The 57671-nt window shown below is 61.5% G+C and carries 44 protein-coding genes (1 of these 44 only partly in view); 21 read left to right on the top strand and 23 right to left on the bottom strand.

Features of this window, described 5'->3' with window-relative positions; all coding sequences use genetic code 11:
- Nucleotides 1–74 carry the final stretch of an IS5 family transposase gene (locus tag PP1Y_RS04565; RefSeq protein WP_013836911.1) on the top strand. It extends 1003 nt beyond the left edge of the window, so the window shows 74 of its 1077 coding nt (coding positions 1004–1077); the start codon falls outside the window, past its left edge; the stop codon is at nucleotides 72–74.
- 280 nt (nucleotides 75–354) lie between these two features.
- On the opposite strand, the gene PP1Y_RS04560 is transcribed toward PP1Y_RS04565, so the two are convergent.
- From PP1Y_RS04560 to PP1Y_RS04545, 4 genes are all read right to left on the bottom strand, one after another.
- Nucleotides 355–1683, bottom strand: coding sequence for an aspartate aminotransferase family protein (locus PP1Y_RS04560; protein WP_013836910.1), 1329 nt, complete (start codon nucleotides 1681–1683; stop codon nucleotides 355–357).
- Between the two features lie 49 nt (nucleotides 1684–1732).
- On the bottom strand, nucleotides 1733–2848 hold the full coding sequence (locus PP1Y_RS04555) for a phosphotransferase (protein ID WP_013836909.1): 1116 nt from the start codon (nucleotides 2846–2848) through the stop codon (nucleotides 1733–1735).
- Between the two features lie 171 nt (nucleotides 2849–3019).
- Nucleotides 3020–3682 (bottom strand): haloacid dehalogenase type II, encoded by a 663-nt coding sequence (locus tag PP1Y_RS04550; protein ID WP_013836908.1) that lies wholly within the window; start codon nucleotides 3680–3682, stop codon nucleotides 3020–3022.
- 260 nt (nucleotides 3683–3942) lie between these two features.
- On the bottom strand, nucleotides 3943–4431 hold the full coding sequence (locus PP1Y_RS04545) for an Lrp/AsnC family transcriptional regulator (protein ID WP_013836907.1): 489 nt from the start codon (nucleotides 4429–4431) through the stop codon (nucleotides 3943–3945).
- A gap of 720 nt (nucleotides 4432–5151) precedes the next feature.
- Here PP1Y_RS04545 and PP1Y_RS26535 point away from each other — a divergent pair.
- The 3 genes from PP1Y_RS26535 to PP1Y_RS04525 all read left to right on the top strand — a co-directional run bounded on the left by PP1Y_RS26535 (nucleotide 5152) and on the right by PP1Y_RS04525 (nucleotide 9031).
- Nucleotides 5152–5823: a cold-shock protein gene (locus PP1Y_RS26535; protein ID WP_013836905.1), complete on the top strand. Its 672-nt coding sequence runs from the start codon at nucleotides 5152–5154 to the stop codon at nucleotides 5821–5823.
- 335 nt (nucleotides 5824–6158) lie between these two features.
- Complete coding sequence (gene rpoD / locus PP1Y_RS04530) at nucleotides 6159–8195, top strand: RNA polymerase sigma factor RpoD (protein WP_013836904.1); 2037 nt, start codon at nucleotides 6159–6161, stop codon at nucleotides 8193–8195.
- Nucleotides 8196–8524: 329 nt separating this feature from the next.
- Nucleotides 8525–9031 (top strand): DUF4440 domain-containing protein, encoded by a 507-nt coding sequence (locus PP1Y_RS04525; RefSeq protein WP_013836903.1) that lies wholly within the window; start codon nucleotides 8525–8527, stop codon nucleotides 9029–9031.
- A gap of 192 nt (nucleotides 9032–9223) precedes the next feature.
- On the opposite strand, the gene PP1Y_RS04520 is transcribed toward PP1Y_RS04525, so the two are convergent.
- Both PP1Y_RS04520 and PP1Y_RS04515 read right to left on the bottom strand, forming a co-directional pair.
- Complete coding sequence (locus PP1Y_RS04520) at nucleotides 9224–10444, bottom strand: MFS transporter (protein ID WP_013836902.1); 1221 nt, start codon at nucleotides 10442–10444, stop codon at nucleotides 9224–9226.
- Entirely contained in the window at nucleotides 10437–11510 is a 1074-nt protein-coding gene (locus tag PP1Y_RS04515; protein ID WP_013836901.1) for a LacI family DNA-binding transcriptional regulator, read from the bottom strand. Before PP1Y_RS04515 ends, PP1Y_RS04520 begins: the two co-directional genes overlap by 8 nt.
- A gap of 403 nt (nucleotides 11511–11913) precedes the next feature.
- On the opposite strand from PP1Y_RS04515, the gene PP1Y_RS04510 reads away from it, so the two are divergent.
- The 3 genes from PP1Y_RS04510 (at nucleotide 11914) to PP1Y_RS04500 (ending at nucleotide 18197) form a co-directional block, all read left to right on the top strand.
- Nucleotides 11914–13671, top strand: a complete 1758-nt coding sequence (locus PP1Y_RS04510) for a sulfotransferase (RefSeq protein ID WP_013836900.1) — start codon at nucleotides 11914–11916, stop codon at nucleotides 13669–13671.
- A gap of 136 nt (nucleotides 13672–13807) precedes the next feature.
- Nucleotides 13808–16234: a TonB-dependent receptor gene (locus tag PP1Y_RS04505; protein WP_013836899.1), complete on the top strand. Its 2427-nt coding sequence runs from the start codon at nucleotides 13808–13810 to the stop codon at nucleotides 16232–16234.
- Between the two features lie 187 nt (nucleotides 16235–16421).
- Nucleotides 16422–18197, top strand: coding sequence for a diguanylate cyclase domain-containing protein (locus PP1Y_RS04500; protein ID WP_013836898.1), 1776 nt, complete (start codon nucleotides 16422–16424; stop codon nucleotides 18195–18197).
- Nucleotides 18198–18240: 43 nt separating this feature from the next.
- Here PP1Y_RS04500 and PP1Y_RS04495 read toward each other — a convergent pair whose 3' ends face one another.
- Entirely contained in the window at nucleotides 18241–19479 is a 1239-nt protein-coding gene (locus tag PP1Y_RS04495) for an MFS transporter (RefSeq protein ID WP_083835159.1), read from the bottom strand.
- A 109-nt stretch (nucleotides 19480–19588) separates the two neighbouring features.
- Between PP1Y_RS04495 and PP1Y_RS04490 the strand changes: the two genes are divergently transcribed.
- The gene (locus PP1Y_RS04490; protein ID WP_013836896.1) at nucleotides 19589–20671 is read left to right on the top strand and encodes a YeiH family protein; all 1083 of its coding nucleotides are present in this window, start codon (nucleotides 19589–19591) and stop codon (nucleotides 20669–20671) included.
- A 219-nt stretch (nucleotides 20672–20890) separates the two neighbouring features.
- On the opposite strand, the gene PP1Y_RS04485 is transcribed toward PP1Y_RS04490, so the two are convergent.
- From PP1Y_RS04485 to PP1Y_RS04475, 3 genes are read right to left on the bottom strand one after another with little or no spacing between them, the layout of a single operon-like run.
- The gene (locus PP1Y_RS04485) at nucleotides 20891–22000 is read right to left on the bottom strand and encodes an amidohydrolase family protein (protein WP_051009945.1); all 1110 of its coding nucleotides are present in this window, start codon (nucleotides 21998–22000) and stop codon (nucleotides 20891–20893) included.
- The gene (locus tag PP1Y_RS04480) at nucleotides 21997–23001 is read right to left on the bottom strand and encodes a sugar phosphate isomerase/epimerase (RefSeq protein ID WP_013836894.1); all 1005 of its coding nucleotides are present in this window, start codon (nucleotides 22999–23001) and stop codon (nucleotides 21997–21999) included. The genes PP1Y_RS04485 and PP1Y_RS04480 overlap by 4 nt, the downstream gene beginning before the upstream one ends.
- Nucleotides 22998–23426 (bottom strand): DUF6379 domain-containing protein, encoded by a 429-nt coding sequence (locus PP1Y_RS04475; protein WP_232512254.1) that lies wholly within the window; start codon nucleotides 23424–23426, stop codon nucleotides 22998–23000. Before PP1Y_RS04475 ends, PP1Y_RS04480 begins: the two co-directional genes overlap by 4 nt.
- A 188-nt stretch (nucleotides 23427–23614) precedes the next feature.
- On the opposite strand from PP1Y_RS04475, the gene PP1Y_RS04470 reads away from it, so the two are divergent.
- The 5 genes from PP1Y_RS04470 (at nucleotide 23615) to PP1Y_RS04455 (ending at nucleotide 28311) form a co-directional block, all read left to right on the top strand.
- Nucleotides 23615–25234: a GMC family oxidoreductase gene (locus PP1Y_RS04470; RefSeq protein WP_013836892.1), complete on the top strand. Its 1620-nt coding sequence runs from the start codon at nucleotides 23615–23617 to the stop codon at nucleotides 25232–25234.
- Between the two features lie 102 nt (nucleotides 25235–25336).
- Nucleotides 25337–26014, top strand: coding sequence for a TetR/AcrR family transcriptional regulator (locus tag PP1Y_RS04465; protein ID WP_013836891.1), 678 nt, complete (start codon nucleotides 25337–25339; stop codon nucleotides 26012–26014).
- 104 nt (nucleotides 26015–26118) lie between these two features.
- Nucleotides 26119–26247: a hypothetical protein gene (locus PP1Y_RS26465; RefSeq protein WP_255327335.1), complete on the top strand. Its 129-nt coding sequence runs from the start codon at nucleotides 26119–26121 to the stop codon at nucleotides 26245–26247.
- A 129-nt stretch (nucleotides 26248–26376) separates the two neighbouring features.
- Nucleotides 26377–27483 carry an LLM class flavin-dependent oxidoreductase gene (locus PP1Y_RS04460; RefSeq protein WP_013836890.1) on the top strand — a complete coding sequence of 369 codons (1107 nt, stop codon included), beginning with the start codon at nucleotides 26377–26379 and terminating at the stop codon, nucleotides 27481–27483.
- A gap of 348 nt (nucleotides 27484–27831) precedes the next feature.
- Nucleotides 27832–28311: a nuclear transport factor 2 family protein gene (locus tag PP1Y_RS04455; protein ID WP_013836889.1), complete on the top strand. Its 480-nt coding sequence runs from the start codon at nucleotides 27832–27834 to the stop codon at nucleotides 28309–28311.
- Between the two features lie 50 nt (nucleotides 28312–28361).
- Here the strand turns inward: PP1Y_RS04455 and PP1Y_RS04450 are convergent, their stop codons facing one another.
- The 3 genes from PP1Y_RS04450 to PP1Y_RS04440 all read right to left on the bottom strand — a co-directional run bounded on the left by PP1Y_RS04450 (nucleotide 28362) and on the right by PP1Y_RS04440 (nucleotide 31301).
- A complete protein-coding gene (locus PP1Y_RS04450; protein WP_013836888.1) occupies nucleotides 28362–29366 on the bottom strand; it encodes a class 1 fructose-bisphosphatase in 1005 nt (334 codons plus the stop codon).
- A 70-nt stretch (nucleotides 29367–29436) separates the two neighbouring features.
- The gene (locus PP1Y_RS04445; protein ID WP_013836887.1) at nucleotides 29437–30294 is read right to left on the bottom strand and encodes a shikimate 5-dehydrogenase; all 858 of its coding nucleotides are present in this window, start codon (nucleotides 30292–30294) and stop codon (nucleotides 29437–29439) included.
- A complete protein-coding gene (locus PP1Y_RS04440) occupies nucleotides 30291–31301 on the bottom strand; it encodes a LacI family DNA-binding transcriptional regulator (protein ID WP_013836886.1) in 1011 nt (336 codons plus the stop codon). Before PP1Y_RS04440 ends, PP1Y_RS04445 begins: the two co-directional genes overlap by 4 nt.
- Before the next feature lie 141 nt (nucleotides 31302–31442).
- Between PP1Y_RS04440 and ptsP the strand changes: the two genes are divergently transcribed.
- From ptsP to PP1Y_RS04400, 8 genes are all read left to right on the top strand, one after another.
- Nucleotides 31443–33965: a phosphoenolpyruvate--protein phosphotransferase gene (ptsP, locus tag PP1Y_RS04435; protein WP_013836885.1), complete on the top strand. Its 2523-nt coding sequence runs from the start codon at nucleotides 31443–31445 to the stop codon at nucleotides 33963–33965.
- Nucleotides 33965–34930, top strand: coding sequence for a 1-phosphofructokinase (gene pfkB / locus PP1Y_RS04430; RefSeq protein ID WP_013836884.1), 966 nt, complete (start codon nucleotides 33965–33967; stop codon nucleotides 34928–34930). Before ptsP ends, pfkB begins: the two co-directional genes overlap by 1 nt.
- Nucleotides 34930–36651, top strand: coding sequence for a PTS fructose transporter subunit IIC (locus PP1Y_RS04425; protein ID WP_013836883.1), 1722 nt, complete (start codon nucleotides 34930–34932; stop codon nucleotides 36649–36651). Before pfkB ends, PP1Y_RS04425 begins: the two co-directional genes overlap by 1 nt.
- Before the next feature lie 48 nt (nucleotides 36652–36699).
- Entirely contained in the window at nucleotides 36700–38073 is a 1374-nt protein-coding gene (locus PP1Y_RS04420) for a carbohydrate porin (RefSeq protein WP_013836882.1), read from the top strand.
- A 235-nt stretch (nucleotides 38074–38308) separates the two neighbouring features.
- Nucleotides 38309–39529, top strand: coding sequence for an MFS transporter (locus PP1Y_RS04415; RefSeq protein WP_041558288.1), 1221 nt, complete (start codon nucleotides 38309–38311; stop codon nucleotides 39527–39529).
- 115 nt (nucleotides 39530–39644) lie between these two features.
- Complete coding sequence (locus PP1Y_RS04410) at nucleotides 39645–40340, top strand: TetR/AcrR family transcriptional regulator (RefSeq protein WP_232512252.1); 696 nt, start codon at nucleotides 39645–39647, stop codon at nucleotides 40338–40340.
- Between the two features lie 491 nt (nucleotides 40341–40831).
- Nucleotides 40832–41443: a thioredoxin family protein gene (locus PP1Y_RS04405; protein WP_013836880.1), complete on the top strand. Its 612-nt coding sequence runs from the start codon at nucleotides 40832–40834 to the stop codon at nucleotides 41441–41443.
- Nucleotides 41431–41979 carry a hypothetical protein gene (locus tag PP1Y_RS04400; protein WP_051009944.1) on the top strand — a complete coding sequence of 183 codons (549 nt, stop codon included), beginning with the start codon at nucleotides 41431–41433 and terminating at the stop codon, nucleotides 41977–41979. The genes PP1Y_RS04405 and PP1Y_RS04400 overlap by 13 nt, the downstream gene beginning before the upstream one ends.
- A 41-nt stretch (nucleotides 41980–42020) precedes the next feature.
- On the opposite strand, the gene PP1Y_RS04395 is transcribed toward PP1Y_RS04400, so the two are convergent.
- The 10 genes from PP1Y_RS04395 to PP1Y_RS04350 form a co-directional block, all read right to left on the bottom strand.
- Nucleotides 42021–43472: an MFS transporter gene (locus PP1Y_RS04395; RefSeq protein WP_148274831.1), complete on the bottom strand. Its 1452-nt coding sequence runs from the start codon at nucleotides 43470–43472 to the stop codon at nucleotides 42021–42023.
- Between the two features lie 54 nt (nucleotides 43473–43526).
- The gene (locus PP1Y_RS04390) at nucleotides 43527–45911 is read right to left on the bottom strand and encodes a glycoside hydrolase family 3 C-terminal domain-containing protein (RefSeq protein ID WP_013836878.1); all 2385 of its coding nucleotides are present in this window, start codon (nucleotides 45909–45911) and stop codon (nucleotides 43527–43529) included.
- A gap of 87 nt (nucleotides 45912–45998) precedes the next feature.
- Nucleotides 45999–46391, bottom strand: a complete 393-nt coding sequence (locus PP1Y_RS04385; RefSeq protein ID WP_013836877.1) for a DUF6379 domain-containing protein — start codon at nucleotides 46389–46391, stop codon at nucleotides 45999–46001.
- A gap of 12 nt (nucleotides 46392–46403) precedes the next feature.
- Nucleotides 46404–47426 carry a sugar phosphate isomerase/epimerase gene (locus tag PP1Y_RS04380; protein ID WP_013836876.1) on the bottom strand — a complete coding sequence of 341 codons (1023 nt, stop codon included), beginning with the start codon at nucleotides 47424–47426 and terminating at the stop codon, nucleotides 46404–46406.
- A 248-nt stretch (nucleotides 47427–47674) separates the two neighbouring features.
- Entirely contained in the window at nucleotides 47675–48442 is a 768-nt protein-coding gene (locus PP1Y_RS04375) for a hydroxypyruvate isomerase family protein (RefSeq protein ID WP_013836875.1), read from the bottom strand.
- Nucleotides 48443–48511: 69 nt separating this feature from the next.
- The gene (locus PP1Y_RS04370) at nucleotides 48512–50806 is read right to left on the bottom strand and encodes a TonB-dependent receptor (protein WP_013836874.1); all 2295 of its coding nucleotides are present in this window, start codon (nucleotides 50804–50806) and stop codon (nucleotides 48512–48514) included.
- Between the two features lie 177 nt (nucleotides 50807–50983).
- Nucleotides 50984–52096 (bottom strand): LLM class flavin-dependent oxidoreductase, encoded by a 1113-nt coding sequence (locus PP1Y_RS04365; protein ID WP_013836873.1) that lies wholly within the window; start codon nucleotides 52094–52096, stop codon nucleotides 50984–50986.
- A 619-nt stretch (nucleotides 52097–52715) separates the two neighbouring features.
- A complete protein-coding gene (locus PP1Y_RS04360) occupies nucleotides 52716–54401 on the bottom strand; it encodes a GMC oxidoreductase (protein WP_013836872.1) in 1686 nt (561 codons plus the stop codon).
- A gap of 10 nt (nucleotides 54402–54411) precedes the next feature.
- On the bottom strand, nucleotides 54412–55053 hold the full coding sequence (locus PP1Y_RS04355) for a gluconate 2-dehydrogenase subunit 3 family protein (RefSeq protein WP_232512251.1): 642 nt from the start codon (nucleotides 55051–55053) through the stop codon (nucleotides 54412–54414).
- Between the two features lie 152 nt (nucleotides 55054–55205).
- Nucleotides 55206–57434 carry a TonB-dependent receptor gene (locus PP1Y_RS04350; RefSeq protein ID WP_232512249.1) on the bottom strand — a complete coding sequence of 743 codons (2229 nt, stop codon included), beginning with the start codon at nucleotides 57432–57434 and terminating at the stop codon, nucleotides 55206–55208.
- Nucleotides 57435–57671: the final 237 nt, after the last annotated feature.

Genomic DNA, 57671 nt, shown 5'->3' with positions numbered 1-57671 from the left:
TGAAAATCGGCCTCGCCAACCTCGTCTACAATATCAGGCGCTTCCTGTACCTCAAACGCGTCAATGCCATCTGATCAGCCGATCCAACGTACCGGAAAAGCGGCAAATAGCCGGATCAAAAACAACCCGTCGCTGCAAACCACCAGCAATGCCCACATCATCAGCCTACCAGCGCACACTATCCGGTTCTTCGATCCATCCAGCTGTGGATGGCCCCTGCGCTGCAAGGCCGTCCGGGGGGCGGTCACATCATCAAAGCCGTAAGATCCGCTTCGGAGTGCTACGGCATCGATTCCGGTTCTGACGTTATGACGAAAATTGTGCATATAGAGCTGTGTGCAACTTCGTATTTTTCTACAAGATACATTTTCTCAGAGCAGCTTCAAATACGGTCAGGAACTTGTCGACATGCTCGTCCTCGCAGACCAGCGGAGGACGAATCTTGAGCGCATCCTCGTTAGCTGCCGTCGTGCTGATAAGCACGCCGTCGTCCCGCAAGGCGTTGACCAGATCGAGCGCCAGCATCCTGCGCTCCATAGAGGAACTTCCGTCAGGCCCCATATCGACCCCGAAGAACAATCCGGCGTTTCGGATCGCGCGAATTCCGGGGGAGTGCGCGGCAACGAGCTCAAGGCCGGCCCTGAGGCGCCGGCTCACGGCGACTACCTTTTCCAACATGCCGTCGCGCTGCAGGACGGTCAGAACGGCACTGGCGGCGGCGATGCCGACCGTGTTTCCGGCAAAGGTGTTCGAGTACCGCGCGGTCTGGCCGAACAGTTCCATCGGATGCTGGCGGCCTACGACTGCGCCGATCGGAAAGCCATTCCCCATAGGCTTTCCCAGCGTGGCCAGATCGGGGACGATACCGTGGCGCTCGAAGCCCCACATATGCGAACCGGTGCGGCCGAAGCCCGGCTGAACCTCGTCCGATATAACCAGGCCACCCGCCTCGCGGACAGCCTCGACCGCGCCGGCGATGAAGCCCGGCGGATCGATCCAGACGCCATCGCTTGAAAAGATGCTGTCGAACAACAGCGCAGCCACGCCGATACCGCGGCGTCGCAGGTCCGTAATTGCGGCGCGAACCTGGGCTTCGAAGTATGATGCCGCCTGATCATCGGGCACGCCGCTCGGTCCGGGCAGCGCGACCATGCGCACGGTCGGGCTGAGGTTCACCGCGGCTCCCAGATTGGGAGATACTGCGGCCACGGCGGCGCTGGTTCCGTGATAGGCATAGGAGGTGACGATTACGCCTTCGTTGCCGCTTACCAAGCGCGCAATGCGCAAGGCAAGGTCGTTGGACTCACTGCCGGTGCAGGTAAACACCACGCGGTCCATCTCGGCGGGAAATGTGCCGACGAGCCTTTCCGCATAGTCCACCAGCTTCGGCTCAAGATACCGGGTATTGGCGCTGAGCCGGGCCGCCTGCTCGGCCATCGCCGCATTCACTTCGGGATGGCAGTGCCCGAGTGACGGCACGTTGTTGTAGAAATCGAGATAGGCGCGGTTATCCGGGTCGTAGAGCCACATCCCCTCGCCGCGCACGAAGTGGACCGGTTTGCGATACTGCAGCCTGTATGAAGCGCCGAGAACGGCATCACGCCGCGCGATCAATTCAGCCTCGCGTTGGGGAAGCTCGGCCTCGCCGGGCCTGAAGCGGTTGGGCATGAGATCTACGGTCATGAGATGCTGCCTATATTATGCGGTTGTCGTTCAGGAGGTGGGTGCGGCTTCAGGGAGGGTCGAGCCCCGCCGCGGCGCGAATTGCCGCTTCGCCCGACGACACATCGAGCAAAGCCAGTACCGCCAGCCCTTGTTCCGCCCGCTTCACGTTCTTCATGATATAGGGGGCGGCAGCCGGGAAAAGGTGTGACCGCCAGTTGTTGATCAGGACCAGAGCGCTCTGGCGCGCACGCATCAATCCGAGCAGGAGCGATGCTTCGAGTTCCGACAAGGGAGCCAGCGATGCATAGCCGGCGATGACATGTTCCGCTCCGCCCAGCGGAGTGCGCGGATCGATGACGAAATGTCCAGCTGCAATGGCGAGGTCCTGAACTCGCGGATTCCAGCCGCCATCGCCGAAATCGATGAACCCGATGCCCTTGCCGGTATCGATCATGTTGAACGGACTGGGATCATTGTGGGTGACTTGCCAGTCGAGGTCGGCGATGTGCGGAGAAATGTCGCGAATGTACTCCGCCATGGCACTGCGCACGAGCTTCGCAGTCCGACCCTTGCTAAGATAGCGCTCCAGTTCCACCAGCCAGGGCCAGCAGGCGATGTTCCATAACACGGGGCGCCGTGCCGCCGGCGGGTCGGTGTCTTTCATGGCGAGATTGAGCCGAGCGAGCGCCGCGCCGACTTCGCGGAGAATCTCCGGAGTGCGCGGCACCATGTGCAGCGGAATCCCGTCCATGCGCGTTTGGAGGTAGCCGCAGCCCCCCTCATGCTCGAACATCAGCCCGCCAGAGAGCGTGTCGATCACCTTTGGCGCCATTACCCCATCGGCCCCGCGCAGACCTGCCAGCGCGGCGGACTGGAACTGAAAGCTTTCAAGGGCCTGCGGCCTCGAAGACGTCTTGAGAATGAACGCCCGGCCATCGGCCAGCCTTGCATCGAAGGTGCGCTCTACTTCGGACGACAAGGCGGTGAGAGCACCCTGCTGCCCGTAGTGCTGCTCAAGCAGCAAGACCGGCACATCGGGCTCCGATGCGTCGGGCAGCATGGCCAGGCGCTCCGCAGCGGCCTGAAAGTAGGCCCTGTCATCGCACGTTGCACGTTGATTGCCCGCCAGGATACCGATTTCCCTGACCTCCGCGTCGGTTGGATCGCCGGTGCGTGACTTCACCTCGAAGGTCCTATCGCAAGGGTACGAGCACACCGGAACGATGCACCATGTCCCATATGAAAAGCTGCTTCGGCTTTGCAGCGAGCGCAGGGTTGATCTGCACCTTCCACCCAGTCTTTTAGCAAGACAAACAGCGACATAGATACCCTTTCCGCCCGGCCGTCCTTATCTTCACAGGCCCAGCAGGGCCGGGAGTTCGTGGAAGTCCTTGATGCGGGTCACGCCATAATGATCTGTCGGCGGTTCATGCCCGCGATCGACGAAAACCTTGGCGCCAAAACCCAGATCGTGTGCCGTCATCAGATCGTAGCGCGGGCTCGATGAAACATGCATCATGTCTTCCGGTCTACAGCCCAAATGATCGAGCATATACTCGAACGGCCGCATCAGCGGTTTGTAGGCGCCCGCTTCCTCGGCCGTCAGCACGGCATGGAAAGGCACGCCAATATTGCGCACACTGTGGGGGATCAGATCGACCATGCTGTTGGACAGGATGACGAGCGGATATTGCTCCGCAATCAGGCTCAAGGGCCCGGGAACGTCGGCGTGGGGCTGCCAGGTGGACACGGCATCGTAGAGTGCCTGGATGTCGCGCGCGTCATGTTCGACCCCATGCTTGCGGCAGGCGCGTTCGATCGAGTTGGCAATGACATCGTAGAACGGCTTCCATGCGCCCAACACTTCATCCAGACGATAGGCGCGGAATGAATCAAGAAAGGCATCCATCTTCGAAGGCTCGACGCGGTTCAAGAAAATTTCGCGCGCGCTTGGCCCCATGATGAAATTGATCATGGTGCCATAGCAATCGAAACTAATGTATTTTGGCCTGAACATGGGAGGACACACCTTGGTCGAAGTTTTCTGACATGACCAAGGCTAGGTGCGGAGCAGTGCGGAATGCTGCCGTTGTCTCGATGGTCAGAAGAATCTTGTCCCGCCTTGGAGGCTCTCCTTGGAATCGGCACAGGATCGTGGTCGATCAGCAATGCCCTTGTGCTTCCATCAGCTTCGATTTTGCCAGATTCCTCTCAGGCTCAATCGAGGCATTTCCAGGGACAGGGGCACATCGACACCTGCCATCCATCGCCGACAAATCAATTGGGACTAGGAGCGAAAAGTTGATCAATTGGATAACTCTCGCGAACGATTGGAGAGTCGAGCACAATATAGCAGGAATATTTTCCTATCCCGGCTTCACTTTCCAGCAATAATTCCATGACCTTCTGGTAATGGCTAACGCTTCTTGCCACCACTTTAAGAAGGTAGTCATACCCTCCTGTAACATGATGGCATTCGACAATTTCACGAAATTCACTGACGTGCTGAAGAAATCGTTTGAAATTACCTGTGCGATGGCCGGTCAATGTCACTTCCGTGAACACCATCAAATGCTCGCCCAGCAATTCTAGCGCGATGCGGGCACCGTAAGATTTAATATAGCCCAGGTTTTCAAGGCGCTTGACGCGGCAGAGGCAAGGGCTGGTCGAAAGGCCGACCGCATCCGCCAATCCGACATTGGTCACGCGACCGTGTTCCTGGAGAAACGATAAGATCTTGAAATCTATCCGGTCAAGCTTTTCCATTTCATTTTCCGATGCGCGGACTGGCCTTCAAGCAATTTGCATTTTTTTCGAAATGCCTCGGCAGCGTATACGCCGCGCAGCCACAGTTATCACCGGGGAATGAAGCGACTCCAGCAGATATTAACCGCATGCGACCTGGAAACTTGAACTCTGTGCTGCTTTGCACGTCTGATTGACTAGGCCAGGCACCAACTGCAGGCCGCCCACAAGATGCTGTCGCATTGCAACGCCCAGTGAGCCAGCGGCGCGCCCGTACCTTGAATGTACGACTATTTCGTCCCTTTCTCGCATGAAACCGGACCTACCGGTCATCCCGACTTTGCTGATGTGCCTGACTCCGTCATCGACAATGCGAACAGTCCTGCCAATCTGGATGTTGTAGGAGACATTTCGGATTGTCCGACCTCGCCGCCGAAGGATGCCCAATCGTTGCGCTTCCTCCGATGTTCGCTTCTGATGAATGAGCACGGGCGCCTGAACTTCTGAGAAGAGTCGTCGGCGGCGGGACTGATTTGTCGAAATTGCGCGATAGTGCAGTCATCGCCGTGAAAATGCCGCCGGCGTACTTTAAATCGACCATTTGCAGAACTCGAGTCGCCAAAGCGTCGCTTCGCTGCTATCGCCTGTTGTCCTGCACCCTGAAACGGGTTCTGCGGCCTTGCGTGCTACGTTCACTCGCGAGGATAGGTTTCTTCGGACGTGGTTTAAGGTATCTAACAGATGACATTCGACAGGGGAAATCGCGGCTATGGTCGTGATCGGTTCGGCGGTGGTGATGATCGTTGGGGCGGCGGAAACGATCGCTTTGGCGGTGGTGACCGCTTCGGTGGCGGCCAGCGTGGCGGCTTCGGTGGATCGCGAGGCGGCGGTTTCGGCGGTGGCGGTTCGCGTGGCGGCCCAGGCCAGGTTGTGGGTCAGGGCCGTGGCACGGTCAAGTTCTTCAACCCCGACAAGGGCTTCGGCTTCATTCAGCTTGAAGATGGCGGCGACGATGCTTTCGTGCACATCAGCGCTGTACAGTCCGCCGGCCTCGAAACGCTGGCGGAAGGTCAGCAGCTGGAATTCCAGCTGGTCGAGCGCAACGGCAAGGTTTCCGCATCTGAACTGACCATCGTCGGCGAGGTCATTGTTGCCGAACGTCGTGAGCGGCCTGCCGCTCCCGTTCAGCGTCAGTCCACTGGCGAGAAGGCCACCGGCACCGTCAAGTTCTTCAATGGCACGAAGGGCTTCGGCTTCATCGTTCGCGATGACGGCCAGCCTGATGCGTTCGTGCATATCAGCGCCGTCGAGCGCTCCGGTCTGCACGGCCTTTCGGAAGGCGATCAGCTCGAGTTCGAGATCGAGATCGATCGCCGCGGCAAGGCGTCGGCCGTGAATCTCGTCCAGCGCTGACGGACTTGGCCAGGGCCGCCGCGGGAGGCCATGGCTACATCTCGTGCTTTCCGCCGCCGATCGCATCACGATCGGCGGCGGAAAGCACCCGGCTTATGTCAAAGCCCCCTGAACAAAGCCGCCTTCGACAGGCTGGCAGCGGGACCGGGGGCGAGTGTTCTCGATTCGAACGCGCAAAACGCGGGCGGACCAGCTCCCCCTCGGAACTGATCCCCGCCCAAAGTGCTCAAACCTTAGACCGTAGGCTTTTCATCCCCGCCTGACGGCCTGGGACCCTAGCCTTGTCCTGGCGCGATCATCGTCATGGACAGGCCCATAAGACGACAACGGATTGCATGACTAACGACGATCGCAGCGGCGACAATGACTCTCCTCTTCTCGACCTGGACAAGGGCTCGGTCCAGCGGTTCATCGCGCGCGCCAAAAGCAAGGGCGTCATCACGGTCAAGGAGTTGAATGCCGCTCTGCCGCAGGACCAGATGACCACCGATCAGATCGAGGACATCATGGCCGCGATCTCGGATATGGGCGTCAAAATCATCGAGAACGACGATGATGACGATGAGGAAGGCGAGCAGGAAGACGGCGTGGACGCCGTTGATGGTCGCGATGACGATTCCGGTTCGGATTCCGAGTTCGCCGAAGGCAATTCACGGCGCCGTCCCGGCGAGACGCGCAAGGCCGACACGCTCGCGCGATCCGACGACCCGGTGCGCATGTACCTGCAGGAAATGGGCGCCGCCGAGATGCTCAGCCGCGAGGGTGAAGCGGCCATTGCCAAGCGTATCGAAGCTGGCCGTGACATGATGATCATGGGGCTCTGCGAAAGCCCCTTGACCTTCCACGCGATCATCGGGTGGTCCGAAGCGCTCAATAACGGCGACATGCAGCTTCGCGAGATACTCGATCTCGACGCGATGCTCTCCAAGGAGCCGCAGCCCGAGAATCTGGGCGAGGACGGTGAGGCCGACGGCGAGATTTCCGCTGCCACCGCCGGTCCCACCTTCAAGGAGGACGACGATTCCGTCGAGGACAACTCGGAGGAAGTCGACGAAGACGGCAATCCGATCCCCAAGCGCAGGGGAGAGGAGGATGAAGAAGATGACAACATTCTATCCCTCGGCCAGATGGAAGCCGCGCTCAAGCCGGAAGCGCTGGCAAAGTTTGCGCTCATCACGGAATTGTTCCGCACCTTCGAACGTCTACAGAGCGAGCGGCTCGACGCTCTGGCACTGGGCATCGATTTCCCGGGCGCCAAGGAAGACCAATACCAGCAGCTTCGTGAAGACCTTACGGCTCAGGTCGAATCGGTGCAGTTCCACGCAACCAAGATCGAAACTCTCGTCGACAACCTTTACGCATTCAACCGTCGCCTGACGACGCTGGGCGGCCAGATGCTGCGCCTGGCCGAACGCCACAAGGTCAAGCGCGCCGATTTCCTCGATGCCTACACGGGCCGGGAGCTTGACGACGCTTGGCTCACTGAAATGGCCAGTACGGACAAGAAGTGGGCTTCCTTTGCAGAAAGCGAAGCTGAACCTGCCGAGCGTATCCGCCTGGAAGTATCGGACATCGCCGCCGCAACCGGCATGGCGCTTCCCGAGTTTCGCCGCATCGTCAACATGGTCCAGAAGGCGGAGCGTGAAGCGCGCATCGCCAAGAAGGAAATGGTCGAGGCAAACCTGCGCCTGGTGATCTCTATCGCCAAGAAGTACACCAACCGCGGCCTGCAGTTCCTGGACCTCATCCAGGAAGGCAATATCGGCCTGATGAAGGCGGTCGACAAGTTCCAATACCGCCGCGGCTACAAGTTCTCGACTTACGCGACATGGTGGATCAGGCAGGCGATCACCCGCTCGATCGCGGATCAGGCGCGCACGATCCGAATTCCGGTCCACATGATCGAGACGATCAACAAGCTGGTACGCACCAGCCGCCAGTTCCTCCATGATCAGGGCCGCGAGCCCACGCCCGAGGAAATGGCCGAGAAACTGTCGATGCCGCTCGAAAAGGTGAAGCGGGTTCTGAAGATCGCCAAGGAGCCAATCTCCCTCGAAACGCCGATTGGCGACGAGGAAGACAGCAGCCTTGGCAACTTCATCCAGGACGAGAACGCCGTCATCCCGGTGGACGCGGCGATCCAGGCCAACCTGAAGGAAATGATCACTCGCACGCTGGCATCGCTGACCCCTCGCGAGGAGCGCGTGCTGCGCATGCGCTTCGGCATCGGCATGCCGACCGATCACACGCTGGAGGAGGTCGGACAGCAATTCTCGGTGACTCGCGAGCGAATCCGTCAGATCGAAGCCAAGGCGCTACGCAAGCTCAAGCATCCGAGCCGTTCACGCATCATGCGAGCGTTCCTCGACTAAGCACAGACCGTTCAACATCTGCCCGGATTGCGGACGGTCTTGCACCTGAGGACCATTTACGGCCGAAGGACCGCGATGGATCGACTGTTGCCAAGCTCCCGCGGCGGTCATCGCCGCGGCCGGAGCTGATTCAAACCGGTCATTGCCGGAACCAAGGCTGTTTAAGAAACCCTCCGTACGTTCGCCGGGTCCTGCCAGTTGTCGAACATCCGGAATTGACGCCCTTGACCAGGCGCGCAGACGGCGCCTTTGTTGGATGGAGCAATCGTCGCACGCTGGAGCGAGGTACGTTTTCGGTGCTATGGGGGGACTGCAAAATGGAGGGGTCGATGAAGAAATCCATATTGCTGCTTTCTCTCCCAGCGTTGCTTACCGCAGGCCAGGCAAGCGAGGCGCCTGCAGACGCCACCGCAATGAATAGCGTCACTGCTGTCGACACTGCCGCGGAAGAAAAGTTGATCCGAGGGCAAATCGAACACTGGCTTCAGTTCGTGAAAGCAAAGGATGCCGCAAGCATTGCAGGTCTTTACACCGAAGACGGCGCGGTGATGCCTCCCAATTCGCCGATTGGCCAAGGACGTAACGCGATCCAGCAGACCTGGGCAGCAATGATGCAGACGCCTGGGTTTGATCTGACTTTCGTTCCAGAGCAGATAGTGATGTCGACCTCGGGCGACATGGCACTCGATCGCGGAACGTATCGTCTGAGAATGGCGCCCGATGGCACCGAGCAAACCGACACGGGCAAGTACGTCGTCGTCTGGCGGAAAGTCGGTGGTGACTGGAAAGCCGCCGCGGACATTTTCAACAGTGACCTGTCAGCGAGCGGGCGCTAATCAAGCGCGAGGCGCCGCCTGAGTTATGTAAGGCCTGTGCCGCCAACTCGTGAACCGCGTCCGCAAGGTCGGAGGGTACGAAACAGGGCCGTCCGGACTTAAATGCGGTGATGCTGATGCAGCTTCAGCGGACGATCCCGGATACCGATTTCCCGAGGCGCTGCTCGAACACCGGCCGCCAGAAGCGGAGGATCAGACCCGGGTCGGTCGACGCAGCAGGAAAGCGGCGGACAACGCAAAAATCGTCAGTACCGCGAAAAGCGCAGGAAAGCCGAGCGCAGGCACAAGGGCGAGCGTCAGGGTCGGCACAATCAGCGAAGGCAGGGTATTTGTGAGGTTGAACAAGCCCAGATCCCTCCCCCGACGCGCACTGTTGGGCAGGATGCGCAAGGTCTGCGCGCTGTGCAGGGACAGGAACATTGTACTTGAAATACCGAACACGACGTACCCGGCCATCGCCAGATCCGCGTCATTGGCCAGTGCCATGAGCGCGAGGCCCGCGGCGCTGACGATCGTGCATATCCGCAAGGGCGCAATGGGTCGCCCGGCCAGATCGGCCCAACGTCCGGCCAGAAGAGCCGCGGGCGCAGCAAGGATGAGGACGAGGGACAGCAACCTAGCGACAGACGAATCGTCGAAACCCCGATCGATGCTACGGAACCAGATGTAGACATAGGCGAACAGGGAGGCTTCGGAGATCTGCACAAGGAGACGCGCAAACCACATGCGCGTTACGGTCAAGCGCAGCCATTCGGCACTAGCGAATCTTGCGTCGCGCTCGTGCAGCTCGGCCTTGGATCGGCTTGGCCCGCCTCGTCCGCCGAAGATCAGCAACGGCACTACGCAGGCAATGGTGATAAGGACAACGAGAACAAAGCGCATCTGCGCGTCGGCCATTCCCGGGATCGTGACAAAGGCGCCGGAACTCGCGCCCAGGGCCGGGGCAAAGGCAAGCAGCCCGCCAAAGATGCCTTTGTGCCTGTCGGACACTCCATCACCGGCCCATGCCGCGAGTGGACCCATCATCAAATTCAGTGCCAGCTGCCAGCCGATCACCGCCACAATCAGGACGGGCAACGTCTCGATGCTCGGGATCATGAGCAGGATGGCCCCGGACAGGACAAGCCCCAAAGCGACCCAGATCCGTCGTTGCCCGCTTAGGTCGCTCAGCCAGCCAAAGGCGATATTGCCGAGACTGGCGGCGATCGCACCGGCGAAAGTCGTCGCAGCGAGCCAATGCACCTGCTGGCCATGGGCCAGCAGTTCAACGCGAACCGGCAGGAGTATCGTCAGGAACGGTGTGTACGCGATCGTCGCACCGGCCCATGCCAGAGCATAGAGTACCAGGAAACTCCCGGCAGAAATGGAACTCTGCGGACCGGATGCCGCGTCTGCGGCGCCGATCCTAAGCACCCTGCCCCGGCGGAGCAGTCGATCCGCGCACGACGAGATCGGCTGAAATCACTTCGGCAGCATATTCTGAAGTCTTGTCGCGCTGCCACGCAATCAGCATCCGCACGGCGCGCGCGGTCATGTCCGCAACCGGCTGGTCGACGGCCGTGAGCGGCGGCCGGGTAAAGCGAACCGGCGGCGTATTGTCGAAACTGATCAGCGAGAGGTCTCGGGGGATCGAGAGGTCCAGCCGACGCGCAACCTCGACAGTGGCAAGCGACATCTGGTCGTTGCTGGCGATGATCGCTGTGGGTCGATCTTCCAGCGAGAGCAGGGTCTCAGCCGCCTGCTCGCCCGAGGAGAAGGTAAAGTCGCCGGTGGCCAGAAGTCCATCTGCGGCATGGCCAACGGACGCCATCTCGCCGCGCCAGCCGTCGATGCGCCATTGCGAAAGACTGTAGTTCGCCGGCCCCGCGATGAACCCGATCCGCGTATGCCCAAGGTCGAGCAGATGGCGCGTCGCGAGGCTCGCCGCGCCCTCTTCATCCATGGCGACCTTGAAACCGTCATGCCCAGTATCGTTGACCTCGGCGCGCGACCCCATGCGGGCATAGGGGATATTGAACCGGTCGAAAGTCGCAAGGATCTTCGGGTTTTCGCAATGCGGCGGCGTCAGGATCGCTCCATCAGGCTGCAATGCGGCAATCGCGGCCGCCAGCTCACGTTCGACATGATCGTTACGCGTATCGACCAGTTCGAAGATCAGACGATAGCCGTGCTCGGCACACTCCAGCATACCGCCAAGCAGCATCTGGTCCACCCAGTCCGTACCCTGGCGCGCGCGCCAGTCGGCGATGGTACGTTCCCGGTCGTTGAGGGCGAGGATCAGGTAGGACCGCGATCCGCTCATGCGCTGGGCGGCGATCGAGGGAACATAGCCCAGCTTGTCGATCGAAGCCCGGACGCGCTCGCGCATTTGGGGGCGCACATTGGGCTCGTTGTTGATAACACGACTTACCGTCTGCAGTGAAACTCCTGCGTCCGCAGCAACGTGCTTGATCGTGACTGACTGACGCCTTCGCCCCATGATCTACGGATTTCCCCCTGCGCCTTTCGGCATTTGCCAGACGCGACCCCGGTCGTTCGGCATGGACCTGGGTAGACCCCGATCGTCGGCGCCGCGGTGTTGCGACATCCATTCCATCCTCGCCCGCGCCGGGAACAGCCGCCCATTCTTGTGAACGTTCATCTAGATTGGAACGTTCACTCGGTCAACAGGACTGCCGCATGGATTCAATCCGCTCCTCAAAGTCCCGTCGCAAAATGCACCCCATATCTCGAGCCGCGCTCTGAGCCTTGGCAGTTGAACACAGGGACTTTTCACGGCCCCGTCTCTCCGGTGCATCAAAGGTGCGCAAATGATTGCCAGTCGTGAATCTTGTCCTGTAAGAAAGATATGGAACCCATCATGATGAGGTGTCGATCCACGCATGACGCCGGCAACCTATTCCGCCATACGCAAGGAAGTGGCCCAGGACCCACGCGCCGCCCTTCGCGACTGCGAGCTGTTGCTGGCTCGAAATTCAGACGACGCCGAAGCCCACCGCCTCGCCGCCCGGGCCTTGCGCGCCTTGGGCCATGACGAACGGGCCAGTTTCGAAGAGCTGGCCGCGATCGACGCGGCAACCCTCGATCCGGTTCTGATCCAGGCCGGACACGCAATGGTCCAGAACAGGCTTGAACAGGCAGAACCGCTGCTTCGCGGTCGCCTGCGCGAAAACCCGTTCGACGTCGCCGCCATTCGCATGCTTGCTGAAGTTGCAGGCAGGATCGGGCGCTATCAGGATGCAGAGAAACTTCTGCGCCGGGCGCTGGAACTCGCTCCCGCCTTCGTCGCCGCGCGCACCAATCTGGCCATGGCCCTCTATCGCCAGAACAAGACCGTGGAAGCCCTCGCCGAACTGGATCGCTTGACCGATGAAGGCCCCGGAAATGGCGTGCTGCGTGCCGCGGTCGTCGGGCGGCTGGGCGAGTTCGCCGAAGCGATCAGCCTGTACGAAAGCGTACTGGCGCGTCCGGGCAGCGAACGCCAACCGCGCATCTGGACCAGCTACGGACACGCACTGAAGACTGTGGGTCGGCAGGCCGATGCGGTAACCGCATATCGCCGCGCGCTGAACTTGCGCCCTGCATTCGGGGAGGCATGGTGGTCGATCGCCAATCTCAAGACGGTGCGCCTTGAAGAAGCCGATATCGCCGCGATCCAAACCGGACTTGCCGAACCCTCGGCCAACGCCGAAGATCGCTACCATCTCCATTTCGCGCTCGCCAAGGCGCTTGAGGATGCCGGGCGCCCGGAGCAAGGCTTCGACCATTATCTCACGGCCAATGCCCTGCGCCGTAAGCAGTTGCCCTATAGCGCCGAAAGAACGAGAAGTGCCGTCGATCGAACCATTGCCCTGTTCGATGCTCCATTTCTGGCGCAGCGCAAGGGCATGGGTTGCCCGGCACCCGATCCGGTATTCGTACTGGGCCTGCCTCGCGCTGGATCGACCCTGATAGAGCAGATCCTATCCTGCCACTCGATGGTCGAAGGTACGATGGAATTGCCCGATATCCTCTCGCTCGTCTCACAACTCGGCAAGGAAGGCAGCTATCCCGAAGTCATCTCCGATCTCGGTCCCGAGCGATTGCACGACCTGGGCGAAAGCTATCTCGAGCGCACGCGCATCCACCGCCGCGAAGGCAAGCTCCTGTTCATCGACAAGACGCCGAACAACTGGCTGCATGCCGGATTGATCCACCTGATCCTGCCCAATGCGCGCATCGTCGATGCCCGCCGCCATCCGCTTGACTGCGGCTATTCGAACTTCCGCCAACACTTCGCTACCGGTCAGGCGTTCTCCTACGACCTTGCCGACATTGGCCACTATTACGCCGATTACGTCCGGTTGATGCGCCATTTCGATACGGTCCTGCCTGGTCGCACCGTAAGGGTCATCCATGAGGACCTGCTGGATGATCCCGAAGCGGCGACCCGCAGCCTTCTGGATGCCCTGAACCTCCCGTTCGAGGATGCCTGCCTGCGCTTCTTCGAAAATGACCGCGCCGTACGCACAGCCAGTTCGGAACAAGTCCGCCGCCCGATCAATCGCGACGGCGCCGGCCTGTGGCGCGCGGTGGAGGACCGCCTGGCGCCGCTCCGCGAAGCCCTCGGGACCACGCTCGACGACTACGCTTGCCGCTAAGACTGAAGATATCACTGTGGCGCGGCGGCAACGCGACGTTAAAAAAGCAACACTGAACACGACATCCTGAAACAATTCGCTTTGCGAACAGTCGCGCATGGCAAACTATGCCGCATCATTTCAGGGGGGTTTCCGTATGCTTCGAGGAATCCGAAAAGGCCGGTTCGCCTTCACTCTGCTTTCTACGACATCTCTTATTGCGCCCATCGCCGCCCATGCCCAGCAGGCCGGCGACGAATATAGCGGCGAAATCATCGTCACCGCCCAGCGCAGGGAGGAAAGCCTCCAGAAAGTCCCGCTGAGCATCAATGTCCTCGGCTCGGAGAGCCTGGAAAACGCAAACGTCGCTTCGTTCGACGACTACGCGAAGATCCTGCCCAGCGTCAGTTTCCAATCGTTCGGGCCAAGCCAGTCGCAGATCTTCTTCCGCGGCGTGGCTTCCGGCGGTGATGGCCTGCACATCGGCCCCCTGCCGACCAGTTCGATGTATATCGACGACGTGCCCGTCACGACGATCGGCGGCACGGTAGATTTCCACGTCTATGACATCGCCCGCATCGAGGCTCTCGCCGGACCGCAAGGCACGCTCTTCGGCGCATCATCGCTTTCGGGCGTGCTGCGGATCATCACCAACAAGCCCGATCCGGGCAAAACATCCGGCTCGATCGACCTGCAGGCCAACAAGTGGGGCAAGGGCGACTTCGGCGGCGCAGTCGAAGGCTACGTCAACCTGCCGCTCAATGACATGATGGCGCTGCGCGTGAGTGCGTTCTATGAAAAACAAGGCGGCTATATCGACAACAAGCCGGGCACGCGCACATTCTATCTGGACGACAACGATCCGGCGACAAACGTTACCGTCACCAATGCGGGGCTTGTGGAAGACGACTTCAACGATGTCGAGACGGTAGGCGGGCGCGCCGCGTTGGGCATCGAACTCGACGATTCCTGGACGGTCACGCCCTCATTCATGTACCAGCACCAGGTTGCCCACGGCAGTTTTCTGTGGGGTCCGGTGCGCGATGTGCCGGCAAACGCGAACCGTCCGGCTGTTACAGCCAAGCCCTACCTCACGGTCACTTCCTATCTACCCGGCTACAACAAGGATGAATGGTGGCAAGCTGCGCTGACCGTACAGGGCAAGCTGTCGGACTGGGACGTCACCTATGTCGGAGGCTACTTCGAGCGCACGGTCGATAACCGCCCCGACTATTCATATTACAGCGTGGCCTACGACAGCTACACCTACGAGTACGACGGCGTCACCTATTTCAGCGATGCGACCAAGTTCATCGGACCCGACGGTCAGTTCCTCGATCCGACCCAGAACGCGATCCTGAAGGACAAGTATACCAAGTTCACACAGGAACTTCGCGTCAGCTCGCCCTCAGACAAGCCATTCCGCCTCACGGCCGGCCTGTTCCTGCAGATCCAGACCGACAAGGTCTTTGCCGATTACGATATTCAGGGGCTTGGCACCGCAGTCGATCCCTACTGGGTCGTCCCCTTCCCGAATTCCGACACGGCCTTCCGGACCCGGATAAACCGCAAGGACCGCGACTACGCGATGTTCGCGCAGGCCGAATACGACATCGTCCCTTCGATCACGCTCATCGGCGGCGTCCGTGGCTTCATGGCCAAGAACACGATCTTCGGATTTTCCGGCCTGAATTTCGGCAGCAGCGTTGATCCGGCCATCTGCTTCCCCACCGACATCCCCGACGTGCCATGCCAGAGCGTGGACAAGAAAGTCGACGAATCCGGCGTCATCTGGAAGGGCGGCGTCAAATGGCAGGCAACGCCGGACATCATGTTCTATGCTACGGTGTCGCGCGGCTATCGGCCTGGTGGCAACAACCGCCGGCCGGGCGTCAGGCCATTCAAGGCCGACACCCTCGATAACTATGAGATCGGCTGGAAAACCCGCCTCGGGCCTGCCATCTTCAATGGCGCGGTATTCTACGAGAAGTGGAAGAACCTGCAATTCGGCCTCGTGCCTTTCGGTCAGAATGGCGTGACCAATACCTACAATGCCGGCGATGCACGCATCTACGGCATCGAGGGCGACCTTTCGATGCGCTTTGGCGGACTCTCGCTCTCGGCTGGCGCCACGTACGTCGACGCGCAGCTTTCGCGCGGTTTCTGTTACCTCGACGCGACCAACAATCCGGACTGCTCACTGGGCGAGTCCACACCCTCAGGCACCCGACTGCCGGTCATGCCCAAGTTCAAGGGCAATGCCACCGCACGATACGAGGCGCCTGTAGGCGCCGGAACGGCGTTCTTCCAGGCAACGGTCAGCCACCAGGGCGGCTCTCGCTCGTTCCTGACCGACAGCGACTTTGCCGCGGTCGGCCCAACAAAGGCCTTCACGACTGCCGACTTTTCAATCGGAATGAACTGGGATCACTATCGCGTGGAGGGCTTCATCCAGAATGCCTTTTCGAGCCACGGCATTCTGTCGCTCAACACTGTCTGCGCCCCGCAACTCTGCGGAGAATACGCGATGGCCTATCCGACGAAGCCCCAGCTATTCGGCATCAAGGTCGGCTACGACTATTAGTGGTCAGCCAATCGGGAACGACCTACGCATTGATCTGAACACCAGGCGATCCTGGAACCTTTTGGCGGTATCCGTCAGATTCAAGAGAAAGAGATATTTTTAAGCAAATCAGAAACTTGAACATCCTTTTTCACTACCTAATCGACGATAGAAATTTCTTTAACGAATCTTGCTAGACCGGGCGACAATGGTCGCCAAAGTACGTGAACAGAAAGAGGACTGGCAGCACTGCGTCGATAGCGCGCTTATCGGCGCTCTTGCTTATGCCTTGCTAGCCTGGACCACGATCTACGTCACTTCCGATCAGCACGCGCACGCCACGATGTGGCCTGCCGACGCTGTCATTCTTGCCCTTCTGCTGAAACATCCGAAGCGTGACTGGCCCTACTTGCTGCTTGCCGGCTGGTGCGGCAATCTGGTTGCGAACGTCCTGACTCGGGAATGGACGCCGGGGCTGTTTCTTTATGGCGGCATCAACATGGGCCAGACCTGGCTCGCGGCCTGGTTACTGCTGCAGGTTAACAAAGGCGAAAACCCGCTTGCCAACGCTCGCACCGTCCTGGGCTTCGTGGCCTGCACAGGGCTCGCCGCGCCCCTTGTCGGAGCCGGCGCCGGAACGCTCGTCACCTTTCTCAATTATGGAGAGGCTCTCGGTTCTTCCTTCCTGCGCTGGTTCGTAAGCAATTCGCTGGGCTACATTGTCGTCACGCCATTCCTGATGGCACTGTTTGACGGGAGCTACTACCGCGGCTTTCAATCGCGCAGCCCCTTAGAGAAGGCCAAGGTCCTGGGATTGGTCGGCTCGCACTCGTTGCTGACAGCCTTCGTCTTCACCCAAGGCAGCATACCCCTTCTATTCCTGCTGACTTCCTCGCTACTGGTGCTGGCCTTCAGACATGGCAATTCGTCAGTCATGGCGGGCGTCATCATCATCGCCATCATAGGCGCGGTCACGACGATCAAGGGTCTGGGGCCTGTCGCGGCCATGCCCTATTCCAAGGGCGCTCAGGAATTCTATTTCCAGTTCTACCTCGTCCTGCTGCTTGCCACCGTACTGCCGGTTGCGACGATCGTCTCGTCAAGCAAGTCCGTCCTTCAGGACCTGGCCGAGCGCGAAGAAGCCCTGCGCCTGATGATGACCCATTCACCGGACGGAATCCTCGGCTTCGACGAGGACGGCGTCTGCAAGTGGGCGGAAGGACCGCTCAGGAAGTACCTGGGCCTCGAACCCGGCCAGATCATCGGCCGCTCGCTGGACACCGTCTCGCCTCTGGCGCAGGATCTCGTCCAGGAGATGCGCCGGGCTGCAAGGAAGGATATCGTCCTTCCCGGGACGTTCGAATTCACTCCCATGATGCGCCCTGAACTGGTTCTTGAAGGCTCGATCGGCCTGCTCAAGCGCAACGGCGGCATTGCTGGCGCGGTGATCAACTTGCGCGATGTGACAGTGCGCAAGGACAACGAGGTCACATTGGCATCGAAAGCCTTCAAGGACGATCTTACCGGCCTGCCCAACCGCCAAGGACTGCGCGCCGAGTTGGAAGCCCTCGCCCAATCCGCGAGCGGGCCCGCTGCCCTGGCAATCGTCGATGTAGATTGCTTCAAGGCCATCAACGATTCCCACGGTCACTGCGTGGGCGACATTGTCCTGCGGGAAATAGCCCAGCGCATGAGGACAAGCATGCGTGAGGGCGACTTCATTGCCCGGATCGGCGGCGATGAATTCGCCATCTTGCTGCACTGCGATCTGGAAACGGCGCGACATGCCTGCCTGCGTATCGTCGAGTCCGTCAGGCAAACGCCTGCCTTCAGCCAGGATACTGTCCATATCCTCGCGACAGTCAGTTGCGGCGTCGCAGAATTTCGCGCGTCGGACCTACCCGACCAGGTGTTCCACGCTGCCGACGTGGCGCTTTACGATATGAAGCGCTTCGGCAGGAATGGCGTTCGGGCTGCTGCCTGACCCGCACCCGCCTAGCTCAGGCCGGCGCAGGCCATGAGCGAACTCAGTCTTCCAGCTGGAGATCCGGTACAACCAGATGGATGAATGCCAGCGCGCACAGGTAAGCAACACTGCAAATGCCGAAGATCGGACCGTAGCCCAGTCCGCTATCCAGCGACCAACCTGCGAATTCGATCATCGCCGTTCCTGAGAGGTTGCCCGCCACCGCGCCCACCGCGATCACGCTTGCCATGCGCGCCGAGGGAACGATGTCAGCGGCCATGCCGAAAATGTTCGTTGAAAAGCCCTGGTGAGCGAACAGCCCGAACCCTATGAACACCGCGGCAAGCCAGGGGTTTTCGGTCTGAAGGGCCAGAAGCATGATGAGGACCGTCACCGCGAAGAACAGCATCGACATCTTGCGGGCCCGATTGACGGTATAACCGCGCCCCAGGAGGATCGGGTAAAGGCCCCCGGATGTAATCGCGCCGAGCGCGGCAAGCACGAAGATGATCGCGATGGGCCACCCCAGATCGGCCTGGCTCATCCCGAAGGCCCTGTTGAAGAAGTCGGGCATCCAGAACAGCACGAACCACCAGACGCAGTCGGTGAAGGCCTTGGCGCCGGTAACAGCCCAGGTCCTGCGGTCCCGCAACATCTCCCCCCATCTCACGGGAGCGCGCTCCGCAACATGATGGAGCGGCTTGATTCCGCGCATCGTCGGCCACCAGAATGCCAGCCAGATGAAGCCCAGGCTCCCGGTCACGATGAAGGCCGCTTTCCAGCCGAAGGCAATCGCGAAAGGCGGGATCAGCAGCGGCGTGATGATTGCGCCAATGTTGGGCGCGGTATTGATCAGTCCGATGGCGACGTTTCTCTGCCGGGCAGGCAGATAGATCGCTGCGGCCTTGAGCCCGGCTGGCGTACTCACCGACTCGCCGACGGCCAGAACGACACGCGCAGCAACGAACTGCTGCACGCTTGCGGCAAGGGCGTGCGCCATGCCTGCAGCGCTCCAGACCGCAATGGCGATGCCATAGGCCAGCCGCACGCCCAACCGGTCGACGAACCAGCCTACTCCCAGCAGGGCGGCGGCAGCAGCGATCTGGAACGTCGCGCCGAGATGGGCATAATCCGTATCGGTCCAGTTGAACTCGGCCTCGAGCGTGGGCTTGAGCAGGGCAAGAACCTGCCTGTCGACGTAATTGAGGGCATTGCCCACGAAAAGAAGTACGACCAACAGGACAACGATCCTGCTCGCCACCTTTTCGCGCATCATCTCCTCTTGCGATACCACCTGCATTCTCCCGGTCCCCGGCCCTGCCGGCCGATTTGTTGTTGCAGCTTAGCGCCGGCGCCTGATAAGGGAAGCAAAATATGACACCGTTAGACATATCGGATGGGAGAGAGGGATGAGAGGTGTGGACTGGCGGGCATCGCCCCATGCTGGCGACTTGTTCGGCGAACTGCAGCTCACCGGGGACACTCCGCCGCCAGGCAGGCGTGCGCCATCGCACCTTGTCCCCGGGTTGCTGGCGTGCAGTGCCGCGGCAGGAGCAGCGGCATGGCTTTCGGACCATTATGGCTTCCCGATCATCCTCATGGGCCTCCTGATCGGCCTCGCCCTCAATTTCATATCGCGCGATCAGGATACGCATGCAGGCCTGGACTTCGCCTCGCGCACCTGCCTTCGACTTGGCATTGTCGTTCTCGGGCTGCAGATCACCTTCGTCCAGATCGAGGCGCTGGGCATCCAGCCCTTCGCGGCCCTGTTGGTCATCATGGCGCTGGCCTTCGGCGCAGGCCTGGCAGGTGCCCGCATATCCGGACAATCGCGCTATGCCGGAATTCTGGCAGGCGGCGCGACGGCCATCTGCGGCGCCAGTGCAGCTCTCGCGCTTTACGGCGTGATCGGCAAGGAAAGGCTCAGTCAGGCCCAGTTCGCGCTGACGCTTGTCGGCGTTTCGCTGGCCAGCGCCATTGCCATGTCGATCTATCCGGCCTTGGCCGCACAGCTCGGCTTCGACGACAAGCAGGCCGGCTTTCTGATCGGCGCGTCCATTCACGATGTCGCGCAGGCAATCGGCGGTGGTTACGCCTATTCCGACATCGCCGGATCCTATGCCACAATCGTCAAACTAGCCCGCGTAGCCCTGCTGGCGCCGATCGTCATGCTGGTCAGCTTGTGGCTGGGTCCCAGTTCAGGGCAGGAGAACCACCCCGCCTGGCGCAGGTTCAGCCCGCCGTGGTTCATCACAGCGTTCATCGGTGTCGTTGCCTTCAACAGCCTCTTCGCCGTGCCGGAGGTGGCCAAGTCCGCCGCCCTGTCGGGATCGAAGGCCCTCCTGCTGCTTGCCGTGACAGCCACGGCGATGCGCTCGCGCATGGATCTCCTGATCGAACTTGGCTGGCGATCGCTGACCCCGGTCATCGTCGCGACATTGGCGAGCTTCCTGTCCGCACTGGCCTTCGTCAGCCTCAGCATTGGAAGCTGAAATTCACTCTCGGCATCAGGGCGGTCCATTCTGCCCAGGTCCGCCGAATTCGTCAGTTTCGCAGGACGCGACGCAATGTCCTCGGGCTCACTCACCCGCTCGGGCCGGTTCTTCGCCAGGATCCCGCTGAATGCACCGGCGACAAGCCCGACCCGGTCATCCAGCGCTACCGCAAATCGCCGCGCGAGACCGACATTAGCCCGGGCTCACCGCCCCCCATCACCAATCTGAGGCGGTTCGTGATGGCGGAATGTTGAACACCCTTTCCGCATTTGCGTGAAGGAACATGCCCCGTTCCAGGTCGCTCATCGTCATTCCATCCACGGCCCGGACGGCCTCCACGCCATTTTCGAATGGATAATCGACCGCAAACAGTACGCGCTGCGGTCCGAGCACATCCTGACAGAACCGGACGGCGGGCGACCAGTTCGTGCCGCTCGTGGTTACTACGAAGTTGCGGTGAAAGTATTCGCTGGGCTTCATCTTGAGCTTGCCCGTTCCGCCGCCGTGCATCGTCATGTAGCGATTGTCGATACGATCGAGATTGAAGGGAATGCCTTCGCCGTTGTGGCCGAGCACGATCGTCAGGTCAGGAAACCGGTCGAACACCCCGGCCATGATCAGTGAAAGTGCATGAAGGCTGGTTTCGGCGGCATAGCCCCAGACTGCGCCCTGCAGGTTGTGCTCCAGGTAAGGCTCCAGCATGTCCGTTCGCGGTTCGCGAGGATGAATGTATATCGGCACGCCCAGAGCCTGCGCTGCCTCGAAGATCGGCCAGAACTCCGGAGCGTCGAGATAGCGGTTGTGCGTGCTGGAGTTGACGATACCGCCATGCAAGCCCAGCCGGGTGACGGCGCGTTCCAGCTCCTGAGCAGCCGCCGCGGGATCCTGCGGCGCGAATGCAGCGAGTGGGGCGAACCGATCCGGCCATTGCCGTTTCCATTCTGCGGCCCGGTCATTGGCGAGCGCCGCCAGTTCGCCGGCCTGCCGTGCCTCGAAGATCTGCACGCCCGGCGAATTGAGCAGAAGCACCTGCATGTCCACGCCGCTTGCATCCATGTCCGCGATGCGCCGCTTGGGATCGAGCAACTGCGGCATGCGCGGAAACTTGCCACCGGGCCCGATCAGGCTGGCAAGCCCCGGCTCCTTGTCGGCGCGCGTCGCCATGAAGGCATCGACCGCGTCGATAAGCTCGGGTATGGAAAACCCTTCCTCGCAGGCGATCACACGTGGCCCGGGCGGCTGCACCGCCATTGCCGAGAGCCGCGGTGCGATCGCTGCACCGGCAATGGCGCCCAGCACCACCTGGCGACGCGAGCCGCGCATCATGCCGGGCTCGGCTCTGCCAGCAAACGCTGACACATGGCCTGATGGCGCGCGACTTCGTCGAAGGCGTCGGCCACGCAATAGGCATGGCCTTCCCACTCGCTCGCCATCGTGCCTGTGAAGCCGCCATCGCGAAACAGCGGCAAGATCGTTTCGTAGTCGATCGCCTCTTCACGTCCCTCGTCATCGACGTGGTAGAACTTGCCATGAATGTGAATGGTACGGTCGACGAGTTCGGCCCAGCTGCGTGGGTCGTTCTTCGCCAGGATGAAGAAAGCCAGGCTTACGGCCTGGATATGCTCGGGCCTGTAGCCCTCCTTGAGCGCAATTTCGTGCAGCTTTCCGGCACGCTCATGCGGCGCGCCTGGTTCGGGCCAGATTTCCAGAAGCAGGTTTATCAGGCCTTCGGGCGCCCCGCGCTCGCGCGCTGCGTTCAGAAGACTTGGCGGCAAGCGGCTAGCCGTTCCGCCGAAATCGGGAATCCAGCCGAGCGCCGGGGAATTCACCTGTTCATAGATCTCGCGATAGGCCTGAACGAGAGGGTGGTTCGCATGGGCAGGCGCATGCACTTCAAGCCCCATCTTGATCCCGAGGTCCTCAGCATAAGGGGCCAGATCGCGCACCATGGAAGGCGGCGTAGCAAACTGGTAGCGCACGACCGGGAAGCCCAGCTTTACGGCCGAGCGCATCTGCCGCTTGTGGTATTCGAGCAGCTGTTCGTCCGGGATCGGTTGTCCGCGCTTGAGGAAACGATCGGAATTGATCGCTAGCGACGAGGGTTCCAGCTCCAGTTCTGCCATGAGTTGCGCGAATCGATCGGCGAATGCATCGCTCACTTCGGGGAAGCCTTTGATCGACTGGAATCCCACAACTTCGACGCTGGGGCCCAATCCACGCCGGGCAACCTCTCGAAGCAGGCCTTCGAAATCGTAGGCACGGGACACGAATTCGTTGGTGAAGGCATAAAGGGTCGCCCCGGTCACAGGGCCGGTCAGGGCGATCATTGCACTTTTCCCTCAAGGGCCTTGAGCGTGAGCTTCTGGCTGTTGGACCGGCGCATGCCCGGAATGTAAGGCGGATAGAGCGCGATGGTCACCGCGACCTCGTGTTCGGAGCCAGGCTCCAGTGTCTGGCCTGGCACCAACAGCTGTGCCTGGTCCAGCACGAACCAGAACGCATCGGTCTGCTCTGCCAGTTGATGAAAGTCCCAGCGTTTGCCCTCGAGTTCGAAACGCACAGACGTGAGATCGATCGGCGTCCCGCCGATGCTCAGCGCTTCGATTTCAATCGTGGATAGCGGCAGGGAACGGTACCACGGTAAGCGAACATCGATACGCACCCCATCTGCACAAATGTGCAGACCGTTTTCCGCGATGACTCTTTCTACAGGCAGCAATGCACTCTCCCTGGCCGATTCGCCAAAAGCCACGACGCGACAGGCTTTTTAGCCTCGTCGCCAGCAATTATTAGAATAAAACTTCTAATTAATGCCCAGCTCGCCGTCAACCGGGATTTCAATCTGGACAAAATCAAACCAGAATTTTAATTCTTTTAATGGGCGTGCCGGACTCGGTCGACAAGAGCACGCGGACAACGGGGCAATCGAGGGTGCGTGACATGTCCACTTACGACTACATCATCGTTGGCGCGGGTTCGTCCGGCTGCGTAGTAGCGGAACGGCTTAGCCGCGACAGCGCAGCCCGCGTGCTACTGCTCGAGGCCGGCGGCAACAACCAGACACTGTTCATCCACATGGCCGGCGGCTTCGTGAGAATCCTGGGAAAGCCAGAGTACTTCTGGTCCTTCCCTGTCGTTCAACACCCCGGTCGACGCAATGAAATGCACAGCTACGGTAAAGGCCTTGGGGGCTCATCCGCCGTCAACGGAACCTGGTACTTGCGCGGTCAGCCGCGCGATTTCGATGGCTGGCGTGACTTGGGGCTGCACGAATGGGGTTGGGATGAAATCAGCCGCTGCTACGCGCAGATCGAGGACTATGCAGGTGCACACGCAGATCCATCGCGCGGGACCGGCGGACCGCTTCAGATCACGCAGTCCGAACACGATTCAGGCGTCTACAGAGCTATCGTGGATTCCTGCACCGGACTTGGCGTTCCCTGGCTCGATGACATCTGCACCCCCGGCACGCAGGGTGTGGGCCGCAGCCAGTACACTGTCGACAGAAAGGGCAGGCGCGCGTCCAGCTATGAGGCATTCCTGAAACCGATCCGTGCACGGTCCAATCTTGATATCGTGACCGGCACCTCGGCACGCCGGATCGTCATCCAAGATGGCAGGGCTACCGGCATCGAATGCGAACGCGAAGGCCAGATCTTGACCTACTCTGCGAAGCGCGAAGTCGTACTCAGCGCCGGCGTCTACAAATCACCGCAAATCCTGCAGCTCTCCGGGCTCGGCAAGGGCGCGGACCTGGCGGCGCTGGGCCTTCCGGTCCTGCAGGACCTGCCCGCGGTCGGGCGCAACCTGTGCGATCACCAGAAGCTGGCCATTTCCTTCGACCTGCACGGCCACCCCGGCATCAACCGTGATTTCACCGGGTGGCGGCTCTATCGCAACGCCATGCGCTACCTTGCCTTCGGTAATGGCCCCCTGGCGCGCGTCGGCATGCCATTAACCATGCTTTACGCGGGCAAGGACTGCGAAGCCGACTGGCCGGACATGCAGCTTGCCGCTGCTCCCTTCGCGATGCGAACGGTCAAGGAGATGGTCGCAAAGCCCGGTAGCCCAATTTCCAAGCGCCCGGGTCTGACCATCGCGGGCTATCACTTGCGTCCGTGGAGCCGCGGCGAGGTTACACTCACCTCGCCTGACTTCCGCGCCGCGCCCCTGATCGATTCAGGCCTGTGGAGCGACGGGCGCGACGTCGCCAAGGCGCTGGAGTTGATCAAGATGCTGCGGTCCATTGCAAGGTCGGATACGATGAAAGGCTTCACCGGCGCGGAGCGCGTGCCCGGCGACTCTGTCAAGGGGGACGAGGCCCTCATCGAGGAACTGCGCAACATGGTCGATCCGGGCCTTCACGGCACGGGAACATGTACGATGGGCACCGACCTTCGCTCGTCCGTTGTCGATTCGCGATGTCGCGTTCACACCTTGAAAGGTCTTCGCGTAGTCGACTGCTCGATCATGCCGACGCCGGTTTCGGGCAATACCAATGGTCCGGCCATGGCTGTCGGCGCGCGGGCAGCCGAATTGATAGTGGAAGACAATCGCTAGAATTGCAGCCCTTCCTGCAGGGCCCGTGATGACCCAGCGACCGGGGCGGGACGATTAAATAGAATTGACGTTTCCTTTTCAAACGGGCTCCAGATGAAACCTATGCCAAGAAAAGCAAAAGCAAGGGATGCCGGGGCCACGCTGAGCGTCGATACCGTCAGCAAGACGCCGCTCCAGGGCCGCAGCAAGGCCTCCCTGGAGCGCATGCTCGTCGCCGCCGAAAAGCTCATGCTCGCGCGCGGCAGCGAGGACTTCACCCTCCAGGACGTCAGCCAGAGCGGCAACGTCTCGATCGGGTCGATCTACCTGCGCTTCGAGAGCAAGGAAAACCTCGTGCGCGCCGTCATCGGCAACCACCTGGCCAAGATGGCGCTCGACGAGGACGCGATGATCGAGAAGGTGCGCGCCGGCGCCACCTCGCTCACCACTTTCGTGCCCCGGTTCGTCGAGGCCTTTGCCGAACTGCTCAAGAAGCATGCCCCGCTCCTGCGCCTGAGCATGCAGCGCGCCTCCTTCGACCCCCTCGTCTCCGAACCGGGCCGCGCCAGCGCCAACCGCGCCGCAGCAATCTGCATCGAGGCCATGCTCGAATATCGCGCCGAGTTCAGCGGCAACGATTGCCAGAAGAAGGCCAACGCCGCCTACCAGATCATCTTCGCCACACTCGCAAGGCAACTCAGCCTCGGATCCACAGGCGAAGCCGTGCACCAGCAGGACTGGAACGAGCTCAAAACCGAACTCGGCAACATGTGCCTCGCTTACCTTATCGCCAAAATCTGAAAACCCTCCGGAACACGCCGGGTTCGGGTTATCTGCCAGGACCGCGTAATCTCACGCCTTGATTACTGGGCGACTTCCCAGCATTACAACCTCGCGGGGGCTTAGTGATCCTGCCGCACGGGCAGCCACTTTGCGTCCTTATTGCCATGACGCCGAATCCCGGCCTGCAACTGAACACGCCGACGATCGCACCGGTGCTGCATGATAGCAGCTATCGCACGCAGATGATCTGAACAGGGTACGCTTCGCGCGCCTCCTCCCGGATCGCCCCACTTGCACAATGCGAATTATTGTTCTAATCTTGATTCGAGATGCCGGAAGCCATGACTTTCGGCCTATTGTGATGAGAGGACACCGTTTCGATGCGTTTTTCTGTATTCCTTGCCGGTCGCACGACGGCGCCGGAGCAGGATCGCCAGTTCATCCTGGACAGTATCGACCATGCCGGCCTCGCCGCCGAACTCGGCTTCGATGCGGTATTCCTGCCCGATCATCATTTCACCGGCTACATGCCCGTCGCCAGCGACCCGATGATATTCGCCGCCTATCTGGCTGCGAAGTTCCCCGAATTGCACTTCGGCTTTTCGGTCACGTCGGTCCCGCTGCACAGCCCCGTGCGCTTCGTGGAACGCATCAACATCCTCGATCAGCTGACCAAGGGGAAGTTGCTCGTCGGCGTCGGCTCGGGCACCACGCCCGAGGAAATGATCGGATTCGGTGTGAACTACAAGGAAGCCTCGCCGGTCTCCGACGCCAATCTTGCCATCGCCGAACAGCTTTGGGCCAAGACCATGGCCGATGCCCCGGTCGAATTCGATAACGGGACCTACCGCGGCAAGGTCCTCCAGCGCATCGCCCCTGCGCCCTATTCCAAGGGCCATGCCCGGCTCATGCCCGTCGCCATGAAGGAAGCCAGCGCGCGCCGCGCGGCCGAACATGGCTGGCCCGCATTCATCCCGGCCTTCACCCCGCCAAAGATCGGCGGTACCGAGCCGCTCAAGCACGTCACCAAGTATTTCACCGCCTACCGTGACATGCTGCTCGCCGCCGGCCATAGCGACGAGACCGTCGCCGATGCCCTGTCCTGGACCACCCACAGCTATCAATGCGTCCACATCGCCGAGAGCGACGAGCAGGCCCGCGAGGAACTCGAAGTGATCCTAAAGGCCTACCATGCCGCCGTCGATCGCGAGAAGCTCTATGGCGACAAGGCCGAGCAGGACGCGGCCAACACCAAGACCGACGAGACCCCCATGGCCCTAACCGAGGACTGGATCGCCACCTGGTGCCTTTATGGCAGCCCGAAAACCGTGCGCGAACACCTTGAACCCTATGCGGAGCTGGGCATCGGCAACATCCTGTGCGGCACCACCACCGGCCCCGTCACCCAGCAGCGCCTCGAATGGGGCAATCGTACACTTCGCCTCCTCGCGAGCGATGTAATGCCCCACTTGCGCAGCCACGGCTGAACTTGATTGGACACAAGTCTTGACCGGGAAATCGCTTGATACTCGGCGAGGCCATCGTCCGGGGAGCCAGTCGCGTCATGTGATCGACCGGTGAATGCCAACTTGAGTGCCCGGTGTCATTTCGAAATGACCGGGCCTCCCCGCTCCTGAAGTGCAAAGCTTGCCCAGGCGATGGAACAGGGATCGCTAGCGGTCGATGCGGTTTGGGCCGCGGCCCAGCGCATCCTGGCAGTGGCACGCCTTGGGGCGGAACCCTAGCCAGTCGGCGAGGTGCGCTTTGCTACGACTTGGGCAATTGTCATTTCCCAGAAGATGAACCGAACGAACGAATTTTCCGGGAGAATGCCGATGGATACCAGCGAACGCCTGCTCGCGATCGAGGAAATCAAGCAGCTCAAGGGCCGCTACTTTCGCTGCATGGACACCAAGGACTGGGCAGGCCTGCGCACCGTCTTTGCCGATGATGCAGTGTTTGACGCGCGCGCTTCGCTAAACGTCGACGGCAAGGGAGAAGCCGGCCGCGCTGCTGAGAGCAATGATTGGGTCTATGAGGGCGGCGACGTGATTACCCAGTTCATCGTGGGCGCGGTGGAAACGAGCCGCACCGTTCACCATGGGCATTGCCACGAGATCGAGATCCTCTCGGCAGACACGGCCCGCGGCGTCATCGCCATGGAAGACCAGATCTGGGACGAAAGCGGGACTGTGCTCACCCTCCACGGCTGCGGGCACTATCACGAAACCTATCGCAAGCAGGACGACCAGTGGTGCATCCAAACCTCGCGAATTTCGCGGTTATACGTATCCTTGGGTGAACAGCCGGACTGACCTGGCTCGACTGGCATCGTTGCCGGGGCCCGTGACGGGCCCCGACTTTTTCAGGCGTCCTGCGAAACGAGCGCTTCCACTTCTTCCGGATCGCCAAGGGCTACACCGATGCGCTGGTGCAGGCTGGTCGGCTGCGTATCGAGAATGGAGCCAGCGCCGTCGCTCGAACGGCCGCCGGCCTGTTCGATCAGCATGCTCATCGGGTTGGCCTCGTAGAGCAGGCGCAAGCGGGCCTTGCCTGGCTGGCGATGATCGGCCGGGTAGAGAAACACGCCGCCCCGCTTGAGAATACGGTGAATGTCCGCGACCATCGATGCCGTCCAGCGCATGTTGTACTGCCCAGCCAAAGGTCCAGCCTCGCAGCCCACGCGTTCGTCGATGTAACGGCGGACTTCGGGCGACCACTGCTCGCGCCGGGCCATGTTGATCGCCACTTCCTTCGTACCTGACGGGATCTGCAGCGGCCCGTCGGTCATGCGCCAGGCACCCATTTCACGGTCCAGCGTGAATTCGTAGACACCATTACCCAAGGTGAGGACCAGCAGCGTCTGCGGCCCGTAGATCGCATATCCGGCAGCGACCTGGTGCCGACCGGGCTGCAGGAAATCTTCCTCGATCACATCGCGGCCCGCAGAATTTTCCGGGGCACGCAGGACTGAAAAGATCGTCCCTACCGACAGGTCGACGTCGATGTTGCTGGACCCATCGATCGGATCGAACAGCAGCAGATATTCGCCCTTGGGAAAGCGGTTGGGGATGGGATGGATCGTTTCCATCTCTTCCGAGGCCATGCCGGCCAGATGCCCGCCCCATTCATTGGCATCGAGCAGGATCTCGTTGGCGATGACATCGAGCTTCTTCTGCACTTCGCCCTGGATGTTTTCCGAGCCAAGGCTGCCCAGCACATCGCCGAGCGCGCCCTTGGAAATGGCATGGGCGATCGTCTTGCAGGCCCGCGCGACCGTTTCGATCAGAAGGCGCAGTTCTGCAGGGCAGGCGCTGTCCTCGCGGCGCTGTTGCTCGATGAGGAAGCGGGTCAGTGTGATCGGTTGCATCATTGTCCTTCGCCTTGCACGCCCCGGATCGGCGCCAGTCATTGGGTACCCAGTAAAAACTGGGGGGCGGTTAGGCCTCTCGCAGCTTTTCCGCAACTTCGTCGCCATGGGCGAAAGCGGCGGCCCGCGCCACTGCTTTTGCGTCCGGTCGCACGCCTGTATAAAGCACGAACTGTTCAATCGCCTGAAGCACGATCACTTCCGCGCCAGAGATCGTCATTTTCCCTGCTGCCTGCGCGGCGCGCATGAAAGGTGTGTCCGCGGGCTGGGCAACCACGTCGAAGGCGATGTCGCAGGCCTCGACCTGCCCTGCGGGGAAGGCAAGGCGGTCCGCCTCGACCCCTTCCATTCCAAGCGGGGTAACGTTGATGAGCAACGGCGCGCCTGATGCGGGCATGTCTTCTCGCCAATCGAATCCATACCGGGCGGCGAGCGCCGGTCCGTTCTGGCGATTTCGCGCGATGATCGTACCGCGCAAGAAACCGGAGTCGCGAAGGGCAGCGATCACCGCCTTCGCCATGCCGCCGCTCCCGCGCAGCAGGAACGGCATCGCCGGGTCGATCCCGCGACGAGTGAGCAGGTCGCGCACGGCCACGTAGTCGGTATTGTAGCCGGTAAGCACACCGTCATCGTTGACGATCGTGTTGACGCTGCCGATGGCCCGGGCCGATGCCGCAAGCCCGTCGAGCATCGGGATGACGGCCTCCTTGAACGGCATGGAAACCGCGCAGCCCCGGATCCCCAGTGCCCGTATGCCGCCGACCGCCGCAGCAATGTCGCTCGTGGAGAAAGACTTGTAGACGCAGTCCAGACCGTAATGGCCATAGAGCCAGTTGTGCAGGCGCGACCCGGCATTGCCCGGTCGCCCCGACAGCGACATGCACAGGCGCGTATCGCGTCCGATGCTGTTGCGTTCCAGCAAGCTCATGCCCCGGCCACGCGGCATTCGGCGCCGGTGCGCAGGCTCGACCCGCGGACAACCAACCGCCCGCCCAGCACGACCTTGCGCGCGGGAGCATCGGGGTGGTCGAGGCGATCCAGCAGCATGGTCATGGCCGTGCGTCCGATCTCCTCGACCGGCTGCTCTATCACGCTGATCCCGCCACCGACGAACTCCATCCAGTCGTTGTTGTCGAAACCGGCAAGGGCAATGTCGCGGGGTACTTCCAGTCCAAGATCGCGCAGGGCCCGCAAGATATTCAGCAACATGACGCCGTTGCTGGCAATCAGCGCATCGGGCCGCTTGTTGGAGTCCAGCAAGTCCGCAATCGCCTGTGCCGCTGCTTGCGGTGCATGCGGCACGGCCACGGCATCTGCATCCAGCCCCAGACGCTCAGCCGCCTTGCGGAAACCTTCCCGTCGCTCGATGCCGGTGGAACTGGATGCACCGAACAGACCTGTAACGCGCCGGTGTCCCTGCGCATGCACGTGTTCGACAAGAACTTCGGCCATGCGCGCATTGTCGAGCACGACGCTGTCGAATTCACCATCTGGCGTCGAGCGGTCTATGAGCACGACGGGATAGTCCAGTTCCAGTTGTCCCGCCGCGGCGACCCGCTGGCGAGTCGGGGCGAGAATCACACCCGACACGCGCTCCTCGTGCAGGAGTTCGAGATAAGCAGCCTCCTTTTCGGGATCCTCATCGGTATTGCAGAGAATCACCCGCAGGCCGCGCGCAGCGGCAAGGCTTTCGACGGCGCGCGATACGGCCGTGAAGAACGGGTTGCGGATATCGGCCACGACCAGACCGATCGTATTGGTATGCTGCGAACGCAGCCGCCGCGCAGCAAGGTTAGGGCGATATCCCGTGGACTTGACCGCGGCGAGCACACGCTCCGACATCTCCGCATCGACTGTGCGTCCTGCCAGGACTCGGGATACCGTGGCCGGAGAAACTCCAGCAACTTTTGCCACGTCCTTGATACCTACTGCCATGAGAAATCGTTCTCTTATAATTACGGCAATCGCCCTCTCAACTGGTGAGACTATGCCTCATTCTGGCTGAAAATCGCAACCCCTCTTGACAAATTCTCTGAGAAATCGTTTTCTCAGCACAGCAAGAGGAGAGGAACCATCATGCTCGCAGACGCCATTCCCGCGTCGCACGCAGCCGATCTCGTCCGGATCGATGCCAGCGCCACCGACAAGACCGATGCGATTCGCCAGGTCGGCCAACTTCTGGTCGCTGCAGGCTGTGTTGCGCCCGGATACGAGGAAAGCATGGTGCGCCGCGAAGCCTTGGCGAACACATTCCTCGGCTCCGGTGTCGCGATCCCCCACGGACTGGGTGAAGACAAGGGACTGGTGCGCAATGACGGAATCGCCATCCTCCAGCTTCGCGAGGGCATCGACTGGAACCCGGGACAGCGCGCCCATATCGTCGTCGGCATCGCCGCCAACTCTGACAGCCACATCACCATCCTGCGCCGGCTCACCCGTCTCATCCAGGACGAGGAACGCCTGCAGGTCCTGATCGCGACCGACGATCCCGCCGAGTTCTCGCGCGCCCTGCTCGAGGATGGAACCCCCGCCGCCCCTTCTGTCCCTGCCGAGGACCTCGCCCATACCGCAGCATGGATCGTCGACTATCCGACCGGGCTCCACGCCCGGCCTGCATCGACATGGGTGGAAGCCGCCCGCGCCAGCGCCGTGCGCCTGCGTGTCCGTCACGGTGAGGAAAGCGCCGATCCGCGCAATCTCGTGGCGCTGCTCCAGCTTGGCCTGCGCTGCGGTGACGAGATCAAGTTCTCGGCCGAGGGGCCCGCCGCGCAAGACGCGCTCGAGAAGTTCGTCGCCACTGTCCGGAGCCTCTCCGCACGCGAAAAGGAAGACGCCGCCCGCGCCGCCGAGAAGCGCAAGGCACCCGTGCGGTGCTGGACGCCGGTGGGCAGCCCGCGCATGATCGCCGGCGTTGCCGCCAGCCCGGGCCTGGCGATCGGACCGATCCACGTGCTGTCGGCAGCCGAACTGTCCGTCCCAGATGTGCCGGTTGATCTCGTGAACGGGGGCGCGATGCTGAACGAGGCCCTGGTGCGCACCCGTGCGCAGATGAAGGCGCTGATCGACGACACCACGCGCCGCCTGGGTGCTTCGGAAGCCGCCATCTTCAAGGCGCAGACCGAACTGCTCGAAGACACCGACATCATAACCCTGACCTGCCAGCTCATGGTCGAAGGTCACGGCGTTGCCTGGTCCTGGCATCAGGCCGTACAGCGCATTGCCGGCAAGCTGTCGGCGCTCGGCAATCCGGTTCTGGCTGCACGCGCCGCTGACCTCACGGACGTTGGCCGCCGGGTCCTTGCAGAGATCGACCCCGGTCTCGTCACCGGTACGCTTGCGGATCTGCCCGAAGAACCTTGCATCCTTGTGGCCCCTGATCTGTCTCCATCCGATACCGCCACGCTCGATACCGCAAGGGTCGCCGGCATCGCCACCGCACTGGGCGGACCGACATCGCACAGCGCGATCCTTGCACGTACACTGGGCCTGCCCTCGGTCGTGGCAAGCGGTGCCGACCTGCTGGCAGCGGCGTCCGGCACGACGGCCATCGTCGATGGCGACGGCGGCCGCGTCTGGCTCGATCCATCCGAAAAAGACCTTGCCTCCGCGCGTGGCTGGATCGCCGACCTCACCGCACAGCGCGTCGCCGAGGAAGAAGAACGCGGCCAGCCTGCCGTGACCCGCGACGGTCACCGGGTGGAAATCGCAGCCAACGTCAACCGCCCGGATCAGGTCGGCTTCGCACTGGCACAGGGCGGCGAAGGCGTGGGGCTAATGCGAACCGAGTTCCTTTTCCTCGAGAGCGGCAACACTCCCGGGGAGGACGAGCAATTTGCCGTCTACCGCGCGATGATCGATGCGCTTTCCGCCGGAAACGAAGAGCGCCCGCTGATCGTGCGCGCGCTCGACATCGGCGGAGACAAGCAGGTGCCCCACCTCGAACTGCCGGTTGAAGAGAACCCCTTCCTCGGCGTGCGCGGCGCCCGCCTGCTGCTGCGCCGCCCTGATCTGCTCGAGCCGCAACTGCGCGCGCTTTACCGGGCCGCCAGGGAAGGCGGAAATCTCTCGATCATGTTTCCGATGATCACATCGGCGCACGAACTGCTTGCCTTGCGCAAGCGCTGCGAAGCCGTCCGCGCCGAGCTGGATGCGCCGCAAGTGCCGATCGGCATCATGATCGAGGTTCCGGCAGCGGCGGTGCAGGCCGCCCAGCTCGCAGCCCACGCCGACTTCTTCTCCATCGGCACCAACGACCTGACCCAGTACACACTCGCAATCGACCGCCAGAACCCGGAACTCGCCGGCGAGGCCGACAGCCTCCACCCGGCGGTGCTGCGCATGATCGCCGCTACGGTCGAGGGCGCCAGGACCCATGACCGCTGGGTCGGCGTATGCGGCGGCATCGCCGGCGACCCGTTCGGTGCTGCGCTGCTGGTCGGCCTCGGCGTCGACGAGCTGTCAATGACCCCGCGCGACATCCCGGCCGTGAAGGCAAGGCTGCGGGGCTGCGACCGCGGCGAACTGAACAGACTGGCCGCCCAGGCCCTGGAAATGGACGGCGCGGCGCAAGTGCGCGCGCTCGACGGAAAGGCCATGTGATGCGCGCGCTTACCGTCACCTTCAACCCGGCCATCGACCAGACCGTCACGCTCGACCGGCTGGAGCCGGGCGCAGTCCACCGCGCCCATGCCGTGCGCCAGAACGCCGGTGGCAAAGGCGTCAACGTCGCCAGTTGCCTGGCTGACTGGGGCGTCGGCGTTTCCGCCTACGGTTTGCTGGGAAGCGACAATGCGGCACCCTTCGACGCGCTGTTTGCCGCCAAGGGCATCGAGGATCGCTTCATCCGCATTGCCGGCGCCACCCGGGTCAATCTCAAGCTGGTGGATCCTGCAGGCACCACCGACATCAATCTCGACGGCCTGGCGGTCGATGCCGGCCGGGCCGAGATGGTCACCGCCACGATCTGCGACGCGGCCCGCGAAGGCGACCTCGTCGTGCTGGCGGGCAGCCTTCCCCCCGGCTGCCCGCCAGATACTTACGCCACGCTCTTGGAACGCCTGCATGCACGCGGATGCCGCTTGATTCTCGACACCAGCGGCCTGCCGCTCAAGTGCGCGCTCGAGGCCGCGCAGCCGCCCCATGTGGTCAAGCCCAATCGCGACGAACTGTCACAATTGCTGGGCCGCGACCTGCCTGATCTGCCGGATCTGGTTGCGGCTGCAGGCACGTTGCGCAGCAGCGGCATCGAAGTGGTCGTCATCTCGATGGGCGAGGAGGGAGCGCTGTTCGTGTCTGGCGAAGGTGCGCTCACCGCAAGTCTCGCCATCGGTGAGCTGGCCAGCACGGTCGGTGCCGGCGATGCCATGGTGGCCGGGATCGCGGCAGCCCTGCTCGAAGGGGCACCGCTGGAACGCACTGCGCGCCTCGCCACGGCGTTTGCCGTTGCCAAGCTCGGCATGGCCGGCCCGAACCTGCCCGCACTCGCCAGTGTGGCCGCACTGGCCGACGAAGTGAGCGTAACCCCAGTTCCAACAGCCGCGCAAAAGACGGCAGGAGAGGCATGATGAAAAAGGTCTTCGCAATCGTAGAGGCGGGCCCCTCGTCCGTACAGGGCGTGCTGGCAGGCGAAGCGCTGCGCCTCGCGGCCCGCACCGAAGGCCGCGACATCGAAATCGAAGTGCGCACCGAACAGGGCGTGCTCAATCCACTCGGTGACGACACGGCAATTTCGGGCACAAGGCTGCTGCTGGTCGCCGACGAAGTAGCCGACGAAGCGCTTGCCCATCGAGCCGACCGCCACATGACTCTGGAAGCCGTGTTGGCCGATCCGGCCTCCGCACTGGTCTTCGACGATGCCGGGCAAGCCGACGATGCAGGCACCGATCCGACCGTCCCGCGCATCGTCGCGATCACCTCCTGCCCGACCGGCATTGCCCATACCTTCATGGCCGCCGAAGGGCTGACCGAGGGCGCCCGCCAGCTCGGCTACCCGATCCGCGTCGAAACGCAGGGTTCGGTGGGTGCAGGCACGCCGCTCACTGCCGAGGAAATCGCTGCGGCGGATGTCGTGATGATCGCCGCCGACCGCGAAGTCGATCGGGCGCGGTTCGCCGGCAAGCGCGTCTTCGCGTCGAGCACCAAGCCCGCGATCTCCGGCGGCGCCAAGCTGATCGAGCGGGCCCTGGCCGAAGCGAAAGTCCAGGGCGGCGATGCCATCACTGGTACTGGCGATAAGGCGCCCGCGGGACAGAAGGAGCGGGCCGGGCCGTACAAACACCTGATGACCGGCGTATCCTTCATGCTTCCCTTTGTGGTCGCAGGCGGCCTGCTGATTGCCATCGCCTTTGCCCTCGGCGGCATCGGGGCCAGTGCCGATGCGGCCGAGGGCACGCTGGCGCACACGCTGTTCCAGATCGGCGCGCAGGGTGCCTTCGCTCTCATCGTTCCGGCACTTGCCGGCTACATCGCCTTTTCCATCGCCGACCGTCCCGGCATTGCCCCGGGCATGGTGGGCGGGATGCTTGCCGCGCAGATCGGCGCCGGGTTTCTGGGCGGCATCGCCGCGGGCTTCATCGCCGGTTACGGCGTCGAATATCTCAACCGCCTGATCCGCCTGCCCAAGAACCTGCAGGGGCTCAAGCCGGTCCTGATCCTGCCGCTGCTGGGTACGCTGCTGACAGGCCTCCTGATGGTCTATGCGATCGGCACGCCCGTGGCTGCGGTGCTGGCCTTCCTCACCGAATGGCTGCGTTCGATGCAGGGATCCAGTGCATTGCTGCTGGGCATGATCCTGGGCGCGATGTCGGCCTTCGACATGGGCGGTCCGGTCAACAAGGCCGCCTATGCCTTCTCTGTCGGCCTGATTGCCAGCAACGTCTACACCCCAATGGCCGCAACGATGGCTGCCGGCATGACCCCGCCTCTCGCCGTTGCGCTGGCGACGCGTCTGTTCCGCAGCCGCTTCACCCTTGAAGAGCGCGAGGCGGGCGGCGCGGCCGCAGCGCTGGGCCTGGCCTATATCACCGAGGGCGCGATCCCCTTCGCTGCGCGTGATCCGCTGCGGGTTATCCCCTCATTGATGGCCGGTTCGGCCACGGCCGGTGCGATCTCGATGGCAGCGGGCGTGGAACTCAAGGTCCCCCACGGCGGCATCTTCGTGCTGCCCATTCCGGGCGCCGTCACCCACCTTGCGACTTACGCGGTCGCCATCGTTGCCGGAACGCTGATCAGCGCCGTGCTCGTGGGGCTGTTCAAACGCCCCCCGGTGGCAACGGCCAAGGCTTGAATGGCCTACGACAACAACAAGAAAGCAACATCCGCAAGGAATCACTCCATGCCCCCGCTACCAACCAAGTGCGCTGCCCTGGCAGGCGCAGCCGCCCTCGCCTTGTCCATCGCAACCGCACCGCTGGCCGCCCGGGCACAATCGCAGGACGAAGGGGAGCTGGACAACACAGCGCCCTCCGCGCGCCCTCCTGCGCAGCAACCGCAGTCCTTCCAGCCGCTCGCCGATCAAGGCATCACCCTGACGCTCAACTATACCGGCGAAGCGGCGGCCAATGTCAGCGGGGGCCTGCGCAAGGATGCCGCGTACGCCGGGCAGGTCTATGCCGGGGTCGATTTGGACATGGACCGCATCGCCGGGATCGACGGCGGCACGCTCCATGTTGCCGTGACCAATCGTCATGGCAAAAGCCTGTCGGCGCTTGCGATCGGAAACAATACTTCGGTGCAGGAGATCTGGGGCACCCAGAACACCCATCTCGCGATCCTGACCTGGGAACAGCACCTGTTCGGCGATCGCCTCGTGGTCGAGGCTGGCCGCAGCCAGGCGAACATCCATTTCCTCAATTCGCCGCTTTACTGTCAATTCCAGGGAAACTCGGGCTGCGGAAATCCGACATTCGTTTTCAAGAACAGCAATTTCACTTATTTCCCGGCGTCGAGCTGGATGATCCATGCCAAGGCGCAGCTGGCGGACCATATCTACGCCCATGTCGGGGCCTATGAAGTGAACCCCGACCGCAAGCAGGCAAGCGACCACGGAACCGATTTCGGTATCGGCAAGGCAACCGGCGTCATCGTTCCCTGGGAACTGAGCTACGAAAGCGGCGAGGCGGCGCGGTTGCCGTTCCGTTACATTCTCGGCGGCTGGGTCGACAGGGGCGACTACGACGACCCGCTGCGCGACGACACAGGCGGCATTGCCATCCTCAGCGGCCGACCGGCTCAGGTCCACAATGGCCGCTCGGGCCTCTATTTCCGTTTCGAGCAGAAACTTACCCGCCCCGATCCGGCATCGAAGCGCGGACTGAGCATTTACGGCGTTGCCATGACCAACCTTTCCGGCCGCGTGGAGGAAAGCCGCTTCTTCGATCTTGGCCTGGTCCAGACCGGCACTTTCCCGGGGCGCGACGAGGACAGCGTGGGCTTCATGATCAGCGACCAGCGCTTCAGCAACCTGGCGATGCAACGCATGCGGGCCGCCGATCGGGCCGGCGACGGCAGCGGAAACGTCTCTCGCCATCAGGTAATGATGGAGCTGTCCTACAGCGCGCAGATCGGACCGGCGATCCGCCTGTCGCCCAATATCCAGTACATTCATAACCCGGATCGGACCGGCGATCCATTTCGTGGCAGTTCGACGAAGGACGCACTGATTTTCGGTGCCAAGTTCACAATCGACGCATTAAAGCTGGGCCAGTGAAGCGGACTGAAGCTCTGGCAATGCGTCACCTGAGCCAGGGCGATAAGAGCCCGGCATTGCGACCGCTCATCAGGTCGCGCGGGCCTGCGGCACCTTGGGCACGAGCCTTCCTGCCGGGCCTCCTTCAGCCCATCGGTGGTGTTCGAACTGGATTGACCGATGGGCGGAAGGGCTTTAGCCGATAGAAATTCGAATTCTAATACGCGTGGCCGCAAGGGCTCGAGGTGGGAGTGGAATGACACCGATACGCCGCTTTTTCAGCAATCTCACGATGAAGCCCCAGGGAATCACCCTGGTCGCTGCCGGCTTCCTGCCGATCTTCGCGATCGTCTCGATGTTCCCGATCGTCGCAGCGATGATCCAGCATTTCCGTACCGATCCCGATGCCGCCACCAAGGTCCCGCTGATGGTCACCGCTCCGGGCCTGACCATTGCCATCCTTGCGCCCTTTGCCGGCTTCTTCGTCGACCGCTTCGGACGGCGCCGGCTGCTGCTTCTGTGCACGTTCTTCTACGGCGTGTTCGGCACGGCCCCGTTCTTTCTCGACGATCTCGACCACATCTTCGCCTCGCGCCTGGCGCTGGGCGTGTGCGAGGCGGGCATCCTCACCATCGTCAACACCCTCATCGCCGACTACTGGGACGAGCAAGGCCGCCACAACTGGCTTTTCCTGCAAGGCCTCGCCGGGCCCTTCCTCGCCTCGGGCGTCATCCTCATGTCCGGCCTTGTCGCCTCGGTGCGCTGGAACGGCGGCTTCCTGGTCTATCTCGTCGCCTTCCCGATCTACTTCGCGATGCTCGCCTGCCTCTACGAGCCCAGGCGCGCAGGCCAGGACGCCGGCGAGACGGCCCGGCCCCTCGCCGGCGAGCCGCGCCGCCCCTTCCCGCTTGGCCATGCCCTGGCAGTGGCGGCGATGACCTTCTTCTCGGCCGCGCTCTACTACGTCTTCATCGTCAACGGCAGTATCGCCTTTGGCGAGGTCGGCGTGAACGACCCGGCCGCGGTCAGCAAGATCACCTTCCTGCCCAGCCTCTTCGTCATGCTCGGCGCGGTGATCTTCCGCGTCCTCGCCTCGCGCGCCAATGCCGTGCAGCTGGGCACTTTCCTGTTCATTCTCGGCTCGGGCCTGACCATCATCGGCCTTGCGCGCACGCCCACCGAGATGGTCGTGGGCCTGGCCATCCAGCAGACCGGTGCGGGCATGACCATTCCCACGCTCATCGCCTGGGCCCAGACCCGCTTTCCCTTCGAGCACCGCGGCACCGGCATGGGCATCTGGACCGGCGCCTTCTTCTTCGGCCAGTTCGCCTCGCCCTGGTTCGTGCACAAGTTCAACCTCGCCGCCGGCACGATGCAGGGAGCCTTCCTGCTTGCCGGAGGCCTGGCGCTGGCGGTGATGGTCGGCATTCTCGCGCTGCTCGTCACCGGCCTTGCCCGCCGCCCCGAGCCTGCCTGAGCCTTATCCTCGTGGACGGGCCCTTCCTGCAGGGCCCATCATGACCCAGCGACCGGGGGCGGGACGATTAAATAGAATTGACGTTTCCTTTTCAAACGGGCTCCAGATGAAACCTATGCCAAGAAAAGCAAAAGCAAGGGATGCCGGGGCCACGCTGAGCGTCGATACGGTCAGCAAGACGCCGCTCCAGGGCCGCAGCAAGGCCTCCCTGGAGCGCATGCTCGTCGCCGCCGAAAAGCTCATGCTCGCGCGCGGCAGCGAGGACTTCACCCTCCAGGACGTCAGCCAGAGCGGCAACGTCTCGATCGGGTCGATCTACCTGCGCTTCGAGAGCAAGGAAAACCTCGTGCGCGCCGTCATCGGCAACCACCTGGCCAAGATGGCGCTCGACGAGGACGCGATGATCGAGAAGGTGCGCGCCGGCGCCACCTCGCTCACCACTTTCGTGCCCCGGTTCGTCGAGGGCTTTGCCGAACTGCTCAAGAAGCATGCCCCGCTCCTGCGCCTGAGCATGCAGCGCGCCTCCTTCGACCCCCTCGTCTCCGAACCGGGCCGCGCCAGCGCCAACCGCGCCGCAGCAATCTGCATCGAGGCCATGCTCGAATATCGCGGGAGTTCAGCGGCAACGACTGCCAGAAGAAGGCCAACGCCGCCTACCAGATCATCTTCGCCACGCTCGCAAGGCAACTCAGCCTCGGATCCACAGGCGAAGCCGTGCACCAGCAGGACTGGAACGAGCTCAAAACCGAACTCGGCAACATGTGCCTCGCTTACCTCACTGCCGAATTGTAATTTGCTGCAGGCGGCATGAATGGCCGCAGCTTTCCGGGCCTTCGGACCTGATTTCAACGACCGGAAACGATCATGGGGATCGGCGAATTTCGGCGATCCGTCCCAGCGCGCCATGATGGGCGTTCGTCATTCTTCAGGCACATCGCGCCGGGTAATGGCGGGTCGGCAAAAACGCGTCTTCCCGCTCGTCTTTTGGTAACCGTAGGACCCGCGCTAACCTAGGTTCTCGATCAGTCGGAGAGCCCACGCGAGACGTTTGGGTTTGAACGGCAAGTCCAGCTCGTGCCTCAGATCCCGCATGAGACGATGACGAAGCTGCCAAGTTTCAGGACCGTATCGAATACCCGTTCGAAAGCTTCGTCCACGCGGAAGTAGGGAACCTTCTCAAGCCCATCCCTATCCTTCGCAAAGCCGCCGCGCGCCGTTGCGCCAAGTGCTGCGTGTGGTCTTGCGTGCCGAGGCAGATATTACTATAAGAATCATAATTATATTTATAGGGAGAGTTCTGCTATGTTGCGAATGTCACGACAAGTCGCGGAGGGCGAAGCCGCGCCGGATTTCGATCTTCCGGATACTCTCGGTAACCGCAGAACTCTGGCTGAATTCGTAGAGAAGCCTGCCCTGTTGGTTGCATTCATCTGCAACCATTGCCCTTTCGTGCTGCATGTGATCGACGAGCTGGCCGCATTCGCCCGCGAATACGAGCCGAAAGGGCTTCAGGTGGTGGCGATCTCGTCGAACGATCCAGGCGAATTTCCCGAGGACGATTATGCGCACATGCGCCTCTTCGCTCAGGAAAGAGACCTCCCCTTCCCCTACCTCCACGACGAAAGCCAGGACGTCGCGCTTGCCTACGGCGCCATCTGCACGCCCGACTTCTTCCTCTACAACGGGGAGCGCAAGCTTGTTTACAACGGGCAGTTCGACGCCAGCAGGCCGAAGATAAACCGCCCGCCGGTGCCCGGTCTCCCCCCGCTCAGGACCGACCTTCCGGTGACCGGTGAGGACATGCGCCGGGCAGTGAATGCGGTGCTGGCCGGACAGGCGGTTCCAGAACCCCACCATCCCAGCGCCGGCTGCTCGATCAAGTGGAAGGAGGGCAAGGATCCGTGGTGGGGCTGAACCGGCGCAACACGTCGACTGTCTGGCTGCCCTCCGCCGCGGTCGTGCTGCAGGAGCGCGGCAGCGACTACATCGCTGCGATCGACGACGCTCCCTGGTCGCAAGGCCACGGCTTTCACCGCGGTTTCTTCTCCAGCTTCCGCATAAGGGCGGGCAAGAACGTCTGGTTCCATTTCCCGCTCCCGACGCCGACCGAGGCCAATGGCGTCCAGCGTGCGCTCGATGCCGTGATGCTCATGTGGGAAGTGATGGACGCTGCACAAATCAACTGGATCGTGCTGCAACATGGAGGGATGGAGCGCATTCCGCTGACCGAGATCGGCAATGAGCCGCCTTTTGAGAACGTTCCGTTCGACCCGCCCGAGCTATGGCGCGAATACTATCCCAAGGTAGCGCGGCGATTGACCCGGATCGCCATGGAACAGCCCCTACCGCTGCGCTTCGGGCTGCAGCTGAGCGTGGGCATACAAGCGGCCGATGGCGATGGCACCGTCCGTTTCTACGGCGCGGGCGCCGCATTCAGCGACTACAGCTGACCGATTGTAGAGGCATCCCGGGTTCTGGTCGAGGCCCGGGATTACTCGCGCACGGCGCGCAGTTCGGCGAGTTTCGCGCGGATGGCCGCCTGCTTCTCCGCGGAAATGTCGAACCGGCCGACCAGCCATGCCATCAGGCCGCCGGCAACGACGATCAGTCCCGTCACGAACCAGGCAAGTGCCTCGACCTTGCCCGGCGGGACCTGCTCCACGGGAAGCCCGGCCGGAAAGTCGATAATCCCGAGAAACGAACCGGCGAGCAGAGCGACCATGCCGCTGCCGACCTGCAAACCGATGAACATGAAGCTGGCGACCAACCCTTGCTGCGGCAGCCCCGTGTTCGCCTCGTGCTCGTCCCCGACATCGTAGGACATCGTGTTGAACGGAACAACATAAAGACCGTAGGCCAGCCCGCCCAGCACCCGGAAAATGAAGACGAACGTGCCGATCGCCACACTGGCTGGCGGCGGTGAGAGGCCAAGCAGCGGCAGCAGCACGGCGGCGGCCTGTACCACGAAGAAGGCGACGAGCCCGCTCACCATCGCAAAGCGGGTGCCGACCAGCTTCATCCAGGCTGGCGCTAGGAACATCGCAGTGATCGAGCCGAGCACGCCCGCAATCAGCAGACGCTGGGTGGCTCCGGGGTCGAGCAGCCAGAAATATGTCGAAAGATGCAGCGTCAACTGGTTCACGACCGAATTGGTGAACAGCACAAGGAGCGTCACCATGAGCAGCCGCCCGACATTGGGCGTCGTGCGAATTGCGGCCATGAGCCGGCGCAGCAATTGCGGCACTGTCTCGATGCTGGTGTCGCGAACGAGTTCGCGGTCTTCCGCCTCGACCTCGCGCATCCGGGCACGCGTACCGAGCAATCCGACGATCATCAGCGCCGCGCCAAGCAATGAGACGAAAAGGCCGAAGCCAGGATAAGGCTCGGGATTGAGTTGTGGCTTGGCGTACTCGGCGGACGGCACGAAAAAGACCGCGAATGCGACCCAAGGAACCGTCAGCACCGCCAACTGGTTGCCCATGTTGCGCATGACCGAGATGATGTTGCGTTCGGCCGTGTCGCGGGTCAGTTCACCGCCCATCGCATAGGCGGGAACGGTCCAGAACGAGATGCCCACGCGCGCCAGCAGGCCGGTCGAAAGCAGCCAGGCGAATATCTGCAACTGCGACATGCCGCCCGGCGGATTGAACACCATGGCAATGCCGAATGCGTATGGCAGGATCGCCGCGACCATGAGTGTGTGACGGCGACCTAGAGGAGCCTTGTCCATCCGGTCTGACAAGGCGCCGATATAGGGATCGACCAGAGCGTCGAAGACCAGAATTACGGCAAGCGCCGCGCCGATGGCGAAGCCGCCAAGCCCTACGACCTGACTGTAGAAAAACAGGACGAAGGCATCCCAGGCGAAGCTCTTGATGAGCTCCGGCATGGCGCAAGCCATGAAGGAAAGGCGGGTACCCCAGCCCAGGCGTTTGGTTTCCAACGTGATGATCCCTCTCCCTCAGCTTTGCGCTTGTTATTGTGTTGCGGCAGCCGTCTATTCCGTAACGAGCGCCTCCCAATCGACGCTCACGACGATGCCGGGATCTTCAACCGAGCGCGCGACGCGCAAGGCCACGCGATCGCCCAGCGGTTCCCAGCCACTGCCTTGCCACATCACGAACTGGCGCCGGCGTAGCGGCAGCACGACGCGCCTCTCGCTGCCCGGCGCGATCTCGCATTTTGCAAAGGCCACAAGCGTCGGTTCGGGTTCGTCGCGATAGACCTGGACGACTTCGCTGCCGACACGATCCGAGATATTGCGCAGGGTGACGGCCACGATGTCACCTTCCACGCGTGCATCGCTCCAGGCAAAGCGGGCATAACCTTCTCCGCTGCCGAAGGCGTGTCGCGCCCTTGCGCCGCTGCAGGCGATGGCGCGGTAACCGAAGCGGGTCCCCTCGGCATACTCGAGCACGCCGTCGGCATCGGGAACCAGGTTCATGCCCGAATAATCCGATTCTGCCCCGGCGATCGTGACCGGCATGCGGCCGCCCGGCTCGCGCTGCCCGGAGAGAACTTCGGCAATCGCCTGGGCGAAACCCTCGCCCGGGTACCAGGCTGAGATGAGCGCCGCTGCGTTCTCGTCCCAGCTGGTGTCGAAGGCATGACCGACATTGGCGATTATAGCGGTTCGCGGATTGGCTGCCAGGACGCGTTCGATCAGTTCAAGTTGGTCGGATACGAGCAGCGTATCGGCGCGGTCCTTGCTCTCGACGCTCGAGTCGGACGTCTCACCCACGAACAGGAATACCGCGTCTGCCTCGGCCGCTGCCGCTTCGGCGCGAGCCAGAAGTTCCTCGCGTCCATCGGGGCCGCGAACGCCGTACCACAGGCCCTGCACGCGCGCGGGCCGGTAATGGAACTCGATGACAACGTGCACTTCCCTGCCCGCGGCGAGTTCGACACTGGTGCTGGTCGCATCGCCCGATTTGAGCTTGCCCATCACGTCCTTGGCTTCGATCTCGCTCGTCGCCAGGACCGGCTCGCCGTCGACGAACAGCCGCGCTTCGCCGGTCGCACCAAGGTAGAAGGCATGCGCTCCGTCCTTCTGCGGCGTGAAATAGCCGGAAGCCCGAACCGAACCGCCCTGATCGAACGGCCCCTGTTCGTGGACCCCCACGAACCAGACAATCGAATTGGTGTTGCGCGTTTCTTGCGTGAGCGGTTCGCCGCTGCAATCGGTGCTGGCGAAGTATTCGAGCGTCATGCCAGCAGTGCAGCCGTCGCCGATGTCCTGCGCCGGCCTTGCCGGCATCGACGGCAAGCGCGGCTGAGGATCGACGCCCGGCTCGAACACCACTTGCGTGGCGCCCTCGTAGAGCGCGGCGATGGCCTGCGCAGGCGTTGCAAGGTCGGGCGAAACCGAGATCTTCGCGAAAGTCCCGCCCTGGAAGCAGGGAGCAGCGGCATTCGGTCCGATGATCGCCAGTCGCTCGACCGCGCCTGGCTCGAGCGGGAGCATCTTGCCTTCGTTCTTCAGCAGCACGAAGCCGGCCGCCGATGCCTCGATCAGCAGATCCCTTGCCTGCTCGGCAGTATAGGGCATGCTCTTGGGACCGGTCACCCTGCGTGCCGTTTCGGCAACGCGGCGCGCGGCGTCGTCAAGGCGCTCAAGGCTCACCTGGCCGGCTTGCACCGCCTCCCCGACATGCGCACCCATGAAGCGCGCCGGTCCCGGCATTTCCAGGTCGAGACCGGCATTGATCGTGCCGAGTGTGGAATGCGTGCCGAACCAGTCACTCATGATGACGCCCTGATAGCGCCACTCATCCTTGACGATGGTGGTCAGGACATGGTGCTGTTCACTGCACCAGCTGCCATTGACCTTGTTGTACGCAGCAAGCATTCCTGCGCACCCGGCCTGCGCTGCCATTTCGAAGGGCAGCAGATAAACTTCGCGCATGGTGCGTTCATCGACGTGTACGTCCACGCGGTCGCGTTCCGTCTCGCTATCGTTGCACACCAGATGCTTGGCGATTGAACCCGTGCCGGTCGACTGCAGGCCGCCGATCCAAGCCGCCCCCAGCACACCGGCGAGGAAGGGGTCTTCCGAGAAGTACTCGAAGGCGCGGCCCGCCAGGGGGCTGCGCGCGAGATTGATGTTGGGTGCAAGTACCGCGTCGATGCCGCGATCGACCGCTTCGCCTCCGACAAGGGCGCCGATACGCCTTGCCAGATCGACGTCCCAGCTCGCACCGAGGGACATGGCGCAAGGGCTAAGCGCGGCAATGTCCCGCTCGTCGACTTTGCCGCTGGCAATGCCCATCGGGCCATCGCTCATCGTGAACGAAGGTATGCCCGCTTCCGGCACGGCGGCAGTTCGCCACATGGCCGCTCCGCTGGTGAGGGACGCCTTCTCGGCGGTGGTCGGCTCGCGCATGCGCTGATCTCTCGATTTCTTGAAGAAAAGAAGCAGGGCGGCGACTCACCGGGAGGAGAGGTCGGGGAAGCCGCCGCCCGTACTGGCTTAAGCAGCCAGATCCAGTTCCTTGGTATCCTTGGTGGTCGGCACGAATGGCAGGTAGGAAACCCGCATGCGCACCGCGAATTCGATCTTGTGCTTGCCGGGCGTCAGGCCGCCCTCCTTCAGCGCGATGATCGTCGCTTTCTCTCCGAAGTTCCAGCGGTCGTCATAGACCGTTTCCATTTCATCGAGCGTATAGGTCTTGCCGCGAACGGAGAAACGCACGTCCTCGCGCGCGATCTGCTCGCCATCGACGCTGACCTGGATGTCCTCGACCATCGAGAGACCAAGGCCGCGGTAGTATGGCAGGCGGCCCAGGAAGCTGAAGCCAACGGCCTTGCCTTCTTCCACAACGTTTTCGAACTGCTCGGTGCAGATCATCTTGTTGTCCATCATGTCGCAGTCTCCTTAGGCGGCCACGGGGGTCTTGAGAGTGGGCACGGTCTCTTCGCCCAGAAGACGGGCGAGCATGACCTGCTGACGACGGACCTGCTCGACGGAGTCCGGCTCCTGAGCGTCCTCGATCCAGCGGTTGCCTTCGTATTCGGAGCAGATATAACCCTTGTACCCGCCCTGCTGGAGCACCTTGACGATCTCGTCGTAGGGAATGGACGGTTCCACGTAGTCTTCGTCCATCTGGTAGAACTTGCCGTGCACGTTATGGATGCGGCCCATGTAGTCCAGCATCCGCTTGGGTTCGAAGGCTGCGTTGTGACGCAGCGTCTCGGCCATGCCGAGGGCAGGTCCCTCTCCGCCCATCTCGCGCACATTGAGAATGACGTATTCGGAGAGGACCCGGTCCTCGTAAGCCTTCTCGATGTAGTCCGCGATGTTCTTGGGAACGCCGATCCGCAGGAACTTTTCCTTCCAGACCGGCGGGAACTTGAACAGGAACATCCCCATGTCCGGCAGGAAGCCGAGCGCGTCCGAACCGCTCTTTTCGAAGGCTTCCGCGTGTCGGATGATCCAGGGATGGTCGAAGTGCAGCGGGGCGTGAACCTCGATCAGGATCTTGATGCCCTTCTCTTCGGCATAGGGCGCAGCGGCCACGAGCACGCTGGGCTCGATCGAAACGAGCGCGCGGATGTACTTCATGCCGAGGCGGGCACCGAAGTCGATGTCCTTCTTCACGCTGGCTACCTGCTCATCGAAGGGCATGATGCGGCCCTTGTAGCGCTTGTAGTCCAGCATGAAGTCATGGCTGACGGACACGCAGTCGTACTTCTTGATCAGCTCATGCCAATTGGCGACGGCGGCATCCTCGACGCCGACTTCGGGCCAACCCCAGAATGTCTGCTCACCGATGATCTCGATGCCCTTCGCACCGAGCTCGGCGCTGGTGCGAATGCAGTCTTCCAGAGTCATCTTCCCCTGGAAGGTTTCGTTCTGATAGCTGTAGAGGCTCACGCCCCGCTTGATCTGATTACTCATGCTTCTTCCCTTTCGCGAAGCAAGTGGCACTCGTTTACGAAGACGGGGGAAGCAATCGCCGCAAGATCTGAGGAGCCGATTTGGTATCGACGCCCAAATGGCCTGCTGGCTGCCACGCTCTCCCCTGGGGCTGAAACCCTAATTAAAATTACCGTTCCCATATATAGCCCTCTCAGTCAAGGCGTAATCCCCGACCTGGAGGCGACCGGTGTGAGATCCGGTTCTACATCGGCCAACCGGGTGTCGCTTCAGACGCCCAGCGCCTCGCGGGTCTTTGCCAGGGATTCCAGCGCAGGCAGGGTTGGGCGATACTCGAGTCCCAGAGCCCCAACATAGCCAAGATCCTTCAGGTCCGCGACAACACGCTTCCAATCTATTTCACCTGTGCCCGGCTCGTTGCGGCCGGGCATATCGGCAACCTGCACATGCTCGATGAGATGCATGCGACCTTCGAGCACCGCCTTGAGATCTTCGCCCATGACCAGCGAGTGGTAAACATCGTAAAGCACCTTCAGCCGGGGGCTGCCGATTTCCTCGACGATGTCGAGCGCAAGACAGGTGCTGTCGAGGTACATGCCAGGATGCTCGACCTTGGTGTTCAGGGGTTCAAGCACCAGCGTCACGCCAGCTTCCTCCGCCAGGCGTGCGGCCTCGCGCAAGACCTTAACGGCTTCGGCCCGATGCTCTTCCAGCGAGACACCCTCACGCAGGAAGCCAGATGCCACGATCAGCGGCGGCGAGCCGAGCCTTACTGCCGCTTCAAGCGTTCCGCGCACAGCCTCGAGCATTTCGGCATGCTGTGCAGGGTCAACGATCGAGCGTCGCGGATCGACGCAGAATCCAGTCAATTTCGAGCCGGTTTCCTCCAGCGCCTCGGCAATGCCGTCGACATCCTTGTCGCGCCAAAGATGAAATTCCACCAGGTCTATGCCGGCCTTGCTTGCGGCGCGAATGCGATCTGGCAGTCCGACTGTCTCGTCCCCGAACTGCCATTCGATGCAGGCTGAAAGTTTCATGTATTGTTTCCTGTTTCTTGCACTCGACCGGCTGGTGGGGAAGGAACTCCCCTTCCCCACCGCGTCGGATCAAAAATCGATGCCGACGCGGACGCCGTAGGTCCGCGGCGTGCCGAACTGCCAAGTATAGACGTCATCCGGACCGGCGGCGACATACGAAGCATACGTCAGCGGCTTCTCGTTCTCGAGATTGCGGACAAATGCCTGGACACTCCAGCGCTCGTCCTGCGGCTTGTAGAGCAAAGTGAGGTCGGTCTGGGTGAAAGCCTTCTGCTTGCTGTCGCGATAGTTGAAGATATCCGTGAAGTACGAACTCTTGAACTTGGAGAACACGCTGGCAGTCAGGGTTCCGGCGCTGCCGAAATCGAAGATGTGATCGTAGCCCATGGTGATGACGAACTTGGGCGTCTGGGGCGGCTTGTTTCCGGCTAGGTTGGGCTGGACGATATTATTCGGGTCGGGATCGAGATCGCCGACGCCGATATCACCGCAACCGACGCAGTAGACGACGTAGGAAGCCAGCAGATCCTTGTATTCTGCATTCGTGTAATTGAACGAGGCATTGAAGAAGTTGTGTTCGTCGAGCCCGATCGAGAGTTCGGCTTCCGCACCCCAGATGACCGCCTTGCCGGCATTGAATATCTGGCCACCGATGGAATTGTCCAGCAAGACCGAAACTTGCAGGTCCTTGTAGTCGTAATAGTAGCCGGCCAGGTTGAACTTGTGCTGACCCATATCGCCGAAAGTCAGCTTCGAGCCGATTTCGTAGGCCGTGTTCGTCTCCGGATCATAGGCGCCGACACTGTCGAAGCCGCCCGCCTTGTAGCCGGTCGACACCTTGCCGTAGATAAGGGTGTCGGCATTGGGCTTGTAGTTCAGGCCGGCAAGCCAGGTCACCTTGCTACCCTTGGCTTCGAGGTCGAGTTGCGAGGGCGCATTCCCGGTCTGCTCCACAGGTCCCGAGTTGAACACGAACCCGAAGTTATCGAAGATGCCATTACGCTTGTCATGCGTATAGCGCAGGCCGCCCACTGCAGTCAGCGTAGAAGTAAGCGGCACGTCGACCTGGCCAAAGGCTGCCCAGCTCTTGGCCGTCACATCGCGCCGGAAGGCATTGATGAAGCTGCCGTTGGGGCCAATGAAGGGGCTGAAGAGGCCGCGTGAATTGCGCAGATTTTCGTGGAAGTAGAACGCACCGGTTTGCCACTCGATGCCGCCCGTCGTCCCGTTCAGGCGCAGTTCGTGGCTCTGCGTCTTCGTACGATTGAAGAAGTCGTAGAAGTAGTATGCCGGGGCCAGCGCAATGTCCGCGTCCTGGTCGGTAACCCGGTATCCGCCGGTATAGGTCACGATCGCCGGTCCGAAGTCATAGGCAACCTTGCCGCGCACGACTTTCGATTCCTGCTCGCTCGGGCTCACGCCGGTAAGCGGGGCATCGTAGCTGTCGCGGTCGATAGTCGACAGGAAGTTGGTGTTGCTCGGGATGCACTGGACATTGGGTGTCAGCGGCGCGACTTCCTCAAAACCATTGAGCGAGCAATCCGCGCCCGGTCCGTTGCCGGCAGCATTGAGGTCGGTCCACGCATTGGCAGCCAGGATGCTGTCCACCTTGACGTACTCGCCAGCCAGGTCGATGCGCAAGCCGTCCGCGGGTTCAAGGCGCAGGCTCAGGCGCCCTGCCTTCTTCTCCGACGAACCGCTGTGCGCATCGATATTCGGGTGGTAGAAATAACCGTCATGCCTGTCGTAGAGGCCCGACAGGCGGATGCCGCCGATACCGGCCAAAGGCACGTCGACGCCACCGTCAAGCGTGATCTGGTCATAATTGCCGTATGTCCCTGTCAGATTGACGGCAAAGACGTCGCCGGGCTTGCGGGTCACGAAGTTGATCGCGCCGCCCGTGGCGTTACGACCATAGAGCGTGCCCTGAGGACCGCGAAGAACCTCGACGCGTTCCATATCGAACAGGGATACACCCAGGACATTGGCGCGGTTCAGATATTCACCATCGATATTGATCGCGATGGACTGATCCTGCGCTTCGTCGTTCGAATTGGTACCGACGCCGCGAACGGCAACGCGGGTGAACACGGTGTCATTCGTGATATTCAGCGCCGGGGCGACACGATCCATCTGGTTGAAGTCGGTGACGCCCGCCTCTTCCAGCTTCTCGCCCCCAAGGACGCTCATCGCGATCGGAACGTCCTGCACGTTCTGTGCGCGGTTCTGCGCGGTCACGATAATGACGTTGGCATCAAGCGCGGGCGCCTTTTCGCCCTGCGATTCCTGAGCGAACGCCGGCATTGCCAGAACCGCAACCGCACTACCCGCCAGCATTGCAGCCCTGAATTTAAGAGATTTCATTCAGCTTCTCCCATGTATACCTGGTTATTTCGAACGCCAAGGGACTGCGCCCCCACATGGCGTTGTCAGACTGTGTTGGCCCAGACAGGCAAACGTCGCCTGTCTTGCGCGGACCAGCTGCCAATTGTCTGAGATTTTCGTTGCCCGAGACCCTATTTCGTCCCCGGCACGGCGAAATTAAGCGACTTGCATGCCCTCCAGCGCCGGCATGACCTTGCTTGCCATGAGTTCGAGTGTCCGGTTCCCGAAGGCGAGGCGCTGGTCGGTCAGCGGACCGGTCGTAGTACCGCAAAGGATGTTGCCGATCCCCAGCTCCTGGTACGGTCGGAGATGCTCGATGACCGTTTCCGGCGACCCATAAAGACACCAGGTCCCGATATAATCTTCATCCAGAGCGCTGGGCGTGCGATCGGTCTTGGTATTGGCCTCGTCGCTTTCAGCGCGGCGGTTGAAGGCATTTTCGCGATCAACCGCATCCTGGTAACCGCGCAGGATGATCTCCAGCTCGTCACGCGCCTGCTCATCGGTCTCGGCGATGTGTACAGCCTGATAGGTATGCGTTGTCCAGTCGAGAGCCGACTTGATGGTCGCCTCGTCGTGCCCAGCTTCGTTCAACATGCCCCTGTAGATCTCGAACCACTTCTTGACGTGAAGGAACGGTTCCGTTCCGCCAATCTTCGGCGGCGTAAAAGCCGGAATGAACGCAGGCCAGGCATTCTCTGCCGCGCGCCGCGCGCTCGATTCCTTCATCGCGACCGGCATCAGGCGCGCGTGCCCTTCCGTGTACGGCGCTGGCGTGATCCGCTGCAGGACCTTGCCCTGGTAAGGACCGTTGTCGATCTCGACGGCAGGGTCCTCCATCCGCTTGGACCAGAGCTTTTCCGCAATGGCCAGGTTACCTTCCGAGATCGCCCCGGCATTGCGATAATCGACCGCAAAACCGATCATTTCCTCGGGCGTGGTCCCCGAACCGACACCGACCAACAGCTTGCCGTCGGTGATCTGGTCGAGAAGATTGATCCGTTCGGTCAGGCGCACGGGATGGTGCAGAGGCACTGATACGACGGAAAAGCCGAAGTGCATGTCCGGCATCTGCGCTGCCAGGTAGGCGGCGAAGATGAAACTGTCGCTGGCGATCGGCATGTAACCGTTGAAGTGATGATCGGGCAGGAAGATCGCGTCAAACCCGAGTTCGGACGCCAGTTTGGCATGGCCTTCCAGATCTTTCATCAGCTTGCGGTCCTGCTCGGGACCGAGCGAGCGGGCATTTAGAAAAACCGAAAAACGCATCGAGACCTCTCTCAAGAATCAATCAGGCGCCCAACTGGATGGACTTCCGAATCAATTTATAACTAGAATTGTCGTTATAGTTACTAGGCGAAGCCGCGGAACTGTCAACATAGTTTTCAGCCGCAAATTGGTTTTCCGCTGCAAAATGATACCCGGCATCCGACGAGCTGATCGGCCCATCGTCTCCACCGCGTGCAAAGGCGTGAAGCCCGAAATTCAGGGGCGACGCACATCTCCCGGAAAGCCTCGATCAAGGCGGAAACCGGCAAGACAGATCGTGCAGCTCCTCTCAGAACGAGAATTGCACCTCTGACGGTCGCAACGCCCAAAGCGCCGCCTGACCGAACGACCAACTTCGCTTCCTCGTGCGGAACCGACATGATGCTCCTCAACTCAGGCAAGATGATCGGCGCACCAAGACCCATACACGCCATACTTCCGCACCGGCTCTGTGCGAGATTCCCCGTTCTCCGGGCAGGAGCGCGCTCGGAAAAGCCGCGTCTCGCGGCAGGCAATAGCAGGTCCGGTTGAAGCAGGAGCGCGCTGCGGTTCGGTGATCCTTGCCGGGCACTCTGCCTCCAATGGACGGCTACCCGCTGCGACGTAATTCCCATGATAATCAGATAGCGCCTTCGCGCAGCATCTTGACTGCGGCATCGCACGCGCGCGCTGTGAGCGCCATGTAAGTGAGCGACGGATTCTGACAGGCCGACGAGCTCATCTGCGCGCCGTCGGTGACGAACAGATTGGCTATGTCATGCGACTGGCTCCATCTGTTCAGCACCGAAGTCCCGGGATCCCACCCCATGCGCGCGCCGCCCATTTCGTGAATGGCGGTTCCGCCAGGCCCCGGACGATCGAATCCCATGATGACCTTGCCACCGGCAGCGGTCAGCATTTCAGCTGCTTCGGTCTTTGCCTGTGCCAGCGCGGCAAGCTCCTCCTTGCCGAAGGCGAATTCGACATTGAGAAGGGGAAGCCCGCGCTCATCGGTTTTCGCGTGATTGAGCGTGAGTCGGTTTCGTGCCCGCGGGATGCAGTCGGCGAAGCCAACCAGGACAGCCCGCCATGGTCCGATCGCGTGCATTCGGTTCTTGAAGTCTTCGCCGATCCCCGCTTCTCGCTTCGCTCTTGTCCAGGTGCTCTGCATGGCGCCGCCCTGGAACGAGAAACCTCGTGTGTGACCTTGACCGTCCATTTCATCGAGATTGCGATAGCGCGGGATGATGATCCCGGTCGGGCGATTGCCAAACGTCGTGCGACCCTCGAAACCGGGCATGAGAGCGGCGGCTGAGAGGGTGTTGGCATGGTCCATGATATGCGTCCCCAACACACCGCTGGAATTGGCAAGACCGTGCGGCATGGATTCGCTTGCCGACTGCAGGAGCAATTGAACCGAATTGAACGCACCTGCATTCAGGAAGACAATGCGCGCCTTTGCAGACTTGCGCTCCCTGCTGGCGGTATCGATCCATCGCACACCGGTGACGCGCCTGGTCTTCGGATCGAAATCCACCTGTTCCACAACAGCGTCCGTTACCACCGTCAATCGCCCGGTCGCCGTAGCGGCAGGCAAGGTGGACGATTGGGTCGAGAAATAGGCTCCATAGGAGCAGCCGCGAGCACAGATGCTGCGGTATTGGCAGTGCGCCCTGCCCTGCTCCGGCTTCGCCCGGGTCAGATTGGCCGTGCGCCCGATGGTCAGGCAGCGCCCGGGCCACCGCTCAGCGATCACTTCCCGCAGATGCTGTTCGACCACGTTCAGCGCCATGGGTGGCTGGAACTTGCCGTCGGGTAATTGGGCAAGGCCCTCAGCCGCACCGGAAACGCCGATGAATTCCTCAACGTGGTCATACCATGGAGCAAGATCGGCATAGCGGATCGGCCAGTCGGTGCCATGTCCATCGCGCTTGTTCGCGCCGAAATCGTAATCCGACCAGCGATAGGACTGCCGCCCCCACGTCAAAGAGCGACCGCCGAGCTGATAACTGCGGAACCACGTGAAATCGGTGCCGGCAGCCGTGGAATAGGGATTAGCCTTATCGTTGACGAAATGATCTTCGGTAAACTCGGTGAAATGCCGATTCAGCATCTGCACCGGGTACTCCCGCTCGTACATTTCAATGTCGCCGATGCCCCGAAAGGGCATTTCCCAAGGAGCCTTGGTCTCCCGCTCGTAGTCGACCTGGTGGCTGATATTTCGGCCGCGTTCCAGCATCAGGACCTTCAGGCCCGCCTCGGTCAGTTCTTTGGCGGCCCAGCCACCGGTAATACCCGAGCCGACCACAATTGCGTCAAATTCCATCATTGATTCCTCAACCAAAGTCCACTGCGGTCCAGTCGCTGGAAAAGGCCCGATCGCCAGGCTCGAGGGGCAGGTTTGGATCCCAGCGCCCCGGAGTAAGCTCGTAGCGGAGATCCTGCGAACCGCCGACTTCAGAGGTATAATAGCCCGTCAAGATCAGGGCCTTGATCGTTCGCCACGGATGCTGTGGGTTGTCCTGTGCGAAGCCCTCGGCATCCAATGCTCGTAACAACTCGCGCCGGTGATCGGGAGAAAGGGTCATGAAATGCCCTTTGCCGCGAATGCCAAGCTCGTGCTCCAGCCACTGGAGATGCCGCAAGGAGCCGTCTGGTCTCCTGAAACGCGCCAGAACAGGCAAGGCCTGGGCCGACATCGGCGCACGCGATCCTTCGAGGCCGTGAGCCAGGGCGAGAATGACAAAATCGCCGACGCCAAGCTCTCCTGCGCCAGCGGTATCGGTCCTGGGGATCACAATATTGCTGACCTCGGCTATCAGGCGGCGCTGGAGGTCCGTTGCTTCATCCAGATCTTCCGGTCTCGACAGATGCACAGCTGCAGCAGGAATACCCAGCGCCAATGCCAACATGGCAAAGACACCGGCAAATTCCCTGCGCCGAATCCCTGCGCCTGCACCGTGCGTCATGATCGCCATAATCTCCCAAATCCCGCCTCCTGATGGCCGGGGACGATTCTCATTATTATAATTTTGGTTTTAGTTATAGCCTAAAATTGGCGTCGATCATCCCGAAAAAGGAGAAGGGGCAGAGACTGGCTCCGCCCCTTCCTGAAAATTGGACAATTCGTTCAGAAATCGGCGCCCACCCGGATGCCGTAAGTCCGCGGCGCACCGAATTGCCAGTTGAAGATGTCATCCGGTCCGGCAGACACAAAGCTGCCATAGGTGAGCGGTCGCTTGTTCTCGATGTTGCGGACGAATGCCGTCACGCTAAACCGCCCGTTCTCCGGCTTGTACTCAAGACTCGCGCCGGATTGCGTGAAAGCCCGCTGCTTGCCATCGCGGTAGTTATAGAAATCGGTATAGTAGGCACTCTTGAACAGGGTATCCATCCGGGCAGTGACCTTGCCGGCAGATCCCAGATCGAACACATGATCATATGCCATCGTAATGATGAATTTCGGAGAGAACGGGGTCGTGTTCCCTGCAAAGTCGGGCTGCTGCACTCCCGGCGTGTTCGGATCCAGGTCGCCAATACCGTTAAGATCGCATCCGACGCAGACCACGTTGAACTGGGCGAACAGCTCATCGTATTGCGAGTTCAGGTAATTGAAGCTGGCGTTGAAGTGATCGTTCTCGCTCAGTTCAATGGCGGCCTCAGCTTCGACACCCCAAATCGTTGCCTTGCCGGCATTGAAAATCTGATTACCGACGTTGGTGTCAAGCAGAACCGATACCTGCAGGTCCTTGTAGTCATAGTAGAAGCCGCTCAAGTTGAACTGGTGCTGCCCCCTGTCACCGAAGTTCTTCTTGAGGCCGACTTCGTAGGCTGTGTTGGTCTCAGGCTTGTAGGTGCCAACGGAATCGAACCCGCCACCCTTGAAGCCCGTCGTCGCCTTCGCGTAGACAAGAGTCATCGGGTCCGGCTTCCAGTTGAGCCCGGCAAGCCATGTTACCTTGCTCTCCCGACTGCCCAGATCGAGTGTCTGCACATAGGCAAGGTCGGCGAAGTTCTTCCGGTCCGGACCGGCACCAAGGAGCGCGGGGTCTGGCGGACCATTCCCGAAAGGCGCTGCATTGAGGTAGAGCGCCGAGCGCTTGTTGTGGGTGTAGCGCAAGCCACCGACAGCGGTTAGCGTATCAGCAAGCGGCACTTCTACCTGTCCGAATGCCGATGCACTTTCACTATCGACCAAGCGGCGGAAATAGCTGAGGAAGGTTGCCGGGTCGGCAGGCGATCCACCGAAGATGAAGGTCGGCAACAAGAAGCCGCTTTCACGTACCAGCTTCTCCTTGAAGTAGAATCCGCCAACCTGATAGATGACCCCGCCGATCGTGCCGTTCAGGCGCAATTCGTGGCTCTGCGTCTTGGCATCGTCCTGAAACTGGTAAGAACGATAGACCACGGGCAAGGTCAGGTATTCGTTACCCGATGGGTCGCCCTGCTTGAAGTTCCGGTAGCCTCCGATGTACGTCAGCGTCGCCTCGGGCGCGAACTCGTAGGCTACTCTGCCCCGCAAAGCCCAGGTCTTCTGATCGAGCCCTGAACCTAGCCCATAGAATGGCGCATCGTATTCACCGCGATCAATCTGACTCAGCAAATTGGTGCTTGAGGGAACACAGAGGGTCAAACCGTAGTCCGGCGCCACGGTTTCGAAGCCCGCTGCATTGCAGCCCGGCCCGGTGGGACCGTTGCCCGGAGCATTGAGATCTCCCGCCGCGAAGATAGCCGGTCGGAAGTGCCGCTCTGCATATTCGCCGGCCAGGTTGATCGACAGGGCATCGGTGGGGTCGAACCGCAGCGAGAGACGACCGCCGTAGGACTTGTTATCGTCAGAGCGACCTGCGTCATAAGCGGGAAAGACAAAGAAGCCGCCGCCTGCCGGATGCTTCACATATCCGTCGCGATCGTCATAGAAACCCGCGACGCGCACACCGGCCATGTTGCCGATGGGCATGTCGACGCCGGCATCCAGACGAATGGCGTTGTAGTTGCCATAGCTGGCCGTGGCGTTGACCCCGAATTCCTTTCCAGGCTTGCGCGTGATGAAATTGACCGCGCCACCCGTCGAGTTTCGTCCGTAGAGCGTGCCTTGAGGCCCGCGCAGCACTTCGACCCGTTCGAGGTCGAACAGGGCGACGCTGAAGGCATTGGGACGATTGATGTACTCGCCGTCCACATTGGCGACGACTGAGGTATCCTGCGCTTCGTCGATTGAAGTGGTGCCAACGCCGCGGACAGTAATCTTGACCTGCCCCTGATCTTCGTTGATCTGGACCGACGGTGAAATCTTACCGAGATCGCTGGCATTGCTGAAGCCGGCCTGCGAGATCTTTTCCTGTCCGACGACATCCATTGCAATGGGAACGTCCTGGACGTTTTCAGCCCGGTTCTGGGCCGTAACGATTATGATATTGCTGTCATTCTCTTCTGGCGACCTTTGTGCAAAGGCCGGCGCTACGCTCACCAAGCCAGTTGCAACCAGGCTTGCGCCGCCCATAAGCATTGCTCTTTTAGTCAAGAACATCCCCTACCCTCCCTGCGTGTTCAAACGATTTACTTCGATTGAAATATTATTGCTGTTCTAATAACG

This window comes from Novosphingobium sp. PP1Y, from assembly GCF_000253255.1.
Classification (GTDB): Bacteria; Pseudomonadota; Alphaproteobacteria; order Sphingomonadales; family Sphingomonadaceae; genus Novosphingobium.
This window is presented reverse-complemented; position numbering and strand designations above follow the sequence as displayed.

Excerpts from the sequence above, each read along its gene's own strand:
- PP1Y_RS04560 (WP_013836910.1), bottom strand. The coding sequence starts at position 1,683 with ATGACCGTAGATCTCATGCCCAACCGCTTCAGGCCCGGCGAGGCCGAG.
- PP1Y_RS04550 (WP_013836908.1), bottom strand. The coding sequence starts at position 3,682 with ATGTTCAGGCCAAAATACATTAGTTTCGATTGCTATGGCACCATGATC.
- PP1Y_RS04545 (WP_013836907.1), bottom strand. The coding sequence starts at position 4,431 with ATGGAAAAGCTTGACCGGATAGATTTCAAGATCTTATCGTTTCTCCAG.
- PP1Y_RS26535 (WP_013836905.1), top strand. The coding sequence starts at position 5,152 with ATGACATTCGACAGGGGAAATCGCGGCTATGGTCGTGATCGGTTCGGC.
- rpoD (WP_013836904.1), top strand. The coding sequence starts at position 6,159 with ATGACTAACGACGATCGCAGCGGCGACAATGACTCTCCTCTTCTCGAC.
- PP1Y_RS04525 (WP_013836903.1), top strand. The coding sequence starts at position 8,525 with ATGAAGAAATCCATATTGCTGCTTTCTCTCCCAGCGTTGCTTACCGCA.
- PP1Y_RS04515 (WP_013836901.1), bottom strand. The coding sequence starts at position 11,510 with ATGGGGCGAAGGCGTCAGTCAGTCACGATCAAGCACGTTGCTGCGGAC.
- PP1Y_RS04510 (WP_013836900.1), top strand. The coding sequence starts at position 11,914 with ATGACGCCGGCAACCTATTCCGCCATACGCAAGGAAGTGGCCCAGGAC.
- PP1Y_RS04505 (WP_013836899.1), top strand. The coding sequence starts at position 13,808 with ATGCTTCGAGGAATCCGAAAAGGCCGGTTCGCCTTCACTCTGCTTTCT.
- PP1Y_RS04500 (WP_013836898.1), top strand. The coding sequence starts at position 16,422 with ATGGTCGCCAAAGTACGTGAACAGAAAGAGGACTGGCAGCACTGCGTC.
- PP1Y_RS04495 (WP_083835159.1), bottom strand. The coding sequence starts at position 19,479 with ATGCAGGTGGTATCGCAAGAGGAGATGATGCGCGAAAAGGTGGCGAGC.
- PP1Y_RS04490 (WP_013836896.1), top strand. The coding sequence starts at position 19,589 with ATGAGAGGTGTGGACTGGCGGGCATCGCCCCATGCTGGCGACTTGTTC.
- PP1Y_RS04485 (WP_051009945.1), bottom strand. The coding sequence starts at position 22,000 with ATGATGCGCGGCTCGCGTCGCCAGGTGGTGCTGGGCGCCATTGCCGGT.
- PP1Y_RS04480 (WP_013836894.1), bottom strand. The coding sequence starts at position 23,001 with ATGATCGCCCTGACCGGCCCTGTGACCGGGGCGACCCTTTATGCCTTC.
- PP1Y_RS04470 (WP_013836892.1), top strand. The coding sequence starts at position 23,615 with ATGTCCACTTACGACTACATCATCGTTGGCGCGGGTTCGTCCGGCTGC.
- PP1Y_RS04465 (WP_013836891.1), top strand. The coding sequence starts at position 25,337 with ATGCCAAGAAAAGCAAAAGCAAGGGATGCCGGGGCCACGCTGAGCGTC.
- PP1Y_RS04460 (WP_013836890.1), top strand. The coding sequence starts at position 26,377 with ATGCGTTTTTCTGTATTCCTTGCCGGTCGCACGACGGCGCCGGAGCAG.
- PP1Y_RS04455 (WP_013836889.1), top strand. The coding sequence starts at position 27,832 with ATGGATACCAGCGAACGCCTGCTCGCGATCGAGGAAATCAAGCAGCTC.
- PP1Y_RS04450 (WP_013836888.1), bottom strand. The coding sequence starts at position 29,366 with ATGCAACCGATCACACTGACCCGCTTCCTCATCGAGCAACAGCGCCGC.
- PP1Y_RS04445 (WP_013836887.1), bottom strand. The coding sequence starts at position 30,294 with ATGAGCTTGCTGGAACGCAACAGCATCGGACGCGATACGCGCCTGTGC.
- PP1Y_RS04440 (WP_013836886.1), bottom strand. The coding sequence starts at position 31,301 with ATGGCAGTAGGTATCAAGGACGTGGCAAAAGTTGCTGGAGTTTCTCCG.
- ptsP (WP_013836885.1), top strand. The coding sequence starts at position 31,443 with ATGCTCGCAGACGCCATTCCCGCGTCGCACGCAGCCGATCTCGTCCGG.
- pfkB (WP_013836884.1), top strand. The coding sequence starts at position 33,965 with ATGCGCGCGCTTACCGTCACCTTCAACCCGGCCATCGACCAGACCGTC.
- PP1Y_RS04425 (WP_013836883.1), top strand. The coding sequence starts at position 34,930 with ATGAAAAAGGTCTTCGCAATCGTAGAGGCGGGCCCCTCGTCCGTACAG.
- PP1Y_RS04420 (WP_013836882.1), top strand. The coding sequence starts at position 36,700 with ATGCCCCCGCTACCAACCAAGTGCGCTGCCCTGGCAGGCGCAGCCGCC.
- PP1Y_RS04415 (WP_041558288.1), top strand. The coding sequence starts at position 38,309 with ATGACACCGATACGCCGCTTTTTCAGCAATCTCACGATGAAGCCCCAG.
- PP1Y_RS04410 (WP_232512252.1), top strand. The coding sequence starts at position 39,645 with ATGCCAAGAAAAGCAAAAGCAAGGGATGCCGGGGCCACGCTGAGCGTC.
- PP1Y_RS04405 (WP_013836880.1), top strand. The coding sequence starts at position 40,832 with ATGTTGCGAATGTCACGACAAGTCGCGGAGGGCGAAGCCGCGCCGGAT.
- PP1Y_RS04390 (WP_013836878.1), bottom strand. The coding sequence starts at position 45,911 with ATGCGCGAGCCGACCACCGCCGAGAAGGCGTCCCTCACCAGCGGAGCG.
- PP1Y_RS04385 (WP_013836877.1), bottom strand. The coding sequence starts at position 46,391 with ATGATGGACAACAAGATGATCTGCACCGAGCAGTTCGAAAACGTTGTG.
- PP1Y_RS04380 (WP_013836876.1), bottom strand. The coding sequence starts at position 47,426 with ATGAGTAATCAGATCAAGCGGGGCGTGAGCCTCTACAGCTATCAGAAC.
- PP1Y_RS04375 (WP_013836875.1), bottom strand. The coding sequence starts at position 48,442 with ATGAAACTTTCAGCCTGCATCGAATGGCAGTTCGGGGACGAGACAGTC.
- PP1Y_RS04370 (WP_013836874.1), bottom strand. The coding sequence starts at position 50,806 with ATGAAATCTCTTAAATTCAGGGCTGCAATGCTGGCGGGTAGTGCGGTT.
- PP1Y_RS04365 (WP_013836873.1), bottom strand. The coding sequence starts at position 52,096 with ATGCGTTTTTCGGTTTTTCTAAATGCCCGCTCGCTCGGTCCCGAGCAG.
- PP1Y_RS04360 (WP_013836872.1), bottom strand. The coding sequence starts at position 54,401 with ATGGAATTTGACGCAATTGTGGTCGGCTCGGGTATTACCGGTGGCTGG.
- PP1Y_RS04355 (WP_232512251.1), bottom strand. The coding sequence starts at position 55,053 with ATGGCGATCATGACGCACGGTGCAGGCGCAGGGATTCGGCGCAGGGAA.
- PP1Y_RS04350 (WP_232512249.1), bottom strand. The coding sequence starts at position 57,434 with ATGGATGTCGTCGGACAGGAAAAGATCTCGCAGGCCGGCTTCAGCAAT.